The 57,671-nt window shown below is 29.6% G+C and carries 52 protein-coding genes and 1 pseudogene (2 of these 53 cut by a window edge); 29 read left to right on the forward strand and 24 right to left on the reverse strand.

Annotated features, from left to right (window positions below; all coding sequences use genetic code 11):
• The 3 genes in view from MC378_RS09330 to MC378_RS09340 are tightly spaced (at most 20 nt apart) and all read left to right on the forward strand, a layout consistent with a single transcriptional unit that may run on beyond the window.
• Positions 1 to 164, forward strand: partial view of a LytR/AlgR family response regulator transcription factor gene (locus MC378_RS09330; RefSeq protein ID WP_242178493.1) — the final stretch only. Its footprint begins 571 nt before the window's first position; 164 of the gene's 735 nt are visible here — the last part of the coding sequence; the start codon falls outside the window, past its left edge; it ends in the stop codon at positions 162 to 164.
• A gap of 20 nt (positions 165 to 184) precedes the next feature.
• Complete coding sequence (locus MC378_RS09335) at positions 185 to 2,101, forward strand: tetratricopeptide repeat protein (protein WP_242178494.1); 1,917 nt, start codon at positions 185 to 187, stop codon at positions 2,099 to 2,101.
• A 1-nt stretch (position 2,102) separates the two neighbouring features.
• Entirely contained in the window at positions 2,103 to 3,557 is a 1,455-nt protein-coding gene (locus MC378_RS09340; RefSeq protein WP_242178495.1) for a sensor histidine kinase, read from the forward strand.
• On the opposite strand, the gene MC378_RS09345 is transcribed toward MC378_RS09340, so the two are convergent.
• On the reverse strand, positions 3,549 to 4,118 hold the full coding sequence (locus tag MC378_RS09345) for a DUF3109 family protein (RefSeq protein WP_242178648.1): 570 nt from the start codon (positions 4,116 to 4,118) through the stop codon (positions 3,549 to 3,551). The two genes, MC378_RS09340 and MC378_RS09345, sit on opposite strands and share 9 nt — an antisense overlap.
• 85 nt (positions 4,119 to 4,203) lie before the next feature.
• Between MC378_RS09345 and MC378_RS09350 the strand changes: the two genes are divergently transcribed.
• From MC378_RS09350 to MC378_RS09365, 4 genes are all read left to right on the forward strand, one after another.
• Entirely contained in the window at positions 4,204 to 4,788 is a 585-nt protein-coding gene (locus tag MC378_RS09350; RefSeq protein WP_242178496.1) for a MarC family protein, read from the forward strand.
• A 1-nt stretch (position 4,789) separates the two neighbouring features.
• On the forward strand, positions 4,790 to 5,395 hold the full coding sequence (locus MC378_RS09355; protein ID WP_242178497.1) for an NAD(P)/FAD-dependent oxidoreductase: 606 nt from the start codon (positions 4,790 to 4,792) through the stop codon (positions 5,393 to 5,395).
• Positions 5,396 to 5,739: 344 nt separating this feature from the next.
• Positions 5,740 to 6,174 carry a hypothetical protein gene (locus MC378_RS09360; RefSeq protein ID WP_242178498.1) on the forward strand — a complete coding sequence of 145 codons (435 nt, stop codon included), beginning with the start codon at positions 5,740 to 5,742 and terminating at the stop codon, positions 6,172 to 6,174.
• A 55-nt stretch (positions 6,175 to 6,229) separates the two neighbouring features.
• A complete protein-coding gene (locus MC378_RS09365; RefSeq protein WP_242178499.1) occupies positions 6,230 to 6,742 on the forward strand; it encodes a hypothetical protein in 513 nt (170 codons plus the stop codon).
• 245 nt (positions 6,743 to 6,987) lie between these two features.
• Here MC378_RS09365 and MC378_RS09370 read toward each other — a convergent pair whose 3' ends face one another.
• The 6 genes from MC378_RS09370 to MC378_RS09395 all read right to left on the reverse strand — a co-directional run bounded on the left by MC378_RS09370 (position 6,988) and on the right by MC378_RS09395 (position 17,822).
• Positions 6,988 to 7,338 carry a response regulator gene (locus tag MC378_RS09370; RefSeq protein ID WP_242178500.1) on the reverse strand — a complete coding sequence of 117 codons (351 nt, stop codon included), beginning with the start codon at positions 7,336 to 7,338 and terminating at the stop codon, positions 6,988 to 6,990.
• Positions 7,339 to 7,437: 99 nt separating this feature from the next.
• Positions 7,438 to 8,079 (reverse strand): response regulator, encoded by a 642-nt coding sequence (locus MC378_RS09375; RefSeq protein ID WP_242178501.1) that lies wholly within the window; start codon positions 8,077 to 8,079, stop codon positions 7,438 to 7,440.
• Positions 8,079 to 13,250: a PAS domain-containing protein gene (locus MC378_RS09380; protein ID WP_242178502.1), complete on the reverse strand. Its 5,172-nt coding sequence runs from the start codon at positions 13,248 to 13,250 to the stop codon at positions 8,079 to 8,081. The genes MC378_RS09375 and MC378_RS09380 overlap by 1 nt, the downstream gene beginning before the upstream one ends.
• A 283-nt stretch (positions 13,251 to 13,533) precedes the next feature.
• A complete protein-coding gene (gene glmS, locus MC378_RS09385; protein WP_242178503.1) occupies positions 13,534 to 15,390 on the reverse strand; it encodes a glutamine--fructose-6-phosphate transaminase (isomerizing) in 1,857 nt (618 codons plus the stop codon).
• Between the two features lie 18 nt (positions 15,391 to 15,408).
• Positions 15,409 to 17,001, reverse strand: coding sequence for a DUF4270 domain-containing protein (locus MC378_RS09390; RefSeq protein WP_242178504.1), 1,593 nt, complete (start codon positions 16,999 to 17,001; stop codon positions 15,409 to 15,411).
• Between the two features lie 11 nt (positions 17,002 to 17,012).
• Complete coding sequence (locus MC378_RS09395; protein WP_242178505.1) at positions 17,013 to 17,822, reverse strand: glycogen/starch synthase; 810 nt, start codon at positions 17,820 to 17,822, stop codon at positions 17,013 to 17,015.
• A 97-nt stretch (positions 17,823 to 17,919) separates the two neighbouring features.
• Here MC378_RS09395 and panC point away from each other — a divergent pair, with 97 nt between their 5' ends.
• The 4 genes from panC to radA all read left to right on the forward strand — a co-directional run bounded on the left by panC (position 17,920) and on the right by radA (position 21,653).
• On the forward strand, positions 17,920 to 18,768 hold the full coding sequence (gene panC / locus MC378_RS09400) for a pantoate--beta-alanine ligase (RefSeq protein WP_242178506.1): 849 nt from the start codon (positions 17,920 to 17,922) through the stop codon (positions 18,766 to 18,768).
• Between the two features lie 28 nt (positions 18,769 to 18,796).
• On the forward strand, positions 18,797 to 19,147 hold the full coding sequence (panD, locus tag MC378_RS09405) for an aspartate 1-decarboxylase (RefSeq protein ID WP_242178507.1): 351 nt from the start codon (positions 18,797 to 18,799) through the stop codon (positions 19,145 to 19,147).
• 2 nt (positions 19,148 to 19,149) lie between these two features.
• Positions 19,150 to 20,094: a lysylphosphatidylglycerol synthase transmembrane domain-containing protein gene (locus tag MC378_RS09410; protein WP_242178508.1), complete on the forward strand. Its 945-nt coding sequence runs from the start codon at positions 19,150 to 19,152 to the stop codon at positions 20,092 to 20,094.
• Positions 20,095 to 20,291: 197 nt separating this feature from the next.
• Positions 20,292 to 21,653: a DNA repair protein RadA gene (gene radA / locus MC378_RS09415; RefSeq protein WP_242178509.1), complete on the forward strand. Its 1,362-nt coding sequence runs from the start codon at positions 20,292 to 20,294 to the stop codon at positions 21,651 to 21,653.
• 82 nt (positions 21,654 to 21,735) lie between these two features.
• Here radA and MC378_RS09420 read toward each other — a convergent pair whose 3' ends face one another.
• Both MC378_RS09420 and MC378_RS09425 read right to left on the reverse strand, forming a co-directional pair.
• A complete protein-coding gene (locus tag MC378_RS09420; RefSeq protein ID WP_242178510.1) occupies positions 21,736 to 22,482 on the reverse strand; it encodes a uroporphyrinogen-III synthase in 747 nt (248 codons plus the stop codon).
• A gap of 21 nt (positions 22,483 to 22,503) precedes the next feature.
• Entirely contained in the window at positions 22,504 to 23,145 is a 642-nt protein-coding gene (locus MC378_RS09425; RefSeq protein ID WP_242178511.1) for a DUF4271 domain-containing protein, read from the reverse strand.
• A gap of 81 nt (positions 23,146 to 23,226) precedes the next feature.
• On the opposite strand from MC378_RS09425, the gene MC378_RS09430 reads away from it, so the two are divergent.
• Genes MC378_RS09430 through MC378_RS09440 form a run of 3 tightly spaced genes read left to right on the forward strand, consistent with a single transcriptional unit; the run spans position 23,227 to position 25,747 of the window.
• The gene (locus MC378_RS09430) at positions 23,227 to 23,949 is read left to right on the forward strand and encodes a polyprenol monophosphomannose synthase (RefSeq protein ID WP_242178512.1); all 723 of its coding nucleotides are present in this window, start codon (positions 23,227 to 23,229) and stop codon (positions 23,947 to 23,949) included.
• Positions 23,950 to 23,958: 9 nt separating this feature from the next.
• A complete protein-coding gene (locus MC378_RS09435) occupies positions 23,959 to 25,296 on the forward strand; it encodes a dihydroorotase (protein ID WP_242178513.1) in 1,338 nt (445 codons plus the stop codon).
• Position 25,297: 1 nt separating this feature from the next.
• Entirely contained in the window at positions 25,298 to 25,747 is a 450-nt protein-coding gene (locus MC378_RS09440) for a DUF4296 domain-containing protein (protein ID WP_242178514.1), read from the forward strand.
• Here MC378_RS09440 and MC378_RS09445 read toward each other — a convergent pair.
• Complete coding sequence (locus tag MC378_RS09445) at positions 25,737 to 26,738, reverse strand: NAD-dependent epimerase/dehydratase family protein (RefSeq protein ID WP_242178515.1); 1,002 nt, start codon at positions 26,736 to 26,738, stop codon at positions 25,737 to 25,739. The genes MC378_RS09440 and MC378_RS09445 overlap by 11 nt on opposite strands.
• A gap of 62 nt (positions 26,739 to 26,800) precedes the next feature.
• Here MC378_RS09445 and tyrS point away from each other — a divergent pair, with 62 nt between their 5' ends.
• Positions 26,801 to 28,096: a tyrosine--tRNA ligase gene (gene tyrS / locus MC378_RS09450; RefSeq protein ID WP_242178516.1), complete on the forward strand. Its 1,296-nt coding sequence runs from the start codon at positions 26,801 to 26,803 to the stop codon at positions 28,094 to 28,096.
• Between the two features lie 68 nt (positions 28,097 to 28,164).
• Here tyrS and MC378_RS09455 read toward each other — a convergent pair whose 3' ends face one another.
• The 7 genes and pseudogenes from MC378_RS09455 to MC378_RS09485 all read right to left on the reverse strand — a co-directional run bounded on the left by MC378_RS09455 (position 28,165) and on the right by MC378_RS09485 (position 32,335).
• Positions 28,165 to 28,605, reverse strand: a complete 441-nt coding sequence (locus MC378_RS09455; RefSeq protein WP_242178517.1) for a YHS domain-containing (seleno)protein — start codon at positions 28,603 to 28,605, stop codon at positions 28,165 to 28,167.
• Between the two features lie 77 nt (positions 28,606 to 28,682).
• Positions 28,683 to 29,345, reverse strand: a complete 663-nt coding sequence (locus MC378_RS09460; RefSeq protein WP_242178518.1) for a peroxiredoxin-like family protein — start codon at positions 29,343 to 29,345, stop codon at positions 28,683 to 28,685.
• A 2-nt stretch (positions 29,346 to 29,347) separates the two neighbouring features.
• Positions 29,348 to 30,097: pseudogene (locus MC378_RS09465) on the reverse strand (aspartate/glutamate racemase family protein).
• A gap of 28 nt (positions 30,098 to 30,125) precedes the next feature.
• Positions 30,126 to 30,770 (reverse strand): DsbA family oxidoreductase, encoded by a 645-nt coding sequence (locus MC378_RS09470; RefSeq protein WP_242178519.1) that lies wholly within the window; start codon positions 30,768 to 30,770, stop codon positions 30,126 to 30,128.
• Between the two features lie 3 nt (positions 30,771 to 30,773).
• Positions 30,774 to 31,088, reverse strand: a complete 315-nt coding sequence (locus tag MC378_RS09475) for an EthD family reductase (protein ID WP_242178520.1) — start codon at positions 31,086 to 31,088, stop codon at positions 30,774 to 30,776.
• 75 nt (positions 31,089 to 31,163) lie between these two features.
• On the reverse strand, positions 31,164 to 31,712 hold the full coding sequence (locus MC378_RS09480) for a carboxymuconolactone decarboxylase family protein (RefSeq protein WP_242178521.1): 549 nt from the start codon (positions 31,710 to 31,712) through the stop codon (positions 31,164 to 31,166).
• Positions 31,713 to 31,771: 59 nt separating this feature from the next.
• Positions 31,772 to 32,335 carry a TetR/AcrR family transcriptional regulator gene (locus MC378_RS09485; protein ID WP_242178522.1) on the reverse strand — a complete coding sequence of 188 codons (564 nt, stop codon included), beginning with the start codon at positions 32,333 to 32,335 and terminating at the stop codon, positions 31,772 to 31,774.
• 92 nt (positions 32,336 to 32,427) lie between these two features.
• On the opposite strand from MC378_RS09485, the gene MC378_RS09490 reads away from it, so the two are divergent.
• On the forward strand, positions 32,428 to 33,228 hold the full coding sequence (locus MC378_RS09490) for a DUF6503 family protein (protein WP_242178523.1): 801 nt from the start codon (positions 32,428 to 32,430) through the stop codon (positions 33,226 to 33,228).
• A 160-nt stretch (positions 33,229 to 33,388) separates the two neighbouring features.
• On the opposite strand, the gene MC378_RS09495 is transcribed toward MC378_RS09490, so the two are convergent.
• A complete protein-coding gene (locus MC378_RS09495) occupies positions 33,389 to 34,363 on the reverse strand; it encodes a LuxE/PaaK family acyltransferase (protein ID WP_242178524.1) in 975 nt (324 codons plus the stop codon).
• Positions 34,364 to 34,542: 179 nt separating this feature from the next.
• Between MC378_RS09495 and MC378_RS09500 the strand changes: the two genes are divergently transcribed.
• The gene (locus MC378_RS09500) at positions 34,543 to 34,890 is read left to right on the forward strand and encodes a hypothetical protein (protein ID WP_242178525.1); all 348 of its coding nucleotides are present in this window, start codon (positions 34,543 to 34,545) and stop codon (positions 34,888 to 34,890) included.
• Here the strand turns inward: MC378_RS09500 and MC378_RS09505 are convergent.
• The gene (locus tag MC378_RS09505) at positions 34,878 to 35,936 is read right to left on the reverse strand and encodes an isoaspartyl peptidase/L-asparaginase family protein (protein WP_242178526.1); all 1,059 of its coding nucleotides are present in this window, start codon (positions 35,934 to 35,936) and stop codon (positions 34,878 to 34,880) included. The two genes, MC378_RS09500 and MC378_RS09505, sit on opposite strands and share 13 nt — an antisense overlap.
• Before the next feature lie 112 nt (positions 35,937 to 36,048).
• Between MC378_RS09505 and amaB the strand changes: the two genes are divergently transcribed.
• The gene (gene amaB, locus MC378_RS09510) at positions 36,049 to 37,590 is read left to right on the forward strand and encodes an L-piperidine-6-carboxylate dehydrogenase (RefSeq protein ID WP_242178527.1); all 1,542 of its coding nucleotides are present in this window, start codon (positions 36,049 to 36,051) and stop codon (positions 37,588 to 37,590) included.
• A 250-nt stretch (positions 37,591 to 37,840) separates the two neighbouring features.
• On the forward strand, positions 37,841 to 39,601 hold the full coding sequence (locus MC378_RS09515) for an APC family permease (protein ID WP_242178528.1): 1,761 nt from the start codon (positions 37,841 to 37,843) through the stop codon (positions 39,599 to 39,601).
• 248 nt (positions 39,602 to 39,849) lie between these two features.
• Here MC378_RS09515 and thiL read toward each other — a convergent pair whose 3' ends face one another.
• Positions 39,850 to 40,899, reverse strand: coding sequence for a thiamine-phosphate kinase (gene thiL, locus MC378_RS09520; protein ID WP_242178529.1), 1,050 nt, complete (start codon positions 40,897 to 40,899; stop codon positions 39,850 to 39,852).
• A gap of 219 nt (positions 40,900 to 41,118) precedes the next feature.
• On the opposite strand from thiL, the gene MC378_RS09525 reads away from it, so the two are divergent.
• The 5 genes from MC378_RS09525 (at position 41,119) to sufD (ending at position 46,668) form a co-directional block, all read left to right on the forward strand.
• On the forward strand, positions 41,119 to 42,333 hold the full coding sequence (locus tag MC378_RS09525; RefSeq protein ID WP_242178530.1) for a choice-of-anchor B family protein: 1,215 nt from the start codon (positions 41,119 to 41,121) through the stop codon (positions 42,331 to 42,333).
• Between the two features lie 200 nt (positions 42,334 to 42,533).
• Positions 42,534 to 42,863: a HesB/IscA family protein gene (locus MC378_RS09530; RefSeq protein ID WP_242178531.1), complete on the forward strand. Its 330-nt coding sequence runs from the start codon at positions 42,534 to 42,536 to the stop codon at positions 42,861 to 42,863.
• Positions 42,864 to 43,008: 145 nt separating this feature from the next.
• Positions 43,009 to 44,457 (forward strand): Fe-S cluster assembly protein SufB, encoded by a 1,449-nt coding sequence (sufB, locus tag MC378_RS09535; protein WP_242178532.1) that lies wholly within the window; start codon positions 43,009 to 43,011, stop codon positions 44,455 to 44,457.
• 78 nt (positions 44,458 to 44,535) lie between these two features.
• On the forward strand, positions 44,536 to 45,285 hold the full coding sequence (sufC, locus tag MC378_RS09540) for a Fe-S cluster assembly ATPase SufC (protein WP_242178533.1): 750 nt from the start codon (positions 44,536 to 44,538) through the stop codon (positions 45,283 to 45,285).
• Between the two features lie 69 nt (positions 45,286 to 45,354).
• Positions 45,355 to 46,668, forward strand: a complete 1,314-nt coding sequence (sufD, locus tag MC378_RS09545; RefSeq protein WP_242178534.1) for a Fe-S cluster assembly protein SufD — start codon at positions 45,355 to 45,357, stop codon at positions 46,666 to 46,668.
• A 75-nt stretch (positions 46,669 to 46,743) separates the two neighbouring features.
• Here the strand turns inward: sufD and MC378_RS09550 are convergent, their stop codons facing one another.
• Complete coding sequence (locus MC378_RS09550; protein ID WP_242178535.1) at positions 46,744 to 48,066, reverse strand: serine hydrolase domain-containing protein; 1,323 nt, start codon at positions 48,064 to 48,066, stop codon at positions 46,744 to 46,746.
• Positions 48,067 to 48,165: 99 nt separating this feature from the next.
• Between MC378_RS09550 and MC378_RS09555 the strand changes: the two genes are divergently transcribed.
• Both MC378_RS09555 and MC378_RS09560 read left to right on the forward strand, forming a co-directional pair.
• Positions 48,166 to 49,380, forward strand: a complete 1,215-nt coding sequence (locus MC378_RS09555) for an aminotransferase class V-fold PLP-dependent enzyme (protein WP_242178536.1) — start codon at positions 48,166 to 48,168, stop codon at positions 49,378 to 49,380.
• A gap of 35 nt (positions 49,381 to 49,415) precedes the next feature.
• Positions 49,416 to 49,838 carry a hypothetical protein gene (locus MC378_RS09560; protein WP_242178537.1) on the forward strand — a complete coding sequence of 141 codons (423 nt, stop codon included), beginning with the start codon at positions 49,416 to 49,418 and terminating at the stop codon, positions 49,836 to 49,838.
• Between the two features lie 54 nt (positions 49,839 to 49,892).
• On the opposite strand, the gene MC378_RS09565 is transcribed toward MC378_RS09560, so the two are convergent.
• Both MC378_RS09565 and MC378_RS09570 read right to left on the reverse strand, forming a co-directional pair.
• Positions 49,893 to 51,377: an SGNH/GDSL hydrolase family protein gene (locus tag MC378_RS09565; RefSeq protein ID WP_242178538.1), complete on the reverse strand. Its 1,485-nt coding sequence runs from the start codon at positions 51,375 to 51,377 to the stop codon at positions 49,893 to 49,895.
• An 18-nt stretch (positions 51,378 to 51,395) separates the two neighbouring features.
• On the reverse strand, positions 51,396 to 54,167 hold the full coding sequence (locus MC378_RS09570; protein WP_242178539.1) for a TonB-dependent receptor: 2,772 nt from the start codon (positions 54,165 to 54,167) through the stop codon (positions 51,396 to 51,398).
• Positions 54,168 to 54,351: 184 nt separating this feature from the next.
• Here MC378_RS09570 and MC378_RS09575 point away from each other — a divergent pair, with 184 nt between their 5' ends.
• Both MC378_RS09575 and serS read left to right on the forward strand, forming a co-directional pair.
• Positions 54,352 to 55,284, forward strand: a complete 933-nt coding sequence (locus MC378_RS09575) for a bifunctional riboflavin kinase/FAD synthetase (protein WP_242178540.1) — start codon at positions 54,352 to 54,354, stop codon at positions 55,282 to 55,284.
• Between the two features lie 58 nt (positions 55,285 to 55,342).
• The gene (gene serS / locus MC378_RS09580) at positions 55,343 to 56,617 is read left to right on the forward strand and encodes a serine--tRNA ligase (RefSeq protein WP_242178541.1); all 1,275 of its coding nucleotides are present in this window, start codon (positions 55,343 to 55,345) and stop codon (positions 56,615 to 56,617) included.
• Positions 56,618 to 56,651: 34 nt separating this feature from the next.
• Here serS and MC378_RS09585 read toward each other — a convergent pair whose 3' ends face one another.
• Entirely contained in the window at positions 56,652 to 56,795 is a 144-nt protein-coding gene (locus MC378_RS09585; protein WP_242178542.1) for a hypothetical protein, read from the reverse strand.
• A 189-nt stretch (positions 56,796 to 56,984) separates the two neighbouring features.
• Between MC378_RS09585 and MC378_RS09590 the strand changes: the two genes are divergently transcribed.
• A protein-coding gene (locus tag MC378_RS09590) for a tetratricopeptide repeat protein (protein WP_242178543.1) crosses the window boundary here: on the forward strand, positions 56,985 to 57,671 show its start. Its footprint extends 1,074 nt past the window's final position; the window shows 687 of its 1,761 coding nt (coding positions 1-687); its start codon is at positions 56,985 to 56,987; its stop codon lies off the right edge, out of view.

Raw genomic sequence — 57,671 nt, forward strand, 5'->3', positions numbered from 1 at the left:
AATTACTTCCAACAGATCATTTTTTTAGAATACACAATTCTTACATTATCAATTTAAATAAAATAAAAGAGTTTTTAAAATCTGATGGGTATGTAATTTTAGAAAACAACACTAAAATACCTGTTTCTAGACAGCGAAAATCCGAATTTTTAGAAAAGCTTTAACCCAGAATCATTCGCCTTTTATGGTAAAATTTTTAATCCTTTTTTTTTCGATTATTTTTTCTGTAAATGCACAGAAAAACAAACCTGAATTTACTATACAAATAGATAGCGTTCTTAAAACAAAGCCAATTACATATAAAGGTATTAATAAATTCTTACGTCCTTTTAGAAGAGATACCACCAAACTAAAAGGCTTAATTACAATCTTTAAAGAAAACAATTATTTAGACGGAAAAACCTATGTGGAAAACCTTTTAGGAATTCAATACAGAAACTTTTCTCACTATCAAAAAGCAATTACGATTCATAAACAAGCACTAGAAACTGCCAAAAAAGCTAATAGTATAGAGTTTAAAGTTTTTAGTTTAAATATGTTAGGTGTAGATTACAGAAAAATAGATGCAAACAGAACCGCGTTAGATTATAATTACGAAGCTTTAAAATTAGCAGAAACTGTAGATAATCCAAGTTTAGGATTGCGCAGAAGTATTGCTGTTTCTTTAAACAGTATGGGTAATATTTATTTACTTTTAAAACAATACAGCTTAGCTATAGAGCGGTTTAAGAAATCTCAAGAAATAGAAAGAAGTATAAATAACAAATTGGGGTTGGCTATTAATTACCAAAACATTGGCTATGCAAAAGATGCTCAAGGAAAAACAGAAGAAGCCTTAGATTACTTTAAAAAATCTTTAAACTTAAATAATAAACTTAAAAATACTTACGGACAAATAATTTGTAAAAGTAGTATTGCTAATCTTTACATAAAACAAGGTAAACCTCAAAAAGCCATCAACCTTATTAAAGAAAATATAGAAACAGCAGAAAAAATGGGGAACATAGAATACTTAGCTTATGAGTATTTAAGTTTAGGATGGGCGCAATCTAGATTAAATCAATTTTCTGAGGCAGAAACAAATTTAAATAAAGGATTAAAAATTGCTAAAAAACACAATTTTTCTTCGGCTTTGTCTTATGCTTATAGCCATTTTTCTGAGTTATATCAAAGTAAAAAAGACTATAAAAGTGCTTTAAAATATTATAAGATTTCCGAAAACTTTGAAAACACTATTTCTAACGAAAGAACTATTCAATATGTTAACGATTTAATTATAAAGTACGATAGTGAACGACAAGACAATGAAATAAAAAATCTTGCAAAACAGAACGAAATTACTCAACTAAAGCTTATAAAAAATAGAAATATTTGGATTATTATTATAGTAACCCTAACATTATTTATAGCTGTTTTGTATTTCTTATATAGACAACGTTTATTAAAAAAGGAAAAAAGAATTTTGACATTAGAACAAGATGTTTTGCGTACGCAAATGAATCCACATTTTATTTTTAATGCCTTAAATTCTATTAAGCATTACATCATAAATAACGAACAAAAAAACGCCGTTCATTACTTAAACAAATTCTCTAAACTGGTAAGAAAAATTTTAGAATCTTCAACCTTAAAAGAAGTTTCGTTACAAGAAGAGTTAGAAACCATGGATTTGTATATGAACATAGAAAATATTCGTTTTTCTAATGAAATAAATTTTGAAATAAATGTAGATAATACTTTAGATTTATCTACCATAAATGTACCTCCATTAGTGTTACAACCATTTTTAGAAAATGCTTTATGGCATGGGTTATCCTCTAAAAAAGGTGATAAAAAAATAACTTTATCTGTTTTTAAACCTTCTAAAGATTTTATTGAAATAAATATCGAAGACAATGGAATTGGTAGAAAAGCATCTGCAAAAATAAAATCTAATAAATTTATTAATAGAAAATCTATTGGTATCAAATTAACTAAAGAACGCTTGCATAACTTTATCAAAGATTTTAAAAACCCCTTTTCTTTAGTTTTTAATGATTTAATTAATGACGATAAAACATCTAGGGGAACCAAAGTTGCCTTAAAAATACCTCTAAAATAAAATGGAAATTATTTTTCAAGACTTTTCTATTTGGCTTCAAGGAATGCTTTTTATTTTAATTGCATACCATACAAGCACTTACTTTTTTACAAAAGATAAGAGTTTTGTAGTTTACGCATTTTATTTATTGTTGCTTACTATTTATTTAATTCCTAAAACAAATAGTAAAACCTCAGACTATTTAACCAGTCATTATTCTACTTTTTTTAAAACCTTTAATTGGATTATTCAAATCTGGTTTTGGCTAGTTTATACTTGGTTTTCTTTACTTTTTCTAGATGTAAAAAATAAAAGTAAGAAATGGTTTACTATAATGAAAAACTACATAAAAATTACATTTATAGTAACACTTACCTTCTTTTTAATAGATGTTATCTTTTTAGAAAACACTTATACAGAAAGGTTTTTTATTTATTTTTATACACCAATTTCGCTAAGTGTAGTAAGTGCTTTTCTATATGTAATATACATGTTTAAAAATCCACTCAATAAAATTTATGTTATTGGATTAACCACATACCTAACCTTTTCATTACTTTCTTTATATTTTTCTATAAACAGAGGTTCTTTTATAGAAGAATACATGCTACCCATACACATTTTTATGGTGGGTATTTCTTTAGAAGCGCTTATTTTTTCTGTTGGATTGGGTTATAAATATCATATCTATAGACAAGAAAGAGACAATTATAATCGTCAATTAATAAATGAGCTACAAAAAAATGAGCAACTAAAAGACCAACTAAATCAAAAATTGTCAGAAAAAGTAAAAGATCATAAACTTGCAGAAATAGAAGCTTTGTATGAAAATCAAATAAACGAGTTAAAGCTAACGAGTTTATTAAGTCAAATGAATCCGCATTTTATTTTTAATGCCTTAAATTCTATTAAATTATATATTATAAATAACGAATCTAAAATAGCAGCACATTATTTAAATAAATTCTCGAAATTAATTAGAAAAATTTTAGAAGCATCAACCTCAAAAGAAGTTTCATTACAAGAAGAATTAGAAACAATGGATTTATATATGACTATAGAAAACATTCGTTTTTCTAATGAAATAGATTTTAATATTAGTGTAGATGAAAATATTAATCTTACGGCTATTAAAGTACCTCCATTAATGCTTCAACCTTTTTTAGAAAATGCTCTTTGGCATGGATTATCTTCTAAAAAATCTGATAAAAAAATTATGCTTTCTATTAATAAAAAAGATAAAACACACATTCAAATTACCATAGAAGATAATGGAATTGGCAGAGAAAGATCTGCAAAAATAAAATTAGAAAAATCTATAAAAAGAAAATCTATAGGAATAAGCTTAACAAAAGATAGGCTTACAAATTTTGTAACAACCTTAAAAAATGATTTTTCTATTACTTATGAAGACTTATTTGATAAAAACAAAAAAGCTATAGGAACAAAGGTTATTTTAAAAATTCCTTTATTTTAAATGTTTTTCTGCTACTTTTTCTAATTCATCATACCAATTTTGTCCAAATTTTCTTACTAACGCTTGTTTTACAAATTTGTAAATTGGTACTTGTAGTTCTTTTCCAAGAGAGCAAGCATCATCACAAATTTCCCATTTATGATAATTAACTGCAGAAAACTCACTATAATCTTTTACTCTAATAGGATATAAATGGCAAGAAACTGGTTTTTTCCAATCAATTTCTCCTTGATTATACGCTTCTTCAATGGCACAAAGAGCAGTGTTTTTCTCATCAAAGATTACGTATGCACAATCTGCGCCATTTATTAAAGGCGTTTCTAATTCACCCCATTCACTAGTAACCCAAGTTCCTTCTTTTTCAATGACCTCTATTCCTTCTTTACGTAAAAAAGGTTTTACTTTCGGATAAATGTCTTCCAAGATCTTTGTCTCTTCTTTATCTAGAGGTGCTCCCGCTTCGCCATCTACACAGCAAGCGCCTTTGCAGGCAGATAAATTACAAACAAAATCTTTTTCTATAATATCTTCTGAAACTATTGTTTTTCCTAGTTGAAACATATTGCAAAAATAGGGCATTTTTTTTTTATTATTTTACCTTTTGCTAAAGTTAGTTGACTAATTTTGCAAAATAAAATAGACTACTATGAATTTTAATTTTAAAGAAATTTTTACTGCCTTTATGGTTTTATTTGCAGTAATAGATATTATTGGAAGTATTCCTATTATTATTGATTTACGAAAGAAAGTGGGTCATATTCAATCAGAAAAAGCATCTTTAATTGCAGGTGTTATTATGATTATTTTCTTGTTTTTAGGACAGAGTTTATTAGGGTTAATTGGCATTGATGTAAATTCTTTTGCCGTTGCCGGTTCTTTTATTTTATTTTTTATTGCTTTAGAAATGATTTTAGGAATTACATTATATAAAGACAATGAAGATAGTGGAGCAATTACAGCTTCTGTTTTCCCTCTTGCTTTTCCTTTAATTGCAGGACCAGGAAGTTTGACAACATTACTTTCTTTACGTGCAGAATTTCATATAGAAAACATTATTACTGCGGTTTTATTAAACGTAATATTAATTTATATTGTATTAAAAACATCGTCTAAAATAGAAAGGTTAATTGGACCTAACGGAATACTAATTATTAGAAAAGTATTTGGAGTAATTTTATTAGCCATTGCTGTAAAACTTTTTGCTCATAATATTAAAGCCTTATTTGTTTAATATGAATTTTGATGTTTTAATAATTGGAGGAGGGGTTTCTGCAATGCAATGTGCGTTGGTTTTAGGATCTGCAAAAAACAAATCTTTTGCATCAAACAAAAACATTGGCATAATAATAAATCAAAAATCTTCTCATTTACAAAACGCTCTTTTTAATAACGTTTTAGGTTTATCTCCTAAAACGTTGGGACAAGATATTTTAATTGAAGGAAAAGAACAATTATCAACCTTATATCCACATATTTCTCAAATAGAAAACGAAAAAGTTTGTTCTATTGATGATTGTAAAAGTGGTTATAAAGTAATTACAAATAAAAGTATTTATGAATCTAAAATTGTAATTGTTGCTTTAAATTACTCAAAACCTTTTACAATTGAAGGTTTAAACCATTTTATTGAACCACATCAAAAAGCAAATCCAACAAAAGATAGAATTCAACTTAAGAACAAAGATCATTTTATAAAAAAAGGATTGTATTGTTGCGGAACAATTGCTGGTCATAGAAGTCAATTTGCAATTGCTGCCGGAAGTGGCGCTTCTGTTGCAACAGATATTTTAACACTTTGGAATGATGGAAACCATGTTAAAGTTCATGATAAGGTTTAAATTAGACTGCAGTAACTTATTCAATATCTTTTAAAGTATCTCTTTCCTTCTTCTTTATCAAGAAACTTCAATCACTCTTTTTTTTAGAAGAGACACCTTCTAAAACACAACTATCATTAATCTATTTATTGATATTTTTATAATTATAATCTTATCTAAAACATCTAAAAAGACTCACTATAAAAACTTTTTTTATCCTTAATTACTCAGATTAAGGATTTTACCTATTGAACAAGCTTAAATAGTTATATATGTTTGTAGAGTAATATTAAACTTAATGTTATTATTTATTAACCCCCACTTTTGCAGAAAACAATTTCTATGAAAGTTTTAAATTATTTATTATGAAAAAATTACATTTATTTTTTACACTTGCAATAATCGCTTTTTCAATCCAAGGTCAAGAATTAGCAATGAACACTCCTAGTAATTACTCAAACAATATTACTAGTGAAGCTACAAGCTCCGCAATAGTTCCTTTATTAACAAAAACAACCTACACATATAAGTATCATGGAAATGATGTTTTAGTAATCTTTACAGACAATGAACATATAGAGTACTTTAATAATAAAAAACACTTTATTAAATCTAGTTTGGTATGGACATCTAATGACGAATGTTATATGACTATAGAAGACTCTAATTTACCCAACTTTCCTTTTAGTAATGGTACTAAATTAAACATGAAAATCACAAAAATTAAACGTGGTTATATTTTTTACGAATCGACTTTAGGTGGCAGAAGCTGGACTGGTAAAATGAAAAAACTAAACTAAAATTTAAATACAATTAAAAGTTGTATCTAAATAAGTATTAAAATTCCCCTAAGCTATGAAAAAATTATTTTTACTTATTTGTTGTTTTCTTTTTGTGCTTCCTAGTTACGGACAAAACAACATAGAAATCTCTTTGCAACAAGATGTAAGATTAATTACTGTAGGCGATAAAAAAGGAAATGCACCTTTAACTCTTAATCTTTTATCTAAGATAGAGATCCCTACTTACAAACTTAAAAAAAATTATTTATCAACTTATATCTCTATAGAATATGCTGACTTAGTTAAAAAAAACTACAAGCGTTTTGCTTTAGGTGCAGGATATGTTGTTAAGAGTGTATACAAAAAAATAGGTGTGGCTACTTATATTGATTTTGGAAGAATCTATAGAGAAAAAGATGGTTTTTATAGTTTTAGTATTAGTGGAGAGCTCAATTATAAAATAAATAATCGCTTAAAGCTAATTTTTACACAGCAACTTACACAGAGAAAAGATTTAAAGATGATGTATAGTCATAAAAATGGAAATATAATAAGTGGTTTTTTTGGCCTAAAATATAGCCTTTAGAAAAATTAAGTAAATTGCTTATTGTTTGGCTTTGCCTTCTTAAATATATTTACAGTGTAGTAATCTTAATGTTCTTAGACGATGTTACACACCGACTTAAAGCTTCATTAACACTACTTATAACAGACCGCATCATCTATTAAAAATTCCCCCTAATTTTTTTATAAAAAAAGCTAAACGTTTTAAAACATTTAGCTTTTTTTGTTTTTATATCCTTAGATAATATCTAAAATAGAATTGTTTAATTATACTTTTTTTATTGCTTCTACCAATTTATTAAAGTCTTTAGCTTTATCAAAAAAGGCTTCGGCTCCGTATTTTAAACATGTTTTTTTAAGCTCTGTACTCATAGAAAAAACAAAAACTTTTGTTTTTATTTGTCTTTCTTTAAGTACCTTTAATAACTCTATACCATATCCGTCTGGTAATTTTATATCGAGTATTATTAATTCAAAATTAGTATCATCTAATAAAGAAATTGCTTCTTTTAAAGATTCTGTTTGTTGAATTTCTCCAACACTACGAGTATCTTTAATGGCATCAAATATATTATTTCGAACAAAAGAGTTGTCCTCTAGTATTAATAAGTTATTCAAAATTGAATTTAAGATAAAAGGTTAAATCATTGTGTAAATAATACCTAAAGGTAAGTATTTTCCGCCTACACATAGGTAAGCAAAATGCTTATATAAACCTTATAAATCTAATGATGTTAGTCCTTTTTGAATTGCATATTTTGTTAACTCAGAAATGGTATAGAGGTCTATTTTTTTCATAATATTATTTCTATGAACATCTATCGTTTTTGAGCTTAAAAATAGAATTTCACCAATTTCTTTAGACGAATTACCTTCTGAAATTAATTGTAATACTTCTTTTTCTCTAGCGCTCAACTCTACTTCTTCTATTGTTTCTCCATTTTTAAGTAAAGACAAAAATTCTTGATCAATATCTTTTGATAGGTATTTTTTATTTTGCATTACTGTAGAGATTGCATCAATCATTTCATCTGAATCTCCATCTTTTAATAAATAACCAAAAGCACCTGCATTAAACATTCCTTGAATAAATTGTTTTGTAGAATGCATAGAAACACCTATTATTTTTATACCTGGTTGATTTTTTATAATCTGTCTTGCTGCCTCTATACCATTTAAACCTGGCATTGCAACATCTAGAACAACAACATCTGGTTGTAATTTTAAACATGTTTTTATAGCTTCTCTCCCATCGGAAGCTTCACCAATTATTTGCATGTTTGACTTTTGTTCTATAATATTTCTTAAACCATCCCTAAGTAACTTATGATCATCTACTAATACTATTTTAATTTCCATTAGATAACTCTTTTAGATAAAGGTATAAAAAAACTTACCGTTGTTCCTATATTCTTTTTTGATTTTATATTAAACTCCCCTTGTATATTTTTAATACGTTCTTGAACTGTAAAAAGACCAAAACCAGACCCCGAACCAGAACGGATGTTATTATATAATTTAGAAGTGTCAAACCCTGCGCCATTATCTCTAACAAAAAGATTTACTCCAAGAGTATTTTTATCAACCTCTAAAGTTATTAAAGATGCTTTAGCATATTTAATCGTATTATTTATTACTTCTTGTATACTTCTATATAATAAAATTGATTCTATGTCGCTTAGTTTGATATAATCTACATTACTAGTAAGTTGACATTTAATTTTATGAATGGTTTCTATCTCCTCTAAAAGCCAGCCTAAAGCATCTATAATACCCAATTGATATAATATTGGAGGAGAAAGTTCGTAAGTAATTTTTCTACTATTTTCTAAGGCAGTAGAAATGTGTGTTTCAATAAATTTTAAATCTTCTTCAGTTCCTTTTAATTGCGGATTTTTTTTCAACTCATTAATTTTCATTTTAGAAATAACTAAAGACTGACTTAGATGATCGTGTATATTTGAAGCAATTTCTTTTTTTTGTTTTTCTTCAATCAAGGTAATTTCAGTAGTTAATTTCTGAAGAGATGTTTGATATTCTTCAATTTCTTTTTTTACAATTACAGATTGACTAATATCTCTTGCTGATGAAACAAAATGACTAATCTCTTTGTTTTTATAAACAGGTGACGCTAAAAACTCTAACCAAACATAATGTCCTTTTTTATGAAGAACTCTACAAGAAAAGGTTTCTATAAATACTCCTTTAAGAGCTCGCTTTTTCAAAATTTCTTTTAATTCATCTACATCTTCTTTATGAACAATACTTAAGGCTTTTTCACCTTGAAGTTCTGCTTGTTGATATCCTAATAGTGTTTCTACTGAAGGGCTAATATATTTAAAAGTACTATCGGGTTTATGCAAACAAATTAAGTCATTAGAATTGTCTGTTAATATACGATACATCTCATCTGCCTTTTGAATTTTAAGACTTATTTTCTTTTCTTCAGTTATATCTTGTGCGGTTCCATAACAACCAATGACTTTATGATCTTTATCTTTAATAACCCTACCTCTTGATCTTATATGTTTTATAGAACCATTAGTAGTATATATGTCTAACTCTATATTATAAGGAGTTTGATCTTGAATACAATTATTAACAGAATCATTCATTAAAACAAAACTTTCTTCAGTATATAGTAATTTATGTTCAGAGTAATTTGGTGCTCCTAATTCATACTTACGTTCAAAAATGTTAAATAATTCTTTAGACCACGTAACCTTATCTGTTGCAAGAATATATTCCCAACTTCCCAAATGAGATAATTGTTGTGCTTCGTTTAAAGCATTGTTTAACTTAAATAATTTTTCATTTTGAGCATCTAATTTATTTTGTCTTGTTTTTTGTAAAGTTATATCTTGAAAAACACCTATTATACTTGTTATTTTCCCTTCACTATTGGTTAATGGATAGCCAATGGCATTAATCCAAAGTTTTTGATTTTGTACATTCTTAAATCTTAAAACAAGGTCAAATTTTTTATTTTCTGCAATACTTTCTTCAATCGCTTGTGCAATAATTTTATCAGAACCATCTACATAAAAACTGATACACTCATCAAGAGGAGGAACTTCTCCTACTGGAATACCATGTATTTCAAAAACCTGTTCTGACCAACGTATTTTTTGTGATGCCAACTCAATTTCCCAGGCGCCAACTTTAGCCAATCTTCCAGATTCATTTAACAAAAACTCACTTCTTTTGATTTCAGATTGACTTCTTTTTAAGTTGTTCTCTACAAATTTTTGTTGAGTAATGTCATTCATCACTATTAATGCCCCTAATTTATTTCCTGTTGAATCAGAAAAAGAAGTACCATTACAAACAACAATTCTTGGTTTTTTGTTTTTTGCTTTAATTACAATTTCAACATTAGCAACCTTTTTATCATTAAAAGCTTGCACTAAAGGTATTTCATGGTTTTCAAGTAACGTTTCTCCGTCTTCTTTGTACAAACCATAATTTTCTGCCCATTTTTTTTGAGAAATATTTAAAGCATCTATACCGTGCCATTCTTTAGCTACTTTATTAAATAAAACCAATTTACCATTAGCATCACATGCAATGATTCCTGCAGGTTGATTTTCTGTCATTGCAGTTATAAACTTGCTTTGAGATCTTAACATTTTTAAAGATTCTCTTTGGGCGTATTCTGCATCTCTTATACTTTGTATACTCTGTATACTAATAGGAACTGTTTTCTGTTCAATTTCTGTTTGAGGAATAGGAATGGAAACTACTGCCGCAAATTCATCTCCTTTTAGGGTTTTATAATTTACTTCAGATATAAATATTTTTTCATTATTCCATATTGCTTCTATAAATTTTCCAAATACTTTGTTTGCACCTTTTCCAAATGTGTCTTGTATATTTTCTATAAACTCTTGACTACTATTAACTTTAAACAATTTTAAAGTAGCTTTATTTACCTTTACTATTTTTACTTTATTTAGTATAGTTAATAATACTTGAGGGTTTTGATTAAAGTAAAGTTCAAGATTAGGTATCTTAAGTTTTTTAAGTTCTAAAATTTGTTTAAAAGCCAAACTTAAATCTTCATTTAAAATAGAAACCGTAGCATTATCAAATAGTTTTTTATAATTTTCTGATACTATTAAATTTTTTTGTTCAATGAGTTTTTGTTGTGTAATATCTTGCGAAACACCTCTTCTACCAATAATCTCATTTTTATCATTAAAGATGCCCTCACCAATGTTTAATATCCAACGTTTTTCTTTTTTGGCATTAATCATTTGTAATTCAATCTCAAAACGAACCCCTTTAGAGGCAAGCATTGCGGTTGCTTCAACCAGTTTTTCTCTAGATTCTTTATTAAAAAAATTAAGGATTTCTTCAATTTTTGGCACACCTTCTTCTGGATTAGTACCATAAATTTTATGAAGAGAATCAGACCAACTAATGGTATCGGTTTGTTTATCGTACCCCCAGTAGCCTATACTTGCCATTCTACTGGCTTCTTTTAATAAATATTCATTTTCTTTTACCAACTCTAAAGAGGCTTCTAATTTATTTTTAGAATGTTCTAATTCTAATTGCCCTTTTTTAGAAGCAGTAATATCTTGGGTAATACCTCTTCTGCCAACAATTTTATTTTTTTCATTATATACAGGTGCCGCTATATTTCTTACCCAAACCTCTTCGTTTTTTAAATTGATTATTCTTAACTCTAGGTCATAAGGAATTCCTTTATTGTCAAGTTCTACAGTTGCTTTTGCCATTTTATTTTGAGAATCTTCATCAAATAAAACAACGATTTCATTTCTTGGGGGCACTGGTTTTTTAGGATCAAATCCAAAAAAATGATAAAGATAATCTGACCAGATAAACGTATCTGTTGCAATATCATATTGATGATACCCTATTTTAGCCGTTTTACTAGCTTCATTCTTAGAATACTCACTTGTCTCTAGAAGATCTAAAGTAGTTTGAATTTCTTGCTTAGAAAGCTCTAATTCTTGTTGTGCTTTTTTAGAGTTTACAATATTTTGCAGAATTCCTCTTTTGCCAACAATTTCTTTTTTTTCGTTATATATGGGTTGTGCAACATTTCGCACCCATATCACTTCGTTTTTAAGATTTATCCATTTTAACTCAATATCATAATGAACACCTTTCGTTTTAAGATCTAAAGTTGCTTGTATTAATTTATCTTGAGAATCTTTATCAAAGTATCTAAAAATCTCTTCTTCTTTTGGAATTCCATCTTTGGGGTGTAAACCAAAAATATGATATATATAATCCGACCATACAACAACATCTGTTACAAGGTCATGTTCCCAATATCCAATTTTAGCTATTTTACTAGCTTCATTCTTGGAAAACTCACTGCTCTCAAACAACTCTAAAGAAGTTTCAAGTTTTTTGTTGGCTAAAACTCTTTGAGTAACATCTCTAGCGATAGTAACAAAATAGCTAATTTCTTTTCCCGTATATACAGGAGATGATAAAAATTCTAGCCAAATATAATGTCCGTTTTTATGACGAACTCTAAAAGGAATAGCTTCTTTAGCAATACCTTTACTAAATAATTTATTATTCAATGTGTCTTTTAGAGATAGTACATCATCCTTATGAACAATACTAAAAATAAATTTACCTATAAACTCCGATTGCTCATAACCCAATAGTTTTTTTATTGTAGGACTTATATATTTAAATGAACTATCTGGTTCTTGTAAAAAGATTAAATCTTTAGAATGGTCTGTTAAAATTTGATACATCTCTGCATTTTTTTGAATCACTTTTTCTGCAGATTCAAACTTCTGTTTATAAGTTAAAGGCTGAAATACATCTTTGATGTTAAAAATAAATGTTAATGGTTCTCTTGAATCAAATAATATTAAGTAAGAATAGAGAAGAATACTGTAAAAAATTGTAAAAACTCCTTTTGAGATAAGCCCTGATATTAAAATTGATTCTAAATTTTCTAAATTCCAAAAAACTATGGTTGTAAAAATTAATGTATCAAAAATTATAACAATTAACATTGTTATAAAAATTTGCAAGAATAAGAATCGTATTCTTTTAGCTATATATTCAAATAAGATAATAATTAAAAAGGCATCTATAAACAATAAAATTGTGTTCACAAATAATCCCCACGAATTAATATTAAAAAGCCTTTGTGGTAACTTTACCTGAGCAGCTGTTGATAAATTATTAAAATGCCAGTTTAATGTCTCTAAAAGAACCGACATTACGATGTTTACAATAAACAAAGCGTAAATTGTTTTTTTTGTTTCAGTAGTATCATCCTTTATATATACCATTAGTAAAACAAAAAGAGTTGCCGTAAAATAGACAGCAGAAGAAGGAGATACTAAAAAATTATCTGTAATTGAAATAGAAACAGCACTATATAAAGAAACCTGAACAAATTGAAATAAGCCAAGACAGGCAAACATAACTCCAATACCTAACTGCTTACGAAAATGGAATAATAAAAGCATTACTAAGGCAACCAAAGTACCCTGCATAAACAAGATTGCTATCTGACTATAATTCATAATTTTATGATTAATTAGATATCAGTGATCAATTAGCATCTTAGCAAACTTATATATCATATTAAATATCTTAAAGACTAAGATAGGTATAATTTTTTAGTGCCTTTTTTAGTTTACTAATATATCTAAGAGTTAAGAAAAAACTCAACAAGATTTTTCTGAAAAAATAAATGTAAATTTATTTATGACTTCGTTTGTGAAGTAATATTAATTATTAGAATCTATAAACCAATAAATCCAGCATAAAGCTGGATTTATTTATTATTTAAATGCAAAGTATAAGTTACTCTACGGTAACAGATTTTGCTAAATTTCTTGGTTGATCTACATTTTTACCTAACATAACTGCAATATGATAAGACAATAATTGAAAAGGAATTGTAGTTAACAAAGGAGATAATGCTTCTTCGGTTTCAGGGATCTCAATTACATGATCTGCAATTTCCTTTACTTGTGTATCGCCTTCTGTAACAATGGCAATAATTTTTCCTGCTCTAGATTTTATTTCTTGAATATTACTAACTACTTTTTCGTAATGTCCTTTATTTGTTGCAATTACAAAAATAGGCATGTTTTCATCAATTAAAGCAATTGGTCCATGTTTCATTTCTGCAGCAGGATAACCTTCTGCATGAATATAAGAAATCTCTTTTAATTTTAAAGCACCTTCTAAAGCCACAGGGAAATTAAACCCTCTACCCAAATACAAACAGTTTGGTGCGTCTTTATAAACAGCAGCAATCTCTTTTACTTTATCGTCAATTTTTAATAAATCTTCTACCTTCTTAGGAATCATTTGCATTTCTTGTAAAAATGCTCTGAGTTTTGGTTTAGAAATTTCACCTTTTTTAGAAGCTAGTTTTAAAGCAATTAATGTTAAAACGGTAATTTGTGTTGTAAAAGCTTTTGTAGATGCAACTCCTATTTCTGGTCCTGCATGCGTATAAGCTCCTGCATCTGTTTCTCTAGCAATAGAAGACCCTACAACGTTACAAATACCAAAAACAAATGCTCCTTTTGATTTTGCTAATTTTATTGCTGCTAATGTATCTGCAGTTTCACCAGATTGTGAAATTGCAATAACAACATCTTTTGAAGTAATTATTGGATTTCTATATCTAAATTCTGATGCATATTCTACCTCAACAGGAATTCGTGCCTTGTCTTCAATAAGGTATTCTCCCACTAAACCAGCATGCCAAGAAGTACCACAAGCAACAATAATAATTCTCTCTGCATTTAAGAATTTATTCATGTTATCATCAATACCAGCCATTCTTATAATTCCCTCATCTGCTAGCATTCTACCACGATAAGTATCAATAATTGCTTTTGGCTGTTCATGAATCTCTTTCAACATAAAGTGATCATAACCTCCTTTTTCAATTTGATCTAAACTCATCTTTAACTTATGAACATCAGCATCAACTAAAGAGTCATCATTTATTTTACGAACATTTACTCCTTTACCTAATTTTATGATTGCCATTTCTTCATCTTCCAAATAAATAGCATCTTTAGTGTATTCTATAAAAGGAGAAGCATCAGAAGCAACAAAAAACTCTGTATTGTCTTTACCAACTCCAATTGCAATTGGACTTCCTAAACGAGCAACAACAATTTCATTTGGCTTTGTTTTATCAAATACTGCAATTGCATAAGCTCCAATTACATTATTTAAAGCCAATTGAACTGCTTTACCTAATTTACAACCTTCTTGTTTTTTTACTTCTTCAATAAGATTTATTAAAACTTCTGTATCGGTATCACTATGAAAAGTATAGCCTCTAGAAATTAATTCTTTTCTTAAAGTGTCATAATTTTCTATAATACCATTATGAACAATTACCAAATCTCCCGATTGAGAAACATGTGGGTGAGAATTAACATCATTTGGAACTCCGTGGGTTGCCCAACGCGTATGACCAATTCCTATATTTCCTTTTTTTCTTTTTTCTTCTTTATTTGAAATAACCTCTAAATCAGAAACTTTTCCTTTGGTTTTAGAAAGGTGTATGTTGTTTCCATCAAACATCATAACACCAGCACTATCATAACCCCGGTATTCTAATCTTTTTAGTCCATTAATTACTATTGGATAGGCCTCTCTATAACCTATGTAACCTGTAATTCCACACATAACATTTTTTTTTATTAATTAATCCTTTTTCTCTGAATATGAAATCTTTAATTGTGCTTTCTTATCTCCATTAACAGCAGAATTATTAAAAAGTGTTACTGCTTTAGGGTTCCAACTATAATTTGTAAAGATAGAATCTGATACAGGGTAATCTGAAACATTTAATACTTTTAATTTTAAGGTAGGAGAATAATTAGTTTCTCCACTTAATAAATCAGAAATATAATCTGTAATTTTAAAAGTATATTTTTCTTTTTTACCATTACCATCTCTTACCAAGCGTCCGTTAAAAGCATCTGTTCCTTCAGAATAAACATCTTTTATTTGACTTGCTGTTGGATTAATACCAGTATCATCATACTTATACAAATACAATGCATATGGCGCTGCTGTAGTATCAGCAGACTGATTAATGTAAAAAGTTAAAGAAGCATCATTTACTAATAAGTTTTTAGTTCTTAATTCTTCTATTTTATCTGCAATTCCGTTTCCATCATTATCTGGTCCAAAAAGATCTATTTTTGCTTCACTACCAGCTGTACCTTGTAAAATAATTTCATTATTTACAGGGTAAACTTTGTCTTCCATTTTAAAATTATTTGACCTGAGCCCTAATAAAGGAAAGCTATGGTTTTTACTTATAGTGTCTATAACAATTGTTCCTGACTTTAAAACAGTGTTAGTATAATACACCTCAATAGAAGGATTTAAACTTGTATTAGAAGTATTTCCAAAACTAAATGAAATCAAAGACCCTTCATTTCCTGTTGCCTCAAGAATTAAGCCTCTAAAATAATCATTAAAAGCATCTTGAGAAGCAAACTCGTTAGAGTCATATTTATCTAAAAATAACGCTTTTATTACATCTTCTTTTAAAGGAATTCTAGCAAAAGGAAGAGGAGTACTGTTTGTTGTAGAAGCAACATACTTAACAGTATCTTTAGTATATTCTACATCATTACTCAATCTTCTTTTAATAACAATTAAAGTATCATTTTTGTTTGGTTTAAACTGTAAGTTTAACTCACTATTTAACTCACTTCCTGTTTTTTGAAAAACACTATTAGAATAGTATTTATTTAATTTTGAAGGATCTGTAGGGTCTAAACTATTTAAATAAGTATCTGTTTGATACACGTTTAAAGTAAAACTTTTAGTTTGATCTCCAATAATTGAATCTAATTTAAATTCTGGCCCTGTAGATGTTGTTTCTTCTAAAGTAGCATGATATGGTAATTTGATAAAAACAGTATCTATAGTTGTTACCACAGTTGTATCTGCACCGTAATTGCTGTTTTCTTCATCTATTAATTTTATTCCTACAGAGATTGCAACTTGAGAAATAATAGAAGCTTCTACTTTCTCATATTCTGGGCTAGCATAAACCCCTAATAAATATTCTCCAGGTTCTCTAGAAATATTGTCGGATTGAACCTTTTCTAAAGGACTATTTTCTACTTTGATGTCAATCAATTCTTGACCAATATCAAACTTAGTGTTGCTAATAACTTCTGTACCAATATTTGTAAAGTCTTCTTCGCAAGAAATAACTGCAGAAAATAAAGACACTAAAACACCTAGGTATAAACTCTTTCTAATAATTCTTTTCACAATAAAATTAATTAATCAACTGATAATAAATCAGCATAAAAATTTAAATAAGATTCTTTTAAGTTTTCTAATTGATATTCTAAAACAGGCATTTCTTTTTCTTTTATAAAAGATTCTAATTCTTCAGAAATTGTTTCACTTCCATGAATAATTGCATCAGAATTTTCGATAGCACTTTTTAAAATATTAGTATGGCTTGGTGTTTCTATAGTTGCTAGTTTTTTTCCCTCTCCCATATCAAACTTAACTTTATTAGCAAGCTCAGTATCCAAGGTACCTTCAAAACTATTATTATACAAAGACGTTACAATTTTACTTTCTGTAAATAATGGTTCTTCTTTGTAAAACTCTTTAAGGTAAAGAGGTAATAAAGATGCCAACCATCCATGAACGTGGATAATATCTGGCGCCCAATTTAATTTTTTTACAGTTTCTATAACTCCTTTTGCAAAGAAAATTGCACGCTCGTCATTATCTGAAAACAACTGATCATCTTCATCTGTAAAAACAGCTTTTCTTTTAAAGTATTCTTCATTATCTATAAAATAGACCTGCATTCTTTCTTTAGGAATAGATGCTACTTTTATAATTAGCGGCATATCTACATCATTTACAACTAAGTTCATTCCAGATAAACGAATAACCTCGTGTAATTGATGTCTTCTCTCGTTAATTACGCCATATCTTGGCATAAAAATACGTGTTTGTACCCCTTTAGAATGTGCGTTTTTGGCTGCATTAAATGCCGTAGAAGAAAGTTCAGTTTCCGGTAGATAAGGAACCACTTCAGACGACACAAATAAAATTCTCTTGTCCTTCATTAAATCAAACTCTTTTATAAGATGCGCAAAAGTACAAATTATTATGCTAATATCGTGTTAAAATGGTAAGTTTGCAGACTTTGCTTAATTTTTTAGAATGAAAATTTTTAATAAAAAAACCGATTTAAAAGATTATTTATCCAATTTAAAATTGATGAATAAAACTATTGGTTTTGTACCAACAATGGGAGCTTTACACCAAGGTCATTTGTCTTTAATCAATAAAGCCAAACAAAAAAACGACATTGTTGTGGTAAGTATTTTTGTAAATCCAACTCAGTTTGACAATACAGAAGATTTAGAAAAATATCCTAAAACATTAGAAAACGATACAAAATTATTAGAGTCTGTTTCTTGTGATGTGCTATTTTATCCTTCTGTAAAAGAAATTTATGCTAAAAATATTATTTCAGAAAAGTTTAATTTTGATGGATTAGAGAATCAAATGGAAGGAAAATTTAGAGATGGTCATTTTAACGGAGTAGGTACAATTGTAAAGACACTCTTTGAAATTGTTACACCAAACAAAGCTTATTTTGGACAAAAAGATTTTCAGCAACTACAAATCATCAAAAAAATGGTCAAAAAAAACCAATTATCTGTAAAGATAAAAGGGTGTCCAATTTTTAGAGAAAAAGATGGTTTGGCTATGAGCTCTAGAAATACTAGGTTGTCTAAAGAACATAGAGATGCAGCTCCTTTTATTTATAAAACATTAAAAAAAGTTTATGCTAAATTTGGCACAGAAAGTGCTACTAAACTTACTGAATGGGTAGAGGATCAGTTTAAAAAACATCCTTTATTAGATTTAGAGTACTTTACAATTGCTGATGAAAAAACATTAAAAACCATAAAAAGCAAAGAATCTAATAAGAAATACAGAGCTTTTATTGCTGTATTTGCAGGAGACATCAGATTGATTGATAACATACATTTAAAAAATTAGTAATCAAAAAAAACAGTATTTTTGCAACATGTTAGTACAAGTAGTAAAATCAAAAATCCACCGTGTAAAAGTTACAGGTGCCGATTTAAATTATATAGGAAGCATTACCATTGACGAAGATTTAATGGATGCTGCCAACATTATTGAAGGGGAACGTGTTCAAATTGTAAATAACAATAATGGAGAGCGTTTAGAAACCTATGCAATTCCTGGGCCTCGTAAAAGTGGAGAAATTACATTAAACGGAGCAGCCGCAAGAAGAGTTGCTGTAAATGATGTTTTAATTTTAATTGTTTATGCTTTTATGGAACTAGAAGAAGCTAAAGTATTTAAGCCTGCTTTAGTATTTCCTAACGAAAAAGACAATACACTTACCTAGTTTTGAATATTAAAAAGATTTTAAAAATTATATTACCTCTCGTTTTGGGAGGTTTTTTAGTTTGGTATTCTATCTCCAAAATCTCAATAGATGTTTTAATTGGCTACTTTAAAGAAGCCAAATACGGTTGGATTTGTTTAGGTTTATTTTTCGGAATTTTAAGCCACTTATCTAGAGCATATAGATGGAAGTTTATGTTAGAACCTTTAGGTTTTAAGCCAAAATTCACAAACAGTGTTTTAGCTGTTTTAATAGGCTATTTAGTAAACTTAGCATTACCAAGAGCTGGAGAAATCTCTAGAGCTACCGTAATGGCCAATTACGAAGAAATTCCATTCGAAAAAGGTTTTGGAACCATTGTAGCTGAAAGAATTGCAGATTTAATAATGATGCTTTCTATTGTAGCAATTACACTTTTTGTACAGTTCGATTTTATTTATGAATTGCTCACAAAAAATTTCGACCCAACAAAAATAATCATCGGTTTAGCCATTTTAACTATTGGTTTCTTTATTTTTTCTTCCTTTGTTAAAAAAGCAAAAACAGGATTTTTACTAAAAATTAAAACCTTTGTTTCTGGCTTAATTGAAGGCGTTACCAGTATCTTTAAAATGAAAAATAAATGGGCGTTTATTTTTCATACCGTATTTATTTGGGCAATGTATGTAGCCATGTTTTGGGCAACCATTCCTGCTATTGAAGGATTACACGTTCCTTTTGGCGGAATTTTAATTGGTTTTATTGCTGGTGGATTTTCTATCGCTGCAACAAATGGAGGTATTGGTTTGTATCCAATTGCTGTGGCAGGAGCATTGGCTTTGTTCGATATCCCTACAGAACCCGCAACTGCTTTTGGTTGGATTATGTGGGCTGCACAAACAGCAATGATTATTGTTTTTGGTGGTTTGGCATTTTTATTCTTACCCATTTATAATAAAAATAAATAATTTTTTGGGCGTTACCACAAAGGTCGCGCTTTACGTTATATCTTTTTGCAAAAAAGCAAAAAGGATGCCACTTCAATCGCTAACGCAACTGTTTGCTAGCTTTTAGAAAATCTTTTTTTATTATTATTTTTTAAAAGTTACATGCTTATAAACTTTGTAACTTTGTTTTTCTAAAACTTTGTAACTTTTTTAAAAAAATGGCTAAAACCAAAACAACTTTTTTCTGTCAGAATTGTGGAACCCAACATGCAAAATGGGTAGGACAATGCAGTGCTTGTAAAGAATGGAATACCATTGTAGAAGAAGTAATACAAAAAGAAGAAAAACGCGTTTGGAAACAATCTACAACTGCAAAACAAACTATAAACAAACCTTTAAAAGTTGCTGAAATTCAGTTAAACCCAGAAGAAAGAATTGTTACCAACAACAACGAATTAGACACGGTTTTAGGTGGCGGATTGGTAAAAGGATCTGTTACACTTTTAGGCGGTGAACCAGGAATTGGAAAATCGACTTTATTATTACAAGTTGCGTTAAATATCAGCCAGAAAGTATTGTATGTTTCTGGTGAAGAAAGTCAATCTCAAATAAAAATGAGAGCAGAAAGATTAGAGGCCAACAACTCTAATTGCTTAATTCTTACAGAAACAAACACACAAAATATTTTCAAAAACATTGAAGAAACCGAACCAGAAGTTTTAGTTATAGATTCTATACAAACATTATACACAAGCTCCATAGAAGCTTCTCCTGGAAGCATTTCTCAAATTAGAGAAACGGCTGCAGAGCTCATAAAATATGCCAAAGAAACCGCTACTCCTGTTTTGTTAATTGGCCATATCAATAAAGATGGAAATATAGCTGGACCCAAAATTTTAGAACACATGGTAGATGTTGTTTTACAATTTGAAGGAGACAGAAACCACACCTACAGAATTTTAAGAAGTCAAAAAAATAGATTTGGTTCTACCTCTGAATTAGGAATTTACGAGATGCTTTCTAGCGGATTAAGAGAAATCTCTAATCCGTCTGAAATTTTAATTTCTAAAAAAGATGCAGATTTAAGCGGAACTGCAATTGCAAGTACCTTGGAAGGAATTAGACCTTTAATGATAGAAATACAAGCCTTGGTTTCTACTGCTGTTTATGGAACTCCTCAGCGTTCTACAACCGGTTATAATTTAAAACGCTTACACATGATTTTGGCGGTTTTAGAAAAAAGAGCTGGCTTTAAATTAGGCGCTAAAGATGTGTTTTTAAATATTACTGGAGGTATTAATGTAGATGATCCTGCAATTGATTTGGCGGTTGTTGCAGCCATCTTATCATCTAACAAAGATGTTGCAATTAACCCTAATGTTTGTTTTGCTGCAGAGGTTGGTTTAGCTGGAGAAATTAGACCTGTTTCCAAAATAGATCAACGAATTACAGAAGCAGAAAAATTAGGGTATAAAACTTTAGTGGCTTCTAAATACAATAAAATTACTTCCAAAAACCACGGAATAAGATTGGTTTTAGTCGGTAAAATTGAAGAGGCATTTGCCACTTTATTTGCTTAAGACAATTGCATTTTTAAATAAAAAAAACCGAACATTTCTGATCGGTTTTTATAGTGTGTATCTGAATTAAATTCAAAATAACTTATTTTTTATTTACTACTTTAATATACTTCTCTAAAGCCATTGTCATAGAAGGTGTTTCTGGTGTCGGTGCATGTATATCACATTTAAAACCGGCATCTTCAACAGCTTTTATAGTAGAATTTCCAAAGGCTGCAATTCTAGTTTTATTTTGTTTAAAGTCTGGAAAATTTTTCAATAAAGATTCAATTCCAGAAGGGCTAAAAAACACTAAAACATCATAAAAAACATCTTCTAAATCAGATAAATCACTGACGACTGTTCTGTACAAATCTACTCTCGTCCAATCTATTCCTAATTTATTTAATTCCTCAGGAATTAAGGGTTTTAATTTGTCTGAAGAAGGCAATAAAAACTTTTCAGTTTTGTGCTTTTTAATCAATTTAGTTAAATCTGGAAACGTTCTTTGTCCTACATAAATTTTACGTTTTCTATACACAACATATTTTTGCAGATAATAGGCAACTGCTTCAGACTGACAAAAATATTTCATTGCATCTGGCACTTTAAAACGCATTTCTTCAGCAATCCTAAAAAAATGATCTACAGCATTTCTACTTGTTAATATAATTGCAGTAAAATTAGCTAAATCTATTTTTTGACCTCTAACTTCTTTTACAGAAATTCCTTCTACATGAATAAAAGATCTAAAATCTATTTTTACTTTTTGTTTTTCGGATAAATCAAAATAAGGTGAAGTTTCTGTCTTAGGGGCAGGCTGCGAAACTAAAATCGTTTTCACTTTCATATACGCTTTTGTTTTTAAAATTTAAAGCATCAATTTAAACAGTATAAATAGCGGTGCTATTTCGAAGGCGCAAAGGTACAAAATAAAATAAAACAACTTGCTAAAAATCAGCTTTTTGTTATTTACAATCTGTATTAGAAAACGCAGCACAAACAAAAAGCATGTGAAATAATACAAATAGGTTGGTTTTAGACCCGTATATTCAAATAAAACATATGCTATAAAAAGCATCAAAGAAACTGTATAAAAATAGGTGGATTTTGAAATTAAAAAAAAACGAACCTCTTCTTTAATTAAAAACAAAGCAGCCAAAACGTTTTCTAAAACCCATTTTATTAAAAAATAAAGAAACAAAATCAATAATATAGCCCAATACTGTATAATTTCTTGAGGATTTGTAGGGTCTTGGTATTGTAAAAAATTAGTTACAACAAGTGCTAAAACCGCTACTGAAAATATAAAAATTATACCATAAAAAGTTTTAAAAAAACTCATGTTTTCTTCAACCTCTTTTTCTACAAAAGCTTTGTTAAAAAAAGAAAACGCAAAACCTTTTAACTTGTCAGCATTTAATCCTTTTAATAAAAAAACAATAGTAAACAAAGCCATTAAAACAATGGTTATCCCATTATTAAAGTTTTCAATTCTTTCTATCCCTTGCAAGTATTTTGATTTAATAATATTAACACAAAATTAGTAATTAATTACTGTATATTTGTCTTTATCTCTACTGAAAATTAATTTATGTCAGACGCTTTAGTCATAATCCCTACTTATAACGAAAAAGAAAACATTGAAGCTATTATTAGAGCTACTTTTAACCAGAAAAAAGAGTTTGATATTTTAGTAGTTGATGACAACTCTCCTGATGGAACTTCCGAAATTGTAGAGCGTTTAATTACAGAGTTTCCCAATCAACTTTTTATAGAAAAAAGAAAAGGTAAAAACGGATTAGGAACTGCTTATATTCATGGTTTTAAATGGGCTTTATCAAAAAAATATGAATACATTATTGAAATGGATGCAGATTTCTCTCACAATCCAAAAGATTTAATTCGTTTATATAATGCTTGTACAAAAAATAATGCCGATGTTTCTATTGGTTCTAGATATGTTAACAATCAAGTAAATGTGGTAAATTGGGATATAAAACGATTATTACTTTCTTATTTCGCTTCAAAATACGTTAGGTTTATAACAAGAATTCCTGTTTTTGATACCACTGCTGGTTTTGTTTGTTGGAATAGAAAAGTATTAGAAACTATAAAGCTTGATAAAATAAAGTTTGTAGGTTATGCTTTTCAAATTGAAATGAAATTTAAAGCTTGGAAACACAAATTTAATATAAAAGAGGTTTCTGTAGTTTTTACAGATCGGGATTTAGGAACTTCTAAAATGAGTGGTAATATTGTTTCGGAAGCACTTTTTGGAGTGATAAAAATGAGATTAAAAGGATTGCCAAAATAAAAAGATATAATGAGTTCTTATTTAATAAAAAACGCTAAAATTGTAAATGAAAACACCATTTTTTTAGGTGATGTTTTGGTTGAAAACGAAATTATAAAAGAAATTTCATCAGAAATAAAAGCTACCGAAAACGTAGAAATTATTGATGCTAATGGCAAATATTTGATTCCTGGTTTTATAGATGACCAAGTTCATTTTAGAGAACCTGGCTTAACACATAAAGCAAATATTGCAACAGAAAGTAGAGCTGCCGTTGCTGGTGGAATTACAACTTTTATAGAAATGCCAAACACGGTACCACAGGCAACAACTCAAAATTTATTAGAAGATAAATTTAAAATTGCAGCTAACGATTCGTATGCAAACTATTCTTTTATGTTTGGTGGAACAAATGATAATTTAGAAGAATTATTAAAAACAGATCCTAAAAAAGTTGCCGGAATTAAATTGTTCTTAGGTTCATCTACTGGAAATATGTTAGTTGATAATGAAGAAATTTTAGAAAAAATATTTTCATCCACAAAAATGATTATTTCTGTACATTGTGAAGATGAGGCAACCATCAGAAAAAACACAGAAGAATTTAAAGCAAAATATGGTGATGATATTCCTGTAAAATACCATCCAATTATTAGAAGCGAAGAAGCGTGTTATTTATCTTCTTCTAAAGCAATAAAATTAGCTAAAAAAACAGGTGCAAGATTGCATATTTTTCATGTGTCAACAGCTAAAGAAACCGCATTATTTAGAAACGATATTCCTTTAAAAGACAAACAAATTACTGCAGAAGTTTGTATTCATCATTTGTGGTTTTCTGATAAAGATTATGAAGAAAAAGGAACTCATATAAAATGGAATCCTGCTGTAAAAACAGAAAAAGACCGATTGGGTTTATGGAAAGCGCTTTTAGATGATAGAATTGATGTACTAGCAACAGACCATGCGCCTCATACTTTAGAGGAAAAAACAAACGTATACACAAAAGCACCAAGTGGTGGGCCTTTGGTACAACATGCTGTAACAGCAATTCTAGAAAAAGTAAAAGAAGGAGTAATTTCAATTGAAAAAGCGGTAGAAAAAATGAGCCATAATCCGGCAATATTATTTCAAATTGAAAAACGTGGTTTTATTAAAGAAGGTTATTTTGCGGATTTAGTATTAATAGACACCAACAAGCCCCAAACTGTTTCTAAAGATACTATTTTATACAAATGTGGTTGGTCTCCTTTTGAAGGAACCACTTTTTCATCAACCGTAACACAGACATTTGTTAATGGAAATTTAATATATAATAATGGCCTTTTTAACGATAAAATAAAAGGTAAAAGACTAACATTTAATAGATAAGATGAAAAAAATTCTTTACTTTTTTTTATTAACATTCTTGTTTTCTTGTACAAGTAATACCATTTTTAAAAAACCCAAAGACTTAATTCCAAAAGATACAATGAGTCTTGTTTTACAAGAAATAATGATTGCATCTTCTTCTAAATATGTAAAAAACATAAACTTAGAAAAGAATATTAATTATATGTCTTTTGTTTATGAGCGATATAAAATTGACAGTACTCGTTTTAAAAACAGTAATTTATACTATATGTCTAATATAGATTTATATCAAAAAATTTTTAACGATGTGAAAGCTAATTTAGAAAAACAAAAAGAAGAATTAACTGCTTTAAAAAACAAAAAAGATTCTATTAGAATAGATTCTATTAAAAAGCATAAAGTAGTAAAAAAGCCTATAGATCTTAAAAACAATAAATTAACCTTAAAAAAGATCGTGCCTAAATCTTAGGATAATTTTGACAAACTCTTTTTACAGTATCCCTTATTTTTTCAAACTCAAAGTTCAAAGTTTTTCTTATTTTTTCTGATGAATATTCTGAAACTGAATGTGCAGATCTTGCAGAATACTTACTTAACAAAGGTTCTTTTCTGCTAAAAAAAGAGAACAAACTAGAAATTCTCCAAAAAACGGAAGTTTGCCAAGGTTTAATCTTTTTAGAAGGTCGTTTTTTACCAAAAGCATCTGCAATTAAAAAGAAAATTTCTTTAAATGATTTGTTTTCTGAAACCAAAATAAAACGTTCATTTATTACCGTTGAATTCATTAATAAAATCATGGCTTTTACAACATCTTGTACAGCAACAAAACCCGTAACTCCTTCTGTATAAAACGGAAATTCTTTGTAAACTTGAGAAAATAATTTCCCTGATCCAGCATTCCAAAAACCACTTCCTAATATTACTCCAGGGTTTACAATAACCACATCAACTCCTTCTTGACTTGCGCGCCAAACCTCCATTTCTGCACCAAATTTGGTAATAGAATATCCACTATTATCTAACTCCTTGTTCCATTCATTTTCTTCTGTAATTAACTCTCCTTTTACAGCATCTCCCACAGAAGCGATAGATCCTACAAAACATAATTTTTGAATTTTTGAATCGATACAAAGATTTACAATAATTGCCGTTCCATGAATATTTACTTTTCGCATTCTTCTATAATCCTTCGGATGAAAAGAAATAAACGCAGCACAATGATACACATATTGTATCCCTAAAAAAGCAGGAATCATAGAGGGTACATCCGTAATATCAGCTTGAAACCATTCTATTTTTTCAAAATAAGATTCATCAGACGTATAATATGAAAATACTTTTTTTACATTTTCTAAAGACGATTTCGTTCTGTAAACAGCTCTAATTGTATCATTTTGTAAACTTAAATGATACAACAAATGAGAACCTACTAAACCTGTGCCTCCGGTAACTAAAATCATAGTACGAATTTAGTATATTTTGCTTGATAAACTTATATTTGCCAACTGATAAATTGATTACAATGACAAACTTTGTTGAAGAATTACGCTGGCGTGGACTATTACACGATATCATGCCAGATACAGAAGAATATCTATTAAAAAATAAAACGGCTGGTTATATTGGCTTTGATCCTACTGCAGATTCTTTGCATATTGGTAGTTTGGTGCAAATTTTAATTTTGAAACACTTTCAAAATGCTGGACATAATCCAATTGCTTTAATTGGAGGAGCAACAGGTATGGTTGGTGATCCATCAGGAAAATCTGCAGAAAGAAATTTATTAGACGAAGAAACTTTGGCTAAAAATATTGCAGGAGTTAGAGAAAATTTAGAGCGTTTTTTAGATTTTGATGCTGCCGCAGAAAACAAGGCAGAATTGGTAAATAATTACGATTGGATGAAAGATATTTCATTAATCGATTTTGTAAGAGATACAGGAAAACACATTACTGTAAACTACATGATGGCTAAAGATTCTGTTAAGAAACGTTTGAGTTCTGAGTCTTCTGTTGGAATGAGTTTTACAGAATTTACCTACCAATTATTTCAAGGTTACGATTTTTATCACTTATACCAAGAAAAAAATTGTAAACTACAAATGGGTGGTTCGGATCAATGGGGAAATATTACAACAGGTACAGAATTAATCCGTAGAAAAGCGCAAGGAAAAGCTTATGCAATTACAGTTCCTTTGGTTACAAAAGCTGATGGAACAAAATTTGGAAAAACCGAAGGAGGAAATATTTGGTTAAATGCAAACAGAACCTCTCCTTATAAATTTTATCAATATTGGTTAAATTCTTCTGATGAAGATGCAGAAAACTTTATTAAAAAGTTTACTTTTTTAGACAAAGAAACCATAGAGGGTTTAATTGCAGATCATAAAGAAAACCCACATTTACGTTTATTACAAAAAAAATTAGGAGAAGAAGTTACTGTAATGACGCACGGAAAAGAAGCCTATGATAATGCCTTAAAAGCTTCTAATATTTTATTTGGAAAAAGTACAGCTAGCGATTTAAAGTCTTTAGATGAACAAACTTTTTTAGATGTGTTTGATGGTGTGCCTCAAGCAACAATACATAAAGAAGATGTTCCAGGTGAAGGTATAGATATGATTAGTGCTTTGGCTGCAAAAACTAATTTCTTAAAATCTAATGGTGAAGCAAGAAGAGCATTAAAAGAAAATGCAATTTCTGTTAATAAAGAAAAAGTAAAAGAAGATTATATGATTACTGCTCTTGATTTAATTGCTAATAAATATGTGCTTTTACAACGTGGTAAAAAAACATATTATTTATTAATTTTTGAATAGTCAGAAATACAACAACCAAAAAAAAGAGCTGAATGTTATTCAGCTCTTTTTTTATTCAAAGAATATTATTATTTAATAATTATTTTCTTCCAATTTTTATCTGCTTTAACTTTTAATTTTTCTGCCCCTTCTTCATGCCATAATTCTAAAGTATTTGTTCCCCAAGCATTGTAAAAAAGATATAATTTTCCATCTCTAATTTCGAAATTTTTAGGGTTTACAGATACTTTCTCTCCTTTTACACCAATTGCATATGCACAATAACCTCCATATTGTGGTATATATTTTTTAGGCGATTTTTTAAAAATATCTAAATTTTCTTTTGATGAAAACTTAAATTTTACGCCATCAAATTCTGTAGTAAATTTTTTATTTCCTTTTTCTGCTTTATTACTAAAATAAGATACTACATCATATCCTTCTGCAATATATCCTTTTTTTAAATTATAATCTTGAGCAAAAAATGTTGATGAGATTGTTAGAAATATAATAGCAATTAACTTTTTCATTGAGATTGTTTTTTTATTTGTCGATAATTTTTAGATAAATTACATTAATGAACTAATCTTCAAAAACAATATTTATGTTATTTCATTTTTTTTAAAACAGATAATATTTCTGTAACTTCTGCTCTTTCTCTATAATCTGCATCTAAAAAAGCGTATTGAATGATCCCTTTTTGATCAATTACATACGTTGCAGCCAAAGGTAATTGATTACTTTCATCTCCATTTACTTCATTTAAACCAAATCCTGCATTATAAATTGTAGCAACTTCATTTGTTAATGTAAAAACGACACCAAATTCTTTTCCTATTTTATTACCAACATCACTTAAAACAGTAAATTCTAAATTGTTTTTTTCTGAAGTACTTAATGAACTGTCTGGTAACTCAGGCGTTAATGCAATAAGCGTTGCTCCTGCTTTATTAAATTCTGGAAATTTTTCTTGTAAATAATGCAATGTTATGTTGCAGTAAGGGCACCAGCCACCTCTATACCAAGTTAAAACTACAGGTCCGTTTTCTAATTCAGCATATAACGAAACAGCTTTATTTAGTGCGTTTTTTAATGTGAAATTTGGAGCTTTATCTCCAACATTTAATGCTTTCTCTAAGACTCCGGAATCTACAACACTTGTAATTCCATCTGCATAAATTTTATTTTTTTCTTCTGTGAATTTAGCAGCTCCTTCTTTACGTTTTATATCTAATAAAGTATTTAACTCGCCCTTGTTTGTTGAATTCATAACTATATAATATTTCTTTTTTTAGATTCTCTTATTAATGCACTAGCTAAAACAGTTGTAGCATCAATAATTAAACTGTCTTCGATTTTTTCATATTGAATTGCAAGCGGAATTTCTGTACAACCTAAAATTACTGCTTGAGCACCTTTTCTAGATAAATAGGTAGCTGCCATACTTAAGTTTTCTTTTGCTTTTTCATTTACAGGATTCGAAAATGCTTTAATTCCGTAACTAGAATCGTAAATTGATGGATGCACGAATAAATCTTGTATATCTTCTGATGGTTAAATTACTTCAATATTATATTTAGCCAATACTTCTGGATACACTTTTGCTAAAATTGTACCTGTAGTTCCTAAAACACCCACTTTTGTTATTTCTGGATATGTAGTAGAAATATGTATGCCTACCTCTTCAATAAGGTTAACAAGTACACAAGATTCTGGTATGCTTTTTTCTATTAAACTTAAAATAGGTTTTGCATGTGCAGTATTACAAGGAATACCAATAATGGTTGAACCACTTGCTATTAATGAAGCTATAATTTCTGAAATAGCAATTCCTGGATTAACATTAGTTTCTCCTAAAAGATATTTAGTACGGTCTATAATTTTATGGGGTACAGACATCGTAGAAACAGGTAAATGTTCTTGGTCTGACTTTGCCTCAGTAAGATCGTAAACCTTTTTTATTAAATCGATTCCAGCGTAACTACCAACACCTCCAACGATACCAATCATTTTATGTTGCATTGCTTAAATTTTATTTCAGATAATATTTCTATTCTGCAATTAATTCTGATAACACTTGTTTAAAAGTAGCAACAGGTTGTGCTCCTGTAACAGCACTTTTTCTATTAAAAACAATTGTTGGTACAGAATTTACACCCAAACTTTTCCAGTATTTTTGTTTGGTTCTTACCTCATTTCTTGCTTCTTCATTCTTTAGTTTTGATAATGCCTCATCAGCATTTAAACCAATAGATATTAGTGTTTCTTTTAAAATTTCTACTTTAGAAACATCTTTTCTATCGCTAAAAAAAGCTTTAGTAAATGCCATTTTTAATTCGGTTTGTTTTCCGAAATCTTTGGCGTACTCTAATAAAATGTGTGCATCAAAAGTGTTTACCATTCGCATTTCATCAAAATAATCGAATATAAAACCTAATTCTGCACCAGCTTCTGTCATCATTTCTTTCGATTGGTTTTGTTGCTCTGTGGTAGAACCATATTTTTCTGTAATATGTTCATTTACGTTTTGTCCTTCTACTGGCATATTCGGATTTAACTCAAACGGTTGCCATTCAATTTCTACTTGATCCTGAATACCAAGTTCTGTAATCGCTTTTTCTAAACGTTTGTAACCAATGGTACACCAAGGACACACAACATCTGAAACGATATCTATTTTTAATTTTTCTTTCATCTTTTAAAATGTTATCAATTCACTTATCTGAAACACTCCTTTTACATTACTGTAATTTTTTAAATCTGCAGCAAAAACTTTTACATGAGGGCCAAAAGCATCTTGAAAAGAAGCAACATCCTCAAATATTAAATGTGCAATTGCTACATAAGGAGCAGGTTCTCCTGAATTCCTACTTCCAATCCCTAAATCTAACTCTAAGCCTTTTAACGCATTCCCAACGGCATTAGAAATCATTGGTAAATGCTTGTTTTTATAGTAATCTACATCAAATTGAACACCCTTACTATTTGGGTACATTACAGACACTTTTATCATAATTGTATGTTTTTATAAATCATAAACCTTCCATATTAATTCTGGAAGGTCTATTTATTCTTAAGGTATAAATATTTATTTTTCCCAAGCAAAAGATTTAAAAGGGGTATCTACTGGAGTATTTGCAATATGATTAGTATAATTACTAATTACTTTTTGTGATAATCCTAAAATGATTTCTAATACTTGTTGCTCGCCATATCCTACTGCGTAAAAAGCTGCTAACTCTTCTTGAGATACATGCCCACGGTTACGAGTAATTGCTAATGTTAAAGTACGTAAAGCTTCTAACTTAGAGTTTTCAAGAGGTGTTTCGTTACGTAAAGCTTCCGTAATTTTATCATCAACTTTCATCATTTTTGCAATAGCAGTATGTGCGGGTACACAGTAATGACATTCATGCTCTACATTAATTGTTTGCCACACTACAGTTAATTCTTCTTTATCAAAGGACGTTTCTGTAAATAACTTATGAATTGTTTGGTAAGCTTCTAATAAGCCTGGAGCTCCTGCTAATACACCGTGCAAACCAGGGATCATTCCATTTGTTTTTAACGATTTTGCTAACAATTCTTTACTACCTTCTGGAGCACTTTCTATGTTATGAATTTTTAAAGTTGTCATATTTTCTATTTTACATTTATTATAACTAAGCACTTGCTTAGTTTTTGATTAAAAAAAAACTAAAAATTTAAGAAAGTCATTTCTACAATGTTTTTTAATTCTTTTGTGTTAAATACTTTTGAAGAAATGGATAAACCTAAGAGACAGTTCATTAAGAAGTCGGTCTTTTTATTTATCATTTCTTTGTCTATTGAGTCGTCTTGTTTTAATTTTCTTACAAACAATTGTTTAATATCATTAGAAAACTTTTTTAGTTCATGCATAATAATTGGATCTGAATTTTCTTTTAGTTCATTTATAGTATTTGTAACTAAACATCCTTTATATAAAGCTGCATCCTTAGAAAATTCTAAAAAATTATAAAAATATTCTTGAATAGCTTTTACTCCCTTATTTGAATTTTCTAAAATCTCTGTAATTTTTCTAATTTTCTTTTTATAACATTTAATACTTTCTAAAAAAACGCCTTGTTTGTTACCAAAACTAGCATAAATAGAAAATTGATTGATACCCATTTCTTTTTCTAACATACGAACAGAAGTGTTTTCATAACCATTTCTCCAGAATAAAGCCATTGCTTTTTCTATTACTTCTTGTTCTATATATTGTTTTTTTCTTGCCATTTTATAATTTACCACAAAACTAAGCAATCGCTTTGATATAAAAAAATAATTCCTATTTTTGTATTATTAATCAATAAAAAAAATTAATGGGCATGAGAAATTATATTTGTATAACATTATTACTTGTTGTTTTTACAGCGTGTAAACAAACAACAAAGCCAGAAGAACCTGTAAGTTCTTCCGAAGAAAAAACAATCGTTTTAACAAAAAAATACCCTAAAGATTTACAAAATATTTTTAATGCTCATGGAGGAATTGAAGCTTGGAAATCAATGAAATCTCTAGCTTTTACAATAGAAAAACCTAACGGAGATGAAATTATTTCTACTAATTTAAATTCTAGAGAAGCTCTTTTAGAAAATCCAAAAACAACTATTGGTTTCGATGGAAAAAAAGTTTGGCTTTTAAATAAAACATCCGAAAAATATAAAGGTTCCGATCCAAAATATGTGTATAATTTAATGTTCTACTTTTACGCCATGCCTTTTGTTTTGTCTGACGATGGAATTAATTATGCAAATGCAGAACCTTTGATTTTTGAAGGAAAAACGTATCCAGGAATCGAAATTACTTACAATAATGATGTTGGTGCAACCCCGCAAGATCGATACGTATTATATTACAATTCGGAAACTTATCAAATGGAATGGTTAGGCTATACTGTTTCTTTTATTGAAGGTATTGATAAAAAAGAATTACACTTTAGAAGGTATAATGATTGGAAAAAAGTAAACGGATTGATGTTACCTCAATCAATAACAGGTTATGCTTTTAAAGACGACAAACCAACAGAAGCAAAGCAAACAAATGTGTTTAAAAATATTATAATTACTGAAAAAGCTTTTGATAGTTCTAAATTTTCAAAACCTAAAAATGCAAAATTTATTGATTAAAAAGTAGTAGCCTTAAAAATAATATTTAAAACCTTAGACCTTCTGTTCTATTGCGCCATAAAATACAAAAGGTTCAAAAGAAAAGAAGGTTCATTATATGAGTATTACAAACTAAAACCATCGTTTTATCTACTAAAATTTCGGATTAAAAAACACATTTTTACAACACCATTAAATTACAACCTCGAATATCCGAATTATCAAAACGACCAATAATTTCGAAAGTTCCGTCTTTTTGTACATTCCCTAAATCTTGTGTAGCAATAAAAGAACATGAATTGTAATTTGCTAAATCAATTACATTTATGCCTCCGTTTTTTCCTAAAGAATTAATGGTTAATGCATCCTCTGTGTCTCGTGTTAATATTTTCATCCAAGGAGGAGTTTCAAAAACTCCTTTTCCTTTAGAATACGCCTGACTAAGTAACTCGGTCATTCCATATTCCGAATGAATTTCTTTCACTCCAAATCCATTTTGTAAAAGTTGATGTAATTCGTCTCTAATCAATTCTTTTCTTCTGCCTTTCATTCCACCTGTTTCCATAATTATGGTGTTTTGTAGATTGAATTGTTGCAGTTCTATTAAATCTAATAAAGCAAACGAAACCCCAATTAATAGTATTTTCTGTCCAGCTTTATCTAATTTGATTAAATTTTTAGCTAATTCTTCAATGTTATTAAGATAAAAACCGCTTTCTAAATTTTTAGATTTGGTTATTAAATCATCAACCATAAAAACCAAAGAAGAGCCGTTTCTTTCTAAATAATTAGGCAACAAAGCCAAAACAACATAATCTTCTATATTTCCATAAAAATGATTAAATCCTTTTAAATAACTTTCTTTATAAAATTGAATATCTGTAACAAAATGCTTGCTTGTAACACTTCCTGTTGTTCCAGAACTTGTAAAAGTTTCTTGAACCTCATCTAAAGAAGAAACTACTTTTTTATTCTTAAAAAACTCTATTGGTAAAAACGGAATTTCTTCAACGCTTTTTACATCAGAAGGATGCACATATAATAAATCGCAAAAAGAACGATATACTTTATTATTTGTAAACTGATGTTTAAAAACAGCCAAAGCAATATTTGTAAATTCCACTTCGGTTTGTATGTTAAAAATCTTGTCTTTCATATATATCCTGCAAAAATATAACTAATTCCCAAACCTTAATACATTATAACAATTCATCTTTAAAAATTGATAAATGAACTTATAATCTATACAGTTAATCGTATTTTAAAAAAGGCTGTTTTGATTTTTAATAGTTTCGCTTACTTTCTGATTCTAAAGATTAATCAAGAAAATATTTTATGATGAAATTACTAGCAACTACCTATAGAACACTAAGCGGAACAAAAGAAGTTCTTGAGCTTCCTAAAAAGAAAAATACTCAATGGATTGTTTATCAAGACAATCAGCCTGCTTATTTTGTAGATTTTTATGATTTAGAACATGAATCTAATTCAATGATGAATAGTTTGGTTCTGTGTACTAAAAGAAGCATAACCGAAGTTCTTGAACTTTTAAACAAAAGAAATAACATCAATTTATCTATTCCAAAAATATCTCGATTAGGCTTTAGTGTAAAATTAAAGTCTGAAGTAAAACATATAGAATTACAACCAATTCCAGAAAAATGGTTATCTTATTCTTTATAAATTTTTACAACTAAATCTCCTTTATCGTTCATAGATGCCCTATACATTCCTGCTGTATTAAATTCAAAAGACATGTTTCCGTTTTTATCTAATGCAACGACACCTCCAGTACCACCAAGTTTTGTTAATTTTTTTTGAATAACGTCTGTTGTAGCTTCTTTTAAAGATTTATTTTGATATTCCATCTGTGCAGAAATATCATAAGCAACTTGACTTCTAATAAAGTATTCTCCCCAACCTGTAGATGAAACACCGCAAGTAAGATTATTTGCATAGGTTCCAGAACCAATAATTGGCGCATCTCCTATTCTTCCCCAACGTTTGTTGGTCATTCCTCCCGTTGAAGTTCCAGCGGCAATATTTCCATTTTTATCTAAAGCAACACAACCTACTGTTCCAAATTTTGCGTTTTTAATATCCGCATCATAAAAAGCAGCTTTTTTATCATCATGATCTAGTTCTGTCTTTGTTTTATTTTTTATTCTTTGCAGTGATTGAAAACGCTTTTCTGTATAAAAATAACTTGGATCAACAATTTCTAACCCTTTTTCTTTCGCAAAAATGGATGCTCCTTTTCCCGAAAGCATTACGTGATCTGAATCCGTCATTATTTTTACCGCCAATTCTATAGGGCTTTTTACATTGGTTACACCCGCAACAGCTCCAGCATTTAATGTTTTTCCATCCATAAACGAAGCGTCTAATTCATTGGTTTCTTCATGTGTAAAAACAGCTCCTTTCCCCGCATTAAAAAGTGGAGACTCTTCCATAACTTGAATGGTTTTAACCACAGCTTCCTGACTTGTCCCTCCATTTTTTAAAATTGTATACCCAACGTTAATGGCTTCCTTTAGTTTTGCTTTGTAAGCAATTTCTTTTTCCTCAGACATGTTTTTCTTTAAAATTGTTCCCGCTCCTCCATGAATAATAATGGCAAAATCATTTTTTTTAATAACTCCTTTTTTTTCTTTGGATGATGATTCTGTTTGGTTTTTACATCCAATTAAAATTAATAATAACGTTGAAATAAAAAGAAATTTTTTCATGATTAGTTTGTTTGAAATTAAACAAAAATTGTTATTTCTGTTTAATTTATAAATGTGTAAAATTATTCGTATTTTCGGACATCAATTTAAACAACTAAAATTTAACAGCAAAATGACAGATTTTGGAATGAGTAAAGCCTTACAAGAGTTAGGTTTAAAAGACATAAATAACGGAACTTCTACAGGTTCTAATAATTTTTCTAATGGCGAAATAATAGAAAGTTACTCTCCTGTTGATGGAAAACTGATTGGAAAAGTAAAATCGACGACTAAAGAAGATTACGAAAAAGTAATGGAAACAGCTACAAAAGCTTTTCTATCTTTTAGAAATATGCCTGCTCCACAAAGAGGAGAAATTGTACGTCAATTTGGAAATAAATTAAGAGAATTAAAAGAGCCTTTAGGTAAATTAGTTTCTTACGAAATGGGAAAATCTTTACAAGAAGGTTATGGTGAGGTTCAAGAAATGATAGACATCTGTGATTTTGCTGTTGGTTTATCTAGACAGTTAAACGGACAAACAATTCCTTCTGAAAGACCAGGCCACGTAATGCGTGAGCAATGGCATCCAATAGGTGTTGTTGGTATTATTTCTGCATTTAACTTTCCTGTTGCTGTTTGGGCTTGGAACACAGCTTTAGCTTGGATTTGTGGTGATGTTTGTGTGTGGAAAGGTTCGGAAAAAGCACCTTTGTGTACCGTTGCTTGTCAAAATATTATTGCAGAAATCTTAAAAGACAATAATTTACCTGAAGGTATTTCTTGTATCATTAATGGAGATTATAAAGTTGGTGAAATGATGACTACAGATACTAGAATTCCACTAGTTTCTGCAACAGGTTCTACAAGAATGGGAAGAATTGTGGGCGCAACCGTTGCGCAACGTTTCGGAAAATCTTTATTAGAATTAGGAGGAAATAACGCCATTATTATTACACCAACTGCAGATTTAAAAGTAGTGGTTCCTGGTGCTGTATTTGGTGCTGTAGGAACATGTGGACAACGTTGTACCTCAACGAGAAGATTAATTATTCACGAATCGGTTTATGATAAAGTAAGAGATGCCATAGTAGGTGCTTACAAACAAATTAAAATAGGAAACCCTTTAGATGAAAATAATCATGTTGGACCAGTAATCGATCATGAATCTGTAAACACCTATTTAGCAGCTATTGAAAAAGCAAAAGCTGAAGGTGGAAACGTATTGGTTGAAGGTGGTGTTTTAGAAGGTGAAGGTTATGAATCTGGCTGCTACGTTAAACCAGCAATTATTGAAGCTGAAAACCATTATGAAATTGTACAGCATGAAACATTTGCTCCAATTTTATATTTAATAAAATATGCCGGAGAAGTAGAAAATGCTATTGCGCTTCAAAATGGAGTAGCCCAAGGTTTATCTTCTGCAATTATGACCAATGAAATGAAAGAAGCAGAGAAATTCTTATCATATGCTGGTTCTGATTGTGGTATCGCAAACGTAAACATTGGAACTTCTGGTGCTGAAATTGGCGGTGCTTTTGGTGGTGAAAAAGAAACTGGTGGTGGACGTGAGTCAGGATCTGATGCTTGGAAAGTATATATGAGAAGACAAACAAACACCGTTAATTATTCGGATGAATTGCCTTTAGCACAAGGAATTAAATTTGATCTTTAAACTATTTAATATTTTTTAAAAGTAAAAAACCCAACTCTATTATGTTGGGTTTTTTCTTTTTAAAAAGAAAACCAAGAAACTTAGATTTCTTAAAAAGAAATCCTAAAAAATATGCTAACTTCGTCTAACGATTGATATAAAATACTTACACTGAATTTCTTTCAGAATTAAATCAAACTCGTTCATTAATTTTATATTCTATTTCAATTGTACAAACTGAAATTATTACAAAGGTCTAGAAGAAAAACAAATGAAAAAGGCTAAAAAATTATCTGTATTAGCATCTACTGCTATTTGTGGAAACGACATAAGTTCATCTGTTCTATATGTATCTGCACTAGCAATTGCTTTTGCAGGACAGTATGCTTGGATAACATTACTTATTGTTTCATTAGTGCTTTTTCTTTTTCGGAAGATATATGGAGAAGTTGTTGGCGCATTGCCTTTAAATGGAGGAGCTTACAATGCTTTGTTAAACACAACAAGTAAATCTATGGCCTCTTTTGCTGCCACTTTAACACTATTGTCTTATATGGCTACAGCGGTTATTTCTGCAAATGAAGCCATTCATTACCTACATCATTTAATCCCTGCAATTCCCATAATTATTGCTACAATTATACTCTTAAGTTTTTTTGGAATATTAACTATTGGAGGTGTTTCTGAATCAGCTAAAGTTGCCATTGCAATTTTCCTTTTTCATTTAGTGTCTTTTGCTATATTGAGTATTTTTATCACTTTCTTTCTTTTTAATAGTGGCTTTGAAATTTTTATAGAAAACTGGCATTTACCAACTACAGGAGGCAGTATTGCCAATGCTATTTTTTTAGGATTTGCCGCTTCTATGTTAGGAGTATCTGGGTTTGAGAGTTCTGCAAACTTTGTAGAAGAACAACAAAAAGGGGTGTTTCCTAAAACATTAAAAAATATGTGGATTGTAGTAAGTGTTATCAATCCTTTAGCGGCTTTATTTGCACTTTCATTGTTTGCAATGCCTTTGTTAAAAAGTGATGCATATCAAAACACATTATTAATTGAAATGGCTTCTCATGTAGGTGGGAATTGGTTAGCGATTCTAATTGCTATTGATGCTTTTTTAGTTCTTAGTGGAGCAGTACTAACAAGTTTTGTTGGTGTTTCTGGTTTATTAGAACGTATGGCACTTGATCGTATTTTACCTCAATACTTTTTAAAAAAGAACAAAAAAGGAAGTTCATATCGAATCATTATTGTTTTCTTACTTTTAACTATCTCTGTTTTATTAATCACCAAAGGTGATGTAAAACTATTGGCAGGAGTATATACCATTTCGTTTCTTTCTGTAATGGCTCTTTTTGGAATTGGTAATATATTATTAAAAGTAAAAAGAACAAGTTTACCGCGTCCAGAAAAAGCAAGTTGGTTTGCCATTATGGTGGCTATTACAGCTGTTATCATTGCTTTAACAGGAAATATTATTATGGAACCAGCAGAAGGAGTTCCTAGTAATCTCTCTGTTTTTCTAGAATATTTTATTCCTTCAATTATTTTTATTAGTATCATGCTCAACCGAACAATATTGTTAAAATTTTTACTAAAATTAATGCATTCGGTTTTTGATCCTTTTAGACGATTTGTATTAAATACAGATAAAAAATTACTTTCTGTTATTGATCATATTAATTCTCAAGAATTTGTTTTTTTTACCAAAGGAGATAATATTGCCAACTTAAATCAAGTAATGTTATACATCTCTAAAAACGAACATACTAAAAAAATAAAGCTTGTGTTTGTTTCTAATAAAGACAATCCTTTACCTAAAAACCTTGCCCAAGAAGTTGATTTTTTAGATAGAGAATATCCTGAAATTTCTATTGAATTTATTATTGAAAAAGGTGTTTTTTCTCCTCAATTAATTCAAGGTTTATCTAAAAGGTGGAATATTCCAATAAACTTTATGTTTATTGGCTCCCCTGGTGATCATTTTCCATATAAAATTGAAGAATTGGGTGGGGTCCGTTTGATTATTTAAATAAGAATAAACCTCAGATCACATCCCTTTTTCATTAAAAACTAAACTGTCTCTGTAATTAATAATCTTTCTCACTACTTAGGTTCATCATAGTGGCATTCAATTTTTTTGCTTGTTAGAAATAATTTGAGTTCTAAAAACACTGCATTCTTTTTGTATAGAGAAACAAAATGAAAATAATTACGGATTTATAAAAAAAGCGAAAATTTTAAAATTTTCGCTTTTTTTACATTCTTTTTTACAAGTTTTTAATTGTCCTTCAAAGCATTCCACCCTTGGGCTTTTAATGCTATTTCTTGACCAGCTCTTGTTACTAAGTTTAAACCTTGGTTTTCTGCAGTGATATGACCAACGACAGAAAAATTAGGATTTCCTTTTATCTTATCAAAATCTGCAATGGGCACTGTAAATAATAGTTCATAATCTTCTCCTCCACTTAAAGCAACCATGGTAGAATCTAACTCAAATTCTTCACAAGTAGAAATTACTTGTGGATCTAAAGGTAATTTGTCTTCATAAATTTTACATCCAACTTTAGACTGAGAGCAAATATGCATAACTTCTGAAGAAAGTCCATCCGAAATATCTATCATAGAAGTAGGTTTTATATCCAATTCTTTTAACAAAGCAGCAATATCTTTACGTGCTTCTGGTTTTAATTGACGTTCAATCAAATAGGTATAATTATCTAAATCTGGTTGATTATTTGGATCTACTTTAAAAACTTGTTTTTCTCTTTCTAAAACTTGTAATCCTAAATATGCTGCACCTAAATCTCCAGAAACTACAATTAAATCGGTTTCTTTTGCTGTATTTCTATATACAATATCTTCTTTTGCTGCTTTACCAATTGCGGTAATAGATATCAACATTCCTTTAGTCGAAGACGTAGTGTCTCCTCCAATTAAATCTACCTGATACGTTTCACAAGCTAGCTGAATTCCTGCATATAATTCCTCAATTGCTTCTAAAGGAAATCTATTCGAAACCGCAATAGAAACGGTAATTTGCTCTGCAACTCCATTCATTGCGTATACATCAGACAAATTAATCATTACAGCTTTGTAACCTAAATGTTTAAGAGGCATATAACTTAAATCAAAATGCACGCCTTCTATTAACAAATCTGTAGTAACCAATGTTTGTTTCTCAGATGCATCTATAACTGCTGCATCATCTCCAATCCCTTTTATGCTTGATGGATTTTGTAACTTAAAGTATTTTGTAATATGATTAATTAAACCAAACTCACCAAGTTCTGCCAACGATGTCTTTTGTGTATTCTTATCTTCTAACATGCTGCAAAGATAAATACATTATAAGTGAATACAGAATTACTTTAACAGAGATGTTTATTTTTTTATGTTTTTAAGTGGTATTTTTGATTAATCATCATTAAAACAATAAAAAGGTAGTATCTTTATTTTGCTATCACTTCATAAAAAGTGATGAATCAAAATACTATACAACAAGAAAACTGCGTTTTATAAAAAGTAGCTGTTAGATAATTTAATAATATGGTTAAAAATTCATTTCTATTAATATTTATTTTCCTTTTTAGTTGTACAAAAAAAGATGTTTTTGATGCTAAAAAGCAATTTATCATTAATCCTATTGCAAAATGTGAAAATGGTTTTGCCGGAGAATATCCTTGTAATGATTATGATTTACTTACCCACATTTCTTTAGAAGATATGAGTGGAGAAAACACCACTGGAAGTGATTGCTGGGGTTGGGTAAATCCACTTACTGATAATGAATACGCTTTAATGTGTACAAACAAAGGCGTAACTTTTGTAGATATTACAGATCCTGCAAATGCGGTTATCCTTGGTACTTTAAAAACTAGAACCGTAGACAACCCTATCAGAGAGATAAAAGTACACAATTCTATTGCTTATATTGTTAGTGAAGCTGATGACCATCAGATGCAACTTTTTAATTTAAGAAGGTTAGAGGGAGTTATCAATCCTCCAGAAGAATTTACAGCAGATAAAATTTACAACTCTTTTAAAACAGCCCACAATATTACTATTAATGAAGATTCAGGTTATGCTTATGTTGTAGGTTCAGACACCTATAATGGGGGACCACACTTTGTTGATCTTAACAAAAATTTTAAACCTATTGAGGCAGGAGGTTATGCAGATAACAGTTATTCTAATGATATACAAGTGGTAACGTATAATGGTCCTGATACAGAGTATTCGGGAAAAGAAATTTTAATAGGAAGTAATCAAACCGAAGTTGTTATTGTTGATGTAACTGATAAAGAAAATCCAAAAAAAATAACCTCTTTCTCATACCCAAATATTAGCTATACACATAAAGGATGGTTTACAGAAGACCAACGTTATTTTATTGTAGGAGATGAATTTGATGAAAGAGATTTTGGTATGAATACAAAAACGATTGTTTTCGATTTTTCTGATTTAAACAATCCTATCCATCATGTAGATTATTTTGGATTATCAATAGCAATAGATCATAATGGATATGTTAAAGGAAATCTTTTGTACCAAGCAAATTATACGGGAGGAATAAGAATGATTGATATTTCAGATATTGAAAATAAAAACTTATCTGAAGTAGGGTACTTTGATACATATCCAGAAAATGACAACGCAAGTTTTAATGGTACTCAGAATGTTTATCCATATTTACCAAGTGGTAACATTATAGTTAGTGATATTAGTAGGGGCTTGTTTGTCATTAGAAAAAAAGGTTCTTAAAAAAAAGATCTCTTATTACTTTGTCTTATTAACTTCTCAAAAAAATTAGGAGAATAAATAATTAATTCTTCTCCATTCTACCTTTAAATAGTAATCAACAAAACCAATTGTTACATCAGGTTTCATAATGAAAAATTACCTTTTTTATGCTACTTATATTGTATATTTGCAGTCAATTTAGATTTAATCTATTTAAAATTATGATAAAAGTTTCAGACACAGCAAAGAAAAAAGTCATAGAATTAATGACTGAAGAAGGCTTTGATGCTACAAAAGACTATGTTCGAGTAGGTGTTAAAAGTGGAGGGTGTTCAGGGTTATCATATGATTTAACTTTTGATAACAAAAAAGCTGAAAACGATAAGGTTTTTGAAGAAAATGACGTAAAAATCATTGTAGACAAAAAGAGTTTTTTATATTTAGTTGGTACCACTTTAGAATATTCAGGAGGTTTAAACGGAAAAGGATTTGTTTTTAACAATCCAAACGCAAACAGAACTTGTGGTTGTGGAGAATCATTTTCACTTTAGCTCTTAAAGTTATAAGTTAAAACGTTTTTAAAGTTGATTGAAAAATAAAAAAGTAAATGAAGTTTCTAAGTTGATAAGTAGTTTATTAAAACACCTACATACAACTTTATAAACTTTCAACTTTTTAACATTATAAACTAATTGTATGAGTAAGTATACAGAAGAAGATTTAGAAAAAGAATTAGAAACCCAAGAATATAAATACGGTTTTTATACAGATATAGAAAGTGATACATTTCCTGTAGGATTAAATGAAGATGTTGTTCGCGCAATTTCTAAAAAGAAAAATGAACCAGAATGGATGACGGAATGGCGTTTAGAGGCGTTTAGAGTATGGGAAAAAATGGAAGAACCAGAATGGGCAAATGTGCATTATGAAAAACCAAAATTTCAAGATATCGCTTATTATTCTGCTCCTAAAAAGAAACCTAAATTAAATTCTTTAGATGAAGTAGATCCAGAATTATTAGACACTTTTAAGCGTTTAGGGATTTCTATTGATGAGCAAAAAAAATTAGCCAATGTAGCGGTAGATATTGTCATGGATTCTGTTTCTGTTGCTACTACTTTTAAGAAAACGTTAGGTGAAAAGGGTATTATTTTTATGCCAATTTCCGAAGCAATTCAAGAACATCCAGAATTGGTGAGAAAATATTTAGGAACCGTTGTACCAACAACAGACAACTTTTATGCAGCATTAAATTCGGCTGTTTTTTCTGATGGATCTTTCTGTTACATTCCAAAAGGCGTTCGTTGTCCTATGGAACTTTCTACTTATTTTAGAATTAACGAAGGAGGAACGGGACAGTTTGAAAGAACCTTAGTAGTTGCAGATAAAGGTAGTTATGTTTCTTATTTAGAAGGTTGTACTGCACCAAGTAGAGATGAAAACCAATTACACGCCGCTGTTGTAGAATTAATTGCAATGGACGATGCAGAAATTAAATATTCTACAGTACAAAACTGGTATCCTGGTAATAAAGAAGGAAAAGGTGGTGTTTACAATTTTGTAACCAAAAGAGGATTGTGTGAAAACAATGCGAAAATTTCTTGGACTCAAGTAGAAACTGGTTCTGCTGTAACTTGGAAATATCCTTCTTGTATTTTAAAAGGAAACAATTCTGTGGGTGAATTTTACTCAATTGCAGTAACAAATAATCATCAACAAGCAGATACCGGAACAAAAATGATTCACTTGGGTAAAAACACCAGGTCTACCATTATTTCTAAAGGAATTTCTGCAGGGCATTCTCAAAACTCTTATAGAGGTTTGGTACATGTTGGGGCAAGAGCAGAAAACGCACGTAACTTCTCTCAATGTGATTCCTTATTAATGGGTAATGCATGTGGTGCACACACGTTTCCGTATATAGAAGCTAAAAATAAATCGGCACAAATAGAACACGAAGCTACAACAAGTAAAATTGGTGAAGACCAATTATTTTACTGTAACCAACGTGGTATCGATACAGAAAAAGCCATTGCATTAATTGTAAACGGATTTAGCAAAGAGGTTTTAAATAAATTACCAATGGAATTTGCCGTAGAAGCGCAAAAATTATTGGAAATTAGTTTAGAAGGAAGTGTTGGATAATTTATAACCAACCATAAAATATATAATTATTAAAATAATGCTTCTAGCCAAAAGCTAAAAGCCAATAGCATAAAGAGAATGTTAAAAATAGAAAATTTACAAGCAAGTATAGACGATAAATCAATTTTAAAAGGATTGAATTTAGAAGTAAAAGCAGGTGAAGTACACGCAATTATGGGACCTAATGGAGCTGGAAAAAGTACCTTAGCTAACATTATTGCCGGAAAAGAAGATTACGAAGTTACTGCCGGAACTATTGAATTGAACGGTGAAGATATTAGCGAATTAGCACCAGAAGAAAGAGCTCATAACGGTGTGTTTTTATCTTTTCAATATCCTGTAGAAATTCCTGGAGTTTCTGTAACTAACTTTATTAAAACGGCTATTAACGAAACTCGTAAAGCAAAAGGTTTAGAAGACATGCCAGCAAAAGACATGTTAAAAATGATTCGTGAGAAATCTGAATTGTTAGAAATAGACCGTAAATTCTTATCTCGTTCTTTAAACGAAGGTTTTTCTGGAGGAGAAAAGAAACGTAACGAGATTTTTCAAATGGCAATGCTAGAACCAAAATTAGCAATACTTGACGAAACTGATTCTGGTTTAGATATTGATGCTTTGCGTATTGTTGCAAACGGAGTTAACAAACTAAAATCTAAAGACAACGCTGTTATTGTAATTACACACTACCAACGTTTATTAGATTATATCGTACCCGATTTTGTACACGTTTTATACGATGGTAAAATCGTAAAAAGTGGAGACGCTTCTTTAGCTTTAGAGTTAGAAGCAAAAGGGTATGATTGGATTAAGAAAGAATTAGTGTAAATAAGTTTTCAATCTCCGTTTTCAGTTTACAAAACTGCTTACTGAGACTGAATACTGAATACTGAAACAATGGAATTAAAAGAAAAATTAATATCATCATATGTAGCTTTTGAAAACGGAATTGATATCAATTCCAATATTCATGAGATTCGTTCTAAAGCTTTTCAAAATTTTGAAGCACTAGGTTTTCCTACCAAAAAGTTAGAAGCATGGAAATACACGTCTTTAAACTCGGTTTTAAAAGAAGACTATAGTATTTTCCCTAACAAAGCAAATAGTGTTGAAATGGCTGATGTAAAGCAATATTTTATACACGATATAGATACTTATAAAATTATTTTTATCGATGGAAAATACAGCTCATTTTTATCGGAAACAACACATGATACAATTGATGTTTGCTTAATGTCTGCTGCTTTTACAAAACCAAAATACAAAGCAGTAATAGAAAATTACTTTAATAAAGTTGCAAAACAAGACAATTTAACGTCTTTAAATACTGCTTTTGCAACCGAAGGAGCTTATATAAATATTCCTAAGAACATCGAAGTTCAAAAGCCAATTCAAATCATTAATTTTACCACAGGTTCTGAGGCAGCAACCATGCTACAACCTAGAAATTTAATTGTTGTTGGAGAGAATTCTCATGTTCAAATTATAGAACGCCACCAAAGTTTAACAAATAATCCGGTTTTAACCAATTCGGTTACAGAGATTTTTGCAGATAAAAGAGCTTTTGTAGATTACTATAAAATTCAAAATGATAAAAAAACAGCTTCATTAGTAGATAATTCTTTTATAGAACAAAAATCTAATAGTGTGGTTTCTGTGCATACTTTTTCTTTTGGAGGAAACATCACTAGAAATAATTTAAACTTTTATCAAAAAGGAGAATATATTGATTCTATCTTAAAAGGAGTTACAATTATTGAAGGAAAACAACATGTAGATCATTGTACTTTGGTACATCATATAGAACCAAATTGCGAATCTCATCAAGATTATAAAGGAATTTATGACGATCGTTCTACAGCTGTTTTTAACGGTAAAGTAATTGTAAATAAAGAAGCTCAAAAAACAAACGCTTATCAACAAAACAACAATGTTTTATTAAGTGATAAAGCAACCATTAATGCAAAACCTCAATTAGAAATTTTTGCAGATGATGTAAAATGTTCTCACGGTTGTACCATTGGTCAACTAGATGATGAAGCTTTATTTTACATGCAACAACGTGGAATTCCAAAGAAAGAGGGAAAAGCTTTGTTAATGTATGCTTTTGCAAATACTGTTTTAGAAAGTGTTAAAATACCAGAAGTAAAACAACGAATTACAAAATTGATTGCTAAAAAATTAGGTGTTAATATCGGTTTTGATTTATAACATCTTCTTTAAAATTCTATTATAAAAAAAACCACGATAAAATCGTGGTTTTTTTTATAAATTAATATTTTCTTTTTATTTAACAGCAGCAATTATCTCCTTTAAAAACTGATTTATATCGGCTTTTTCAGTTAAACTCATTCTAACAACTACCATTTCTTCATCCGGCAAAATAAACACATTTTGCCCTTGATAACCGTTAAAAGAATACATGTTTTTAGGAACATCTGGATATCTATTTCCTGCATTTAACCAAATTTGGGCACCATACCACCCGTTAGAAGTTGGTGTTGGTGTAGTGGCATATTTTACCCAATCTTTAGCAAATAATTGTTCTCCATTCCAATTTCCATTATGTAAATACAATAAACCAAGTTTGGCCCAATCTCTTGGTGTTGCCCATCCGTAAGAAGACCCTACATAGTTTCCCTCTAAATCTGCTTCTACTAACATAGAATTCATACCAATCTTATCAATTAAATCTGTATACCAAAAATCTAAATATTCTTGCTGTGTTTTAAACTGACTTCTTAAAATTCCAGATAACAAATTTGTAGTTCCAGAAGAATAGTGCCACTTTTCATTAGGTTTTGCTATTAAAGGTTTATTTATTTGTGATTTTGTCATATCTCTACCTAAAAACAACATTTTAGAAACATCAGAAATAGTGTTATAATCTTCATTCCATTCTAAACCAGAATTCATTTGTAATAAATTATGAATAGTAATTTCTTTTCTCTCATCATTTTTCCATTCTTTAATAGGCGCTTTATCTTGTACATTTAACTTTCCTTGATGCTCTAAAACTCCAAATAAAGTTCCTGTAATACTTTTAGTCATAGACCAGCCTAAAAATTTAGAGTTTTTATCAAACCCTTCGATGTATTTTTCTGCAATAATTTGATTTTTATAAATTACAACAACAGCTCTTGTTTTATTTGTTTCATTAAAGATTGAATTAACTGCAGTGTTTAATTGTTGATAATCAATTGTATTAAAAACGGTGTCTTTTTGATCTCCATTTCCATAAGGGTAGGGAGTTATATTATCTACTTCTAATCTTTTTGGAGTTAAAAAAGAAGCCGATTTATCTTTATCTTCTAAGGTTAAAACAGCTCCTAACCCCTCTCTATAAATGGCTTTTCTAGTTAGTAAGCCAAAAGCAGAAGAGTTTACGATTTTATTTTCTAAATCAATTTTATCCGATGCTAAATTTATGGGTGAAAAATTATTATCATTTGCATCTGTATATGCTAAATCTCTATTTGCAATAAACTGAGAAGATGCAATATTTTTAGCAGAATAACCGGCAAGAATATTTAATCGTGGATAATTATAAATTATTGCAACAGTAATTAATACAAGAAGTAGAAGAAGAATTCGTTTAAAGTTTTTCATTGATATAATATTTAGTCTTGTAAAAATAAGAAAATCATATTCAGTTTCACAAAAGTTTAAAAATACATCCTTTATCTTTGTAACTTAAAACAATTTTCTATGTTTAATGTTGATAAAATTCGAGAAGATTTTCCCATTCTAAAAAGAACAATTCATGGAAAGCCTTTGGTGTACTTTGATAATGCTGCTACTTCTCAAACTCCACAAATTGTAATAGATGCAATTGTTGATTATTATAGTAATTACAATGCTAATATCCATAGAGGTGTACATACTTTAAGTCAAGAAGCAACAGATAAATATGAAGAAGCACGAATTAAAATTCAAAAACATTTTAATGCAAAAGAAGCATATGAAATTATTTTAACTTCGGGTACTACAGATAGTATAAATATGGTAGCTTCTGGTTTTGCTTCGTTTTTAAATAAAGGTGATGAAATTATCGTTTCTGCATTAGAGCATCATTCTAATATTGTACCGTGGCAAATGTTGTGCGAAAAAACAGGAGCTATCTTAAAGGTAATCCCAATGAATGAAGATGGTTCTTTACAAATGAATGAATATCATCATTTATTAAATGAAAACACCAAATTGGTTTTTTGCAATCATGTTTCTAACGCATTAGGAACCGTGAATCCTATTAAAGAAATTATTGATGCTGCACATAAAGTAAACGCTGCTGTTTTAATTGATGGTGCACAAGCAACGCCTCACATAAAGCCGGATGTACAAAAATTAGATGTAGATTTTTACGTAGCTTCAGCTCATAAATTGTGCGGCCCAACAGGAGTTGGATTGTTATATGGAAAACAAGAATGGTTAGAAAAACTACCTCCTTACCAAGGTGGAGGAGAAATGATAGAAACAGTTACTTTCGAAAAAACAACTTATGCTGGTTTACCTCATAAGTTCGAAGCTGGAACTCCAAATATTTGTGGAGGAATTGCTTTTGGAACTGCTATAGATTATCTAAACACCATTGGTTTTAATGCTATTGCTAAATACGAAAATGAACTTTTGGTATATGGAACTCAAGAATTATTAAAAATCGAAGGGTTAAAAATTTATGGAACTACCAAAGAAAAAACATCGGTAATTTCTTTTAATATTGATGAAATTCATCCTTATGATATTGGTGCTATTTTAGATAAATTAGGTATTGCTGTAAGAACCGGACATCATTGTGCACAACCAATCATGAATTTTTATAAAATACCTGGAACCGTAAGAGCCTCTTTTTCCTTTTATAATACAAAAGAAGAAATAGATCTTTTTATTGAAGCTTTAAAACGAGCTAAAAAAATGCTGGCATAAATTTTGAATAAAATATAATTACAAAACCAAAACAGATGAAAATACTATCAAAAATATTATCGCTTTCCTTAGTGCTCTTTTTTTCTAACTGCTCATCTTCAAAAAAAGTAGCTACACCAAATTTTGAAGTTCATTTTAGTGCACAAAATAGAGGATATTCAGAAATTATTGATTTTTCTAAAAACAACCTGCATCTTAAAACCACTAGAGAAGAGAAAACAGTTGTTTTAAGCACAAAACAACTTAGTTCTATACAAGAAGCTCTTTCTGAAATAAATCTTTCTGAAATAGCAAGTTTAAAAGCCCCATCTGAAAAAAGAATTTATGATGGAGCAATGACTGCAATCATCATCATAAAAAAAGGAAATGAAACTTTTACCTCTTCTGGTTTTGATCATGACAATCCTCCTAAAGAACTTACTTCTTTAGTAAGTCTTTTAAGAACTTACTTAAAATAAAAAAAAGGTTGAGAAAATTCTCAACCTTTTTTTTATAAAATTTTATATTAATTATTAACGTAACAAAGGTGAATAGTTTGTTTGATAATCATCCGCTTTAGCTAAACCACCAGTAGCAGTTGTAAAATTAGAACCAAATTCTGCATCTATAGCTCCTAAAATTTTATTAGCCATTAAAGCATAACCTCTTGATGTTAAATGAACACCATCTAAACTAATTAAACCACCAGTAACCAAACTTGTAGTCATAGAATATTCTCCAAAAGTAATTCCTGTAGCAGCTTCTTCTAAAAGCCCTTTAAAATCTACCATTACTATATTAGGATTTGCAGCAGCAACTGCCGCTATTGTTGTATTGTATGAGTCTGTTGCCGTTTTAATTGCTAATTGTTCTTCTGGTGTAAGAACCCATTTGTCAGCTAAAGGAACACCAATACCATTTACAGTTGTTGGATCGTTTGGATTTGCTAAAGTTCCTATAAAAGCAGAACTTGCTAATATTAATAAATCGTCTTCTGTTGCTTGTCTATAAGAAGGTATTCCATATCCCGTTAAATCTGTTAAATATTCATCTACAATTACAACAGCATTTTGACCTTCTGTAAAGTTAATCGTTCTTTTTGTTACTTCATTAGCATCAATTAGATTATTAGCTGCTGCATAAAGCAAGCCTCCGTTATAAGTTGCATAGCCAGAATTAAGAGCACTTGCTGTTCCTGCATCTAAAGGAACAGGATTATATGGTACTGTTATAAAATTAGCTAAATTTGTAATATAAGGTAAATTTGCAACAACTCCTTTTGCACCATTAGCAGTTAAAGTTGTTACCATATTACTAAATACACTTGCAAAAACATTAGGATTTGTAATATCATTTGGCCCATAATTTGAAGGGTTTAAGTTTGCTGCAGTGTTTGGACTTCTATCAACGCCATCTCCTCCTGCAAGTGCATATCCTAAAACATCATTTCCTCCCATTTCTGATAAAGTGAAAAAAGTTGGACTTTGCGCCATTACATCACCAATTACTGTTGCTGATGGGCTTGAAGCCATTCTACCAAAATAAGGATTAAGTTGTCCATAACCAGCAACTCCTAAATGAAAACTTTTTGCTCCCGGAGCTCCAAAATTATTAAATGGGCCCGTAAGAACTGTTGTCATTTCTGTAGTTGGAACTGCATTTAATCTTTCAGGTCCTGAACCGTTAAAGTAAAATCTTGGAGGCTGAACAACTGCACCACCATAAACTAATCCTCCAATATTATCATTCATTAAAGGTTGTTTAAATTCTGTACCAAATTTTTGTGCTAAAATATTAGGGAAAGAGTTCTCTTGCCCCGCAATAAATAACGCTCCGTCTGTGTAACCAGCAGTAAAAGAAGCTCCAATAGAAACGTATTTAGAAAAGTCTAAACCATTAACATTTAAAGCAACCTGTGCTTCTTCGGCTACAGGGATTTCATCTAATTCATTGTTTACGTCACAAGACGTAAAACCAATTGATAATAAAAGTAATCCTATATATTTATAATTTTTCATAAAATATCTTGTTTTTTATTAGTTATTAATTGTCCAAGAAAGGTAGTATTGAGAACCTATTGCACCAACACCTGGAGCACTTAAGTATTCTCTACCTGTTAAGTTTGCCCCTCCTAATTTAATTACAGATTTCAAGTTAGGAATTCTATAATTTATTTGTGCATCTAAAACTGTTCTTGCAGCAATATCTGCATCTAAGAAAGTAGACTCCCATCTATACTTGTCTTGCCATCTTGCATTAATATTAAAACCAAAGTTTTCAAATAAATCTGTTTTACCAAATTGTATTTTTACTTTATGTTCTGGTGTATTAAATCCTGCTTCGAAGTCTGGATCTGAAGCTTGGTCAAAATCAAACTTAGCATAAGTATAATTTAATCCTAAGCTAAATCCATTAAAAACCTTAGTATTTAAACCAATTGTTGCTCCATAAGAACTAATATCAGCTGCAGAGTTTGTATATGTTTGAAAAACAGTATAATCTCCCATACTTAAAGCCGCTAAAGCTAATGGAATAGGTGATCCTCCAGGACCAATAGGAGCTGTATCAGATAAATCTGTGTTTCCATAATAAGGTGTAATCACATTCTTTCCAGAAATAAAATCTTCATAACTGTTGTAATAAACACTTAAATCTATAGTAATTCTTTGTTCTCCTGCTTCTACAAGTCCTCTATAACCAACTTCATAAGCAGTTACCTTTTCTGGTTTTACTAAAGCAACATTTGTTTTTGTTGGAGCTCCATTTTGAACAGAACTTGCTGAAAACGCATTTTCATAAGCCGCTCTACCATAAACGGTTGCTGTAGTTGCTCCAAGAACGCTTTGTCCAAAAGGACTTAAAATATCTGGTTGCGTTTGATATCTATCTAAATTATCTGGAGCCGCACCCACTAAATAAGCTTTCCCTGCATTTAAACCAATATATTGATCTTGTGTTGTTGGGTTTCTAAAACCTGTTTGAAAAGAAGCTCTAAAGTTTTGATTTTTATTTTCTCCCCCTGCATAAGCAAAAGATACTCTTGGTGAAAAGTTACCATCAAAATTTTGTGCTTTATCATATCTCACAGAAGCCGTTAATTTTAAACGATCATCTTCTAAAAACTTTTTTTGCATTTGGGTGTAAACTCCAAATTCATTGTAATCAATTGGTCCATCATAATCTGTAAAAATACTTCCGTTTGAATTTAATGAATATACTCTATAAGAACCACCAACTTGAAATTCTGCCCAATCTATATAGTCTTGTAAATTAAGATTCGCATCTGCATGATATATTTTTGTGTTATCTTGAAACTTAGCTCCTGTAGACAAATCTGGATCAGCAGTAACTTTATCAAAAGCAGCAATAAACTCTGGTGTACCTGGTATTAATCTACCAGTATCAGCAAATTTTCTTGCTTCAGCATGAGAACCTGTCATAAAATAAGCTCCTGCATATTCTGTAAACCAGTCAAGGTCACTTTTCCATTGTCTGTTTACGTTAATAGCGGCAAAACGAGAATCATAAGAATTCCCTGCGTCTTCACTTGTTAAATATCCTCTAACAAAGAAATTTTTTCCTTTTACCTCTAATTTATGTTGCTCCATAAAAAAGTCTTTGATATTGTATCTATTTGTACCTTGATAAATAGTACTACCAATACCAAATTTAGAATTCCATATAATTTCTATACGATCATTCCCTAAAGGGCGATAATTTAAAGAACCTCCAAATTTCACACTTTTCGCTTCATACGGCATTAAATCTTCTTCTTTATACCCTGTTCTACTTACAGATCCTACAGCTCCGCCAACATTTGTAGAAACCTCATCACCATAAATATTTAATCCATCATAATTTTTATCATCGGTATCTAAAGGAACTTCACTTCTTGTTCCAGAAGTATAAACTCCGTTTGCTGTATTTCTATAATCTGTAGCAAACCATTCTGTCCCTTTTAAATAAGACAAAGTTGCTTTTGCAGCAAATTTATCAGAAAAAGCGTATGCCATTCTTAAGTTTACATCATAAAACTGATTATCTCCTGCAGCTTCTTGACTCGTAATTCCTGATTTTACAGAAAGACTGATTCCTTGATCATCAAAAGGATTTTTACTTGTCATAAACATAATTCCATTAAAAGCATTTGCTCCATAAAGTGCAGATGATGCTCCTGGAAGTAATTCTACTGTTTTTATGTCTAATTCAGACATTCCTAATAAGTTTCCTAAAGCAAAGTTTAATGCTGGTGATGAATTGTCCATTCCGTCTACCAATTGCATAAAACGAGTGTTTGAAAAAGTTGCAAAACCACGTGTATTAACAGATTTAAACGTTAAACTATTCGTGTTAATATCTACACCTTTTAAGTTTTCTAAACCATCATAAAAAGAAGGTGAAGAAGTGTTTTTTATTGCTCTAGTATCCATTCTTTCAATAGTTACTGGAGACTCCATAATACGTTCTGGAGTTCTAGAAGCAGAAACAACAATCTCATCTAAAGAAGTTTCATTTTCTGTTAAACTAATTTCAACTTTTTGATTGTTTTTTGTAATTTCTATCTTTTCAGTTTTATATCCAATCATAGATACCTCTATAGTAAAAGGCGGAGCATCTGCTGTTTTTAAAACAAAAACTCCATCAAAATCGGTATTTGTCCCAACAGCTTTTCTAGAAATTTTAATATTCGCTCCAGGTAGAGTCTCTCCTGACTTAGCATCCTTAACTGTACCAGTAACAGTTGTTTGTGCTACCATTGCAATACTGCTAAAGGCAATAGCTACAACTAGTAAAATCTTTTTTATCATAATTTGAATTATTTGTTAACTACACGCAAAATACAATTTTTTTTGAATTATTAAATATTTCCTAACAAATTTTACTGTTTCGGTAAAAAAAGCGGCTAATACTGATAGAATAGCAATTGCTAAAAAAAGAAGAAATTTTAATTATTAGTTGTTGTACATTTGTACTATCATAAATTTTAGTTTTTTGATTACTTTTTTAGATATTTCTAATTTTACAACTCAGGAAAAAACATTTGTTACCATTGGTACTTTTGATGGCGTGCATTTTGGGCATCAAAAAATTATTGAAAAACTCGTTGCAGAAGCCAAAAAAGCAAATAAAAAATCTGTTTTGTTAACTTTTTTCCCTCATCCTAGAATGGTGTTACAAAAAGATGTTTCTTTAGAATTAATTAATACTATTGATGAACGTGAAAAATTATTAAAAAAAACGGGCTTAGATTATTTAATCATTCACCCTTTTAGTAAAGAGTTTTCTCGAAAAACTGCCTTAGAGTTTGTTAGGGAGGTTTTGGTAAATCAATTGAATATCTCAAAATTAATTATTGGCTACGACCATCATTTTGGTAAGAACAGAGAAGGAAATATAGAGCAATTAACAGAATACAGTCATTTATACAATTTTACTGTAGAAGAAATTCCTGCTCAAGATATCGATGATGTTTCTGTTAGTTCTACAAAAATCAGACGTGCTTTAGCTTCTGGAAACCTAAAAACTGCCAACAACTATTTAGGTTATAATTTTATGTTAACTGGCGTTGTTATAAACGGAAAACATTTAGGTGGTAAAATTGGATTTCCAACGGCAAATATTGATGTAAAAGAAACCTATAAACTAATTCCAAAAACAGGAGTCTACGTTGTAAAGTCGATCATAAAAAACAAAATTGTTTTTGGAATGATGAACATTGGAAACAGACCAACTGTAAACGGAAATCACCAAACAATAGAAGTTCATTTTTTTGATTTTAATCAAGATTTATACAATCAAAAATTAACTGTAGAATTACTTTATTTTTTACGTGACGAAGAAAAATTTGACACTTTAGATTCTTTAATTCTTCAACTTAAAAAAGACGAAAAAACCACAAGAAATTATATTAAAAACAATCTCTAATTCTACATTGCTAAAGTCTTAAGCTTACTGTATCTTTGCCTTCTTAAATTTTTTTAAAATGTTACAAGTACAATTTATTAGAGAAAACAAACAAACCGTTTTAGACGGATTAGCAAAACGTAATTTTGCTAACGCAGAAATCATTATTGAGCAAGTTTTAACGGCCGATGAAAACAGAAGAGCAACACAAGTTTCTCTAGATGACGTTTTAGCCGAATCTAATAAATTATCCAAAGAAATAGGGGGTCTTTTTAAATCTGGCGAAACACAAAAAGCTACTATTTTAAAAGAAAAGACAAGTCAACTTAAAGAAAAATCGAAAGAACTTGCAGAAAGTTTAAATAGTTTTGCTGATGAGTTACAAAACTTATTATATCAAATTCCTAATATTCCTCATGCCTCTGTAAAAGCAGGAACCTCTGAAGAAGACAATGAAAAAATTTTTAGCGAAGGTATTATTCCTGATTTAGGAGAAAATGCATTGCCACATTGGGAGTTAGCAAAAAAATACGACATCATAGATTTTGAATTAGGAACCAAAATTACCGGTGCTGGATTTCCTGTTTACAAAGGGAAAGGAGCAAGATTACAACGTGCATTAATTAATTACTTTTTAGATAAAAATATTAAAGCAGGTTATACAGAGGTACAAGTTCCACATTTAGTAAATGAAGTTTCTGCCACTGCTACAGGGCAATTACCTGATAAAGAAGGACAAATGTATCATGTAGGTGAAGATGATTTATATTTAATACCAACAGCAGAAGTACCAATTACCAATATGTTTCGTGGAAATTTAATTCAAGAATCAGATTTTCCTATAACAGTTACAGGATATACACCTTGTTTTAGACGTGAAGCAGGAAGTTACGGAGCGCACGTTCGTGGTTTAAATAGATTACATCAATTTGATAAAGTAGAAATTGTACGAATAGAACACCCTGATAATTCTTACCAAGCTTTAAACGGAATGGTAGAACATATTAAAGATATCTTAAGAGAGTTAAAATTACCTTACAGAATATTACGTTTATGTGGTGGTGACACAGGGTTTACCTCTGCTTTAACATTCGATTTTGAATTGTTTTCAACAGCACAAGACAGATGGTTAGAAATTAGTTCTGCATCAAATTTTGAAACTTTCCAAGCAAATAGATTAAAACTACGTTTTAAAAATAAAGAAGGAAAAAGTGAATTTGCACACACCTTAAATGGAAGCTCTTTGGCTTTGCCTCGTGTTTTAGCTGGGATTTTAGAAAATTATCAAACAGCAGATGGAATTAAAATACCAGATGCTCTGGTTCCTTATTGTGGTTTTGATATAATAAATTAATAAAAAAGCTGTGTTAGTAGTAGCAAACTAAACTTTAGTTTGCTACTATAGCAACCATTAATCTTTTATATTTATTCATTTCTAATAAAGCGTTTAAATAAGCTCCTATTTGTCCTTTTTTCATAAACTCAATAGAGTTTTGTTTTGCTATTTCGTATTGTGCTGTTAGGTCTTTCATAATCTGTTTTTGTTTAGTTATTTTAAAGTAAAGACAAATTTTATGCCAAAACGTTACAGTAGAACTTTACAAAATAGATGGGTTTAATAAAAATTTAACATTTTTGTTGATTATCTTTGAGATTATATGAGAGTATTTATTTTCTTTTTTTTTCTGTCTATTAGCGGTGTTTGCATTGCTCAAAACACCTTGCAAATAAATAATAAAACTCAAAATGATTATCTCATTGCAGAAAATTATTACCGAGAAGGAGCCTATGAAAAAGCTACTCAGATTTACAAAAAACTATATGACAAAAGCCCTTTTAACACCACATATTTAGAAAGGTTAATTTCTTGCTACCAAGAAACAGATAAGTTTTTAGAAGTAGAAAAATTATTAAATACACGTATAAGAGCAAATGCCTCTCAAACATATTTGTTTGTTTATTTAGGCTATAATTACGAACGTCAACAACTAAAAGAAAAAGCTAAAATTAATTATAATTTGGCTTTAAATTCTTTAGATAAGAATGCAGCATATGGTGGACTTATTGGAAGAATTTTTAAAAACTACAACTTATTAGATAATGCAATTATTGCTTATGAAAAGGCAATGATAAAAAATAAAAATGCCAATTATAGTTTTCAAATAGCTCAAATTTATGGAGAAAAAGGAGACTTCAAGAAAATGTTTGAAGCATACATAGATTTGGTAGATAAAAATGAAAATTATTTTAATCTAGTTCAAAGATATACGAGTACTTACATCACAGATGATTCTGAAAGTGAAACCAATATTTTATTTAGAAAAACACTTTTAAAAAAATCTGTAAGTAATCCTAAAAATATTTGGAACGGTTTGTTAAGTTGGCTCTTTGCCCAACAAAAGGATTAT

The sequence above is a fragment of the Polaribacter marinus genome, from assembly GCF_022662535.1.
Lineage (GTDB): Bacteria > Bacteroidota > Bacteroidia > Flavobacteriales > Flavobacteriaceae > Polaribacter > Polaribacter marinus.

Coding starts and splice junctions, on each gene's coding strand:
- MC378_RS09335 (WP_242178494.1), top strand. CDS start 185: ATGGTAAAATTTTTAATCCTTTTTTTTTCGATTATTTTTTCTGTAAAT.
- MC378_RS09340 (WP_242178495.1), top strand. CDS start 2,103: ATGGAAATTATTTTTCAAGACTTTTCTATTTGGCTTCAAGGAATGCTT.
- MC378_RS09345 (WP_242178648.1), bottom strand. CDS start 4,118: ATGTTTCAACTAGGAAAAACAATAGTTTCAGAAGATATTATAGAAAAA.
- MC378_RS09350 (WP_242178496.1), top strand. CDS start 4,204: ATGAATTTTAATTTTAAAGAAATTTTTACTGCCTTTATGGTTTTATTT.
- MC378_RS09355 (WP_242178497.1), top strand. CDS start 4,790: ATGAATTTTGATGTTTTAATAATTGGAGGAGGGGTTTCTGCAATGCAA.
- MC378_RS09360 (WP_242178498.1), top strand. CDS start 5,740: ATGAAAAAATTACATTTATTTTTTACACTTGCAATAATCGCTTTTTCA.
- MC378_RS09365 (WP_242178499.1), top strand. CDS start 6,230: ATGAAAAAATTATTTTTACTTATTTGTTGTTTTCTTTTTGTGCTTCCT.
- MC378_RS09375 (WP_242178501.1), bottom strand. CDS start 8,079: ATGGAAATTAAAATAGTATTAGTAGATGATCATAAGTTACTTAGGGAT.
- MC378_RS09380 (WP_242178502.1), bottom strand. CDS start 13,250: ATGAATTATAGTCAGATAGCAATCTTGTTTATGCAGGGTACTTTGGTT.
- glmS (WP_242178503.1), bottom strand. CDS start 15,390: ATGTGTGGAATTACAGGTTACATAGGTTATAGAGAGGCCTATCCAATA.
- MC378_RS09395 (WP_242178505.1), bottom strand. CDS start 17,822: ATGAAGGACAAGAGAATTTTATTTGTGTCGTCTGAAGTGGTTCCTTAT.
- panC (WP_242178506.1), top strand. CDS start 17,920: ATGAAAATTTTTAATAAAAAAACCGATTTAAAAGATTATTTATCCAAT.
- panD (WP_242178507.1), top strand. CDS start 18,797: ATGTTAGTACAAGTAGTAAAATCAAAAATCCACCGTGTAAAAGTTACA.
- radA (WP_242178509.1), top strand. CDS start 20,292: ATGGCTAAAACCAAAACAACTTTTTTCTGTCAGAATTGTGGAACCCAA.
- MC378_RS09420 (WP_242178510.1), bottom strand. CDS start 22,482: ATGAAAGTGAAAACGATTTTAGTTTCGCAGCCTGCCCCTAAGACAGAA.
- MC378_RS09430 (WP_242178512.1), top strand. CDS start 23,227: ATGTCAGACGCTTTAGTCATAATCCCTACTTATAACGAAAAAGAAAAC.
- MC378_RS09435 (WP_242178513.1), top strand. CDS start 23,959: ATGAGTTCTTATTTAATAAAAAACGCTAAAATTGTAAATGAAAACACC.
- MC378_RS09440 (WP_242178514.1), top strand. CDS start 25,298: ATGAAAAAAATTCTTTACTTTTTTTTATTAACATTCTTGTTTTCTTGT.
- MC378_RS09445 (WP_242178515.1), bottom strand. CDS start 26,738: ATGATTTTAGTTACCGGAGGCACAGGTTTAGTAGGTTCTCATTTGTTG.
- tyrS (WP_242178516.1), top strand. CDS start 26,801: ATGACAAACTTTGTTGAAGAATTACGCTGGCGTGGACTATTACACGAT.
- MC378_RS09455 (WP_242178517.1), bottom strand. CDS start 28,605: ATGAAAAAGTTAATTGCTATTATATTTCTAACAATCTCATCAACATTT.
- MC378_RS09460 (WP_242178518.1), bottom strand. CDS start 29,345: ATGAATTCAACAAACAAGGGCGAGTTAAATACTTTATTAGATATAAAA.
- MC378_RS09470 (WP_242178519.1), bottom strand. CDS start 30,770: ATGAAAGAAAAATTAAAAATAGATATCGTTTCAGATGTTGTGTGTCCT.
- MC378_RS09475 (WP_242178520.1), bottom strand. CDS start 31,088: ATGATAAAAGTGTCTGTAATGTACCCAAATAGTAAGGGTGTTCAATTT.
- MC378_RS09480 (WP_242178521.1), bottom strand. CDS start 31,712: ATGACAACTTTAAAAATTCATAACATAGAAAGTGCTCCAGAAGGTAGT.
- MC378_RS09485 (WP_242178522.1), bottom strand. CDS start 32,335: ATGGCAAGAAAAAAACAATATATAGAACAAGAAGTAATAGAAAAAGCA.
- MC378_RS09490 (WP_242178523.1), top strand. CDS start 32,428: ATGAGAAATTATATTTGTATAACATTATTACTTGTTGTTTTTACAGCG.
- MC378_RS09495 (WP_242178524.1), bottom strand. CDS start 34,363: ATGAAAGACAAGATTTTTAACATACAAACCGAAGTGGAATTTACAAAT.
- MC378_RS09500 (WP_242178525.1), top strand. CDS start 34,543: ATGATGAAATTACTAGCAACTACCTATAGAACACTAAGCGGAACAAAA.
- MC378_RS09505 (WP_242178526.1), bottom strand. CDS start 35,936: ATGAAAAAATTTCTTTTTATTTCAACGTTATTATTAATTTTAATTGGA.
- amaB (WP_242178527.1), top strand. CDS start 36,049: ATGACAGATTTTGGAATGAGTAAAGCCTTACAAGAGTTAGGTTTAAAA.
- MC378_RS09515 (WP_242178528.1), top strand. CDS start 37,841: ATGAAAAAGGCTAAAAAATTATCTGTATTAGCATCTACTGCTATTTGT.
- thiL (WP_242178529.1), bottom strand. CDS start 40,899: ATGTTAGAAGATAAGAATACACAAAAGACATCGTTGGCAGAACTTGGT.
- MC378_RS09525 (WP_242178530.1), top strand. CDS start 41,119: ATGGTTAAAAATTCATTTCTATTAATATTTATTTTCCTTTTTAGTTGT.
- MC378_RS09530 (WP_242178531.1), top strand. CDS start 42,534: ATGATAAAAGTTTCAGACACAGCAAAGAAAAAAGTCATAGAATTAATG.
- sufB (WP_242178532.1), top strand. CDS start 43,009: ATGAGTAAGTATACAGAAGAAGATTTAGAAAAAGAATTAGAAACCCAA.
- sufC (WP_242178533.1), top strand. CDS start 44,536: ATGTTAAAAATAGAAAATTTACAAGCAAGTATAGACGATAAATCAATT.
- sufD (WP_242178534.1), top strand. CDS start 45,355: ATGGAATTAAAAGAAAAATTAATATCATCATATGTAGCTTTTGAAAAC.
- MC378_RS09550 (WP_242178535.1), bottom strand. CDS start 48,066: ATGAAAAACTTTAAACGAATTCTTCTTCTACTTCTTGTATTAATTACT.
- MC378_RS09555 (WP_242178536.1), top strand. CDS start 48,166: ATGTTTAATGTTGATAAAATTCGAGAAGATTTTCCCATTCTAAAAAGA.
- MC378_RS09560 (WP_242178537.1), top strand. CDS start 49,416: ATGAAAATACTATCAAAAATATTATCGCTTTCCTTAGTGCTCTTTTTT.
- MC378_RS09565 (WP_242178538.1), bottom strand. CDS start 51,377: ATGAAAAATTATAAATATATAGGATTACTTTTATTATCAATTGGTTTT.
- MC378_RS09570 (WP_242178539.1), bottom strand. CDS start 54,167: ATGATAAAAAAGATTTTACTAGTTGTAGCTATTGCCTTTAGCAGTATT.
- serS (WP_242178541.1), top strand. CDS start 55,343: ATGTTACAAGTACAATTTATTAGAGAAAACAAACAAACCGTTTTAGAC.
- MC378_RS09585 (WP_242178542.1), bottom strand. CDS start 56,795: ATGAAAGACCTAACAGCACAATACGAAATAGCAAAACAAAACTCTATT.